We start from the raw sequence: 57,671 nt of genomic DNA on the forward strand, positions 1-57,671 counted from the left end.
GTAGGTGAAGCGACTTGCTCGTGGAGCTGAAATCAGTCGAAGATACCAGCTGGCTGCAACTGTTTATTAAAAACACAGCACTGTGCAAACACGAAAGTGGACGTATACGGTGTGACGCCTGCCCGGTGCCGGAAGGTTAATTGATGGGGTTATCCGTAAGGAGAAGCTCTTGATCGAAGCCCCGGTAAACGGCGGCCGTAACTATAACGGTCCTAAGGTAGCGAAATTCCTTGTCGGGTAAGTTCCGACCTGCACGAATGGCGTAATGATGGCCAGGCTGTCTCCACCCGAGACTCAGTGAAATTGAACTCGCTGTGAAGATGCAGTGTACCCGCGGCAAGACGGAAAGACCCCGTGAACCTTTACTATAGCTTGACACTGAACACTGGTCCTTGATGTGTAGGATAGGTGGGAGGCTTTGAAGTGTGGACGCCAGTCTGCATGGAGCCAACCTTGAAATACCACCCTTTAATGGCTGGTGTTCTAACGTAGACCCGTAATCCGGGTTGCGGACAGTGTCTGGTGGGTAGTTTGACTGGGGCGGTCTCCTCCTAAAGAGTAACGGAGGAGCACGAAGGTTAGCTAATCCTGGTCGGACATCAGGAGGTTAGTGCAAAGGCATAAGCTAGCTTGACTGCGAGAGTGACGGCTCGAGCAGGTGCGAAAGCAGGTCTTAGTGATCCGGTGGTTCTGAATGGAAGGGCCATCGCTCAACGGATAAAAGGTACTCCGGGGATAACAGGCTGATACCGCCCAAGAGTTCATATCGACGGCGGTGTTTGGCACCTCGATGTCGGCTCATCACATCCTGGGGCTGAAGTAGGTCCCAAGGGTATGGCTGTTCGCCATTTAAAGTGGTACGCGAGCTGGGTTTAGAACGTCGTGAGACAGTTCGGTCCCTATCTGCCGTGGGCGCTGGAGAATTGAGGGGGGCTGCTCCTAGTACGAGAGGACCGGAGTGGACGCATCACTGGTGTTCGGGTTGTCATGCCAATGGCATTGCCCGGTAGCTAAATGCGGAAGAGATAAGTGCTGAAAGCATCTAAGCACGAAACTTGCCCCGAGATGAGTTCTCCCTGAGACTTAGAGTCTCCTGAAGGAACGTTGAAGACGACGACGTTGATAGGCCGGGTGTGTAAGCGCAGCGATGCGTTGAGCTAACCGGTACTAATGAACCGTGAGGCTTAACCTTACAACGCCGAAGATGTTTTGGCGTGAAGAGACGCGATAAGTAAGCTTGATACAGATTACATCGACAGACCGTAAGGGTGTGTTGATAACAGAATTTGCCTGGCGGCTGTAGCGCGGTGGTCCCACCTGACCCCATGCCGAACTCAGAAGTGAAACGCCGTAGCGCCGATGGTAGTGTGGGGTCTCCCCATGCGAGAGTAGGGAACTGCCAGGCATCAGACAAGTGAAGAAGCCCATCCTGACGGATGGGCTTTTTTGCGTCTGTGGTGCGGGGAAAATGCCGGAGGGTGACTTTTGCACACCTTATCCGGCCTGCGGGTTACAGAGAACCGCAGACGCAGACACAGCGCTCTCCGGCAATACAAACTGCACTGAATCTCTTATTTTCCGGTATACGCCAGATTCAGTAATGGATACGGTTTTCCAAGATCATCGACCTCTGAACGTCCCGTCACGTTAAATCCCATCTTTTTATAGAACCCCACAGCTTGTTCATTTTGCTCATTAACATTGGTCGTTAATCTGGGAGCCAGCGTCAGCGCATGTTCAACCAGTCTTTTCCCCACACCACAGCCACGAGCACCAGAATCGACGAATAATGCATCCATATGTTCACCGGTGAGCAGCATGAACCCTACAGGTTCATCCCGTTCTGTCACAGCCAGCCATAACGGTGCTTCTGGTAAAAACGAACTGACCAGCTCTTCCAGCTCAGCGCGATATTCCGCTGACAGGAAATCATGAGTGGCATCGACTGAGCGACACCAGATGGCAATCAATTTCTCGCCTTCATCACGCCGCGACCGGCGAATGCTAATAACCATATCTTCTCCTTTTATTTATGCTTATATTTTATCGTAGATACCGTCGTGAAACTTTCTCACCTTTAGCATGCAGGCTCGACATCCGGGCAATTCCTGGTTATCTTCAGCTATCTGGATGTCTAAACGTTTAAACGTGTGTAGTGAGGTTATCAGGTTATGCCGATTCGCGTACAGGACGAGCTGCCCGCCGTCAATTTCTTGCGTGAGGAAAACGTCTTTGTGATGACGACCTCTCGCGCTTCCGGTCAGGAAATTCGTCCTCTGAAGGTGCTTATTCTCAACCTGATGCCGAAGAAGATTGAAACGGAAAACCAGTTCCTGCGTCTGTTGTCGAACTCGCCGCTGCAGGTTGATGTTCAACTACTGCGCATCGATGCTCGTGAGTCGCGTAATACGCCAGCGGAACATCTGAATAATTTTTACTGTAACTTTGAGGATATCCGCGATCAGAATTTTGATGGCCTGATTGTGACCGGCGCACCGCTGGGTCTGGTTGAATTTAATGATGTCGCTTACTGGCCGCAGATAAGGCAAGTGCTTGAATGGGCAAAGGATCACGTCACTTCGACGTTATTTGTCTGTTGGGCGGTGCAGGCCGCGCTGAATATCCTCTACGGGATCCCGAAGCAGACGCGCACAGATAAACTTTCTGGTGTTTATGAGCACCATATTCTTCATCCTCATGCTTTACTGACTCGCGGATTCGATGATTCGTTCCTCGCCCCACACTCACGCTACGCAGATTTCCCGGCGGTGTTGATCCGTGATTATACCGATCTGGAGATCCTGGCTGAAACAGAGGATGGCGATGCTTACCTGTTTGCCAGCAAAGATAAACGCATTGCCTTTGTGACGGGTCATCCGGAATACGATGCGAATACGCTGGGCAGTGAATATTTTCGGGATGTTGAGGCGGGACTAAACCCGGATGTACCCTACAACTATTTCCCGAAAAACGATCCGCAAAATAGACCACGCGCAACATGGCGTAGCCATGGCAATTTGTTATTCATCAACTGGCTCAACTATTACGTCTATCAGATCACGCCATATGATCTGCGTCACATGAATCCAACGCTGGATTAATCTTCTGCAGCCCGCGATCCTAAAGCGTTTCAGCATGTTGAATCAGGCACCTTCGGGTGCCTTTTTTATTTCCGAAACGCACCTCATCGTGTAATTGAATTTTATTTTTATTGTTATCAATAAGTTAATTGCAAATTAAATTAAAAATGGAAATTGTTTTTGATTTTGATTTTTAATTGAGTAGTCTTAGTTGTGCTGAACGAAAACCACACAACGATCCTTCGTTCGCATTGGGGAAGTATTCGGATCCATGACGAGGAGCTGCACGATGAATCAACAGGCAACGACAACTGACGAATTGCTGTTTACCCGGCCATATGGTGAGCAAGAGAAGCACGTTTTGACCGCAGAAGCGGTAGAGTTTCTGACCGAACTGGTGACGCGGTTTACGCCAAAGCGTAACAAACTGCTGGCCGCACGTATCCAGCAACAGCAGGATATCGACAATGGCAAGTTGCCTGATTTCATTTCGGAAACGGCTTCCATTCGAAATGGTAACTGGAAGATTCGTGGAATTCCCGAAGACTTACAGGATCGGCGTGTAGAAATCACCGGCCCTGTTGAACGCAAAATGGTGATTAACGCCCTGAATGCTAACGTGAAGGTCTTCATGGCGGATTTTGAGGATTCCCTGGCGCCGGACTGGAATAAAGTCATTGATGGCCAAATTAACCTGCGCGACGCGGTCAATGGCACCATTAGCTATACCAATGAAGCCGGAAAAATCTACCAGCTCAAACCCGATCCTGCGTTGCTGATTTGCCGTGTGCGCGGTCTGCATCTGCCGGAAAAACATGTAACCTGGCGCGGTGAAGCGATCCCGGGCAGCCTGTTTGATTTTGCCCTCTATTTCTTCCACAACTACAAAGCGTTGCTGGCAAAAGGCAGCGGTCCCTATTTCTACCTGCCGAAAACCCAGGCCTGGCAGGAAGCGGCGTGGTGGAGCGAGGTGTTCAGCTACGCCGAAGATCGTTTTAACCTGGCGCGGGGCACCATCAAAGCGACGTTACTGATCGAAACGTTGCCGGCGGTGTTCCAGATGGACGAAATCCTGCATGCGCTGCGTGACCATATTGTCGGTCTCAATTGCGGTCGCTGGGATTACATTTTCAGCTATATCAAAACGTTGAAGAATCATCCGGATCGCGTGCTGCCAGACCGCCAGGTGGTGACGATGGACAAACCGTTCCTCAGCGCTTACTCACGTCTGCTGATCAAAACCTGCCACAAGCGCGGCGCATTTGCGATGGGCGGCATGGCGGCATTCATTCCGAGCAAAGATGCCGCACGCAATAATCAGGTACTCAACAAAGTAAAAGCGGACAAATCGCTGGAAGCCAATAATGGCCACGACGGCACCTGGGTTGCCCACCCTGGCCTGGCGGATACTGCGATGGCGGTGTTTGATGAAATCCTCGGCGAGCATAAAAACCAGCTGTTCGTCACGCGTGATGACGATGCGCCGATTACCGCCGAACAACTGCTGGCGCCCTGTGAAGGTGAGCGTACTGAAGAGGGGATGCGCGCCAATATTCGCGTCGCGGTGCAGTACATCGAGGCGTGGATCTCCGGCAACGGTTGCGTACCGATTTACGGTCTGATGGAAGATGCCGCGACGGCGGAAATCTCCCGCACCTCCATCTGGCAGTGGATCCATCACGAGAAAACCCTGAGCAACGGCAAAGCCGTCACCAAAGCCCTGTTCCGCCAGATGCTGGCAGAAGAGATGCTGGTGATTCAGGAGGAGCTCGGCGAGCACCGCTTTAGCAGCGGGCGTTTCGATGAAGCCGCCCGTCTGATGGAGCAGATCACGACTTCTGATGACTTAATCGACTTCCTGACCCTGCCAGGCTACCGCCTGCTGGCTTAACTCACCACATAACAATATGGAGCATCTGCACATGAAAACCCGTACTCAACAAATCGAAGAATTACAGAAAGAATGGACACAACCGCGTTGGGAAGGCATCCGTCGCCCCTATAGCGCGGAGGAAGTGGTGAAATTACGCGGTTCGGTCAACCCGGAATGCACGCTGGCACAGCTGGGTGCCGCCAAAATGTGGCGACTGCTGCACGGCGAATCGAAAAAAGGCTACATCAATAGCCTCGGCGCGCTGACCGGCGGTCAGGCGTTGCAGCAGGCGAAAGCCGGTATTGAAGCGGTTTATCTGTCTGGTTGGCAGGTGGCGGCGGATGCGAACCTGGCGTCAAGCATGTACCCGGATCAATCACTGTACCCGGCGAACTCCGTCCCGGCGGTGGTGGATCGGATCAACAACACTTTCCGCCGTGCGGATCAGATCCAATGGTCCACCGGTATTGAACCCAACGATCCACGCTATGTGGATTACTTCCTGCCGATCGTCGCCGATGCAGAAGCTGGGTTTGGCGGCGTGCTGAACGCCTTTGAACTGATGAAATCGATGATTGAGGCCGGTGCAGCGGCTGTTCACTTCGAAGATCAGCTGGCGTCAGTGAAGAAATGTGGCCACATGGGCGGTAAGGTTCTGGTGCCGACGCAAGAAGCGATTCAAAAACTGGTGGCTGCGCGCCTGGCGGCCGACGTGATGGGCGTACCGACGCTGGTGATTGCCCGTACCGATGCGGATGCGGCGGACCTTATCACCTCAGATTGCGATCCCTATGACAGCGAATTCATCACCGGTGAGCGTACCAGTGAAGGTTTCTATCGCACGCACGCAGGTATCGAACAGGCGATCAGCCGTGGCCTGGCCTATGCGCCGTATGCGGATCTGGTGTGGTGTGAAACCTCCACGCCGGACCTCGCGCTGGCTAAACGTTTTGCCGACGCCATTCATGCGAAGTATCCGGGCAAACTGCTGGCCTACAACTGTTCTCCGTCGTTTAACTGGCAGAAAAATCTGGACGACAAAACGATTGCCAGCTTCCAGCAGCAATTGTCGGATATGGGCTACAAATACCAGTTCATCACGCTGGCAGGTATCCACAGCATGTGGTTCAACATGTTCGACCTCGCGCGTTCCTACGCGCAGGGTGAAGGTATGAAGCACTATGTCGAGAAGGTCCAGCAGCCAGAGTTCGCCGCAGGCAAAGACGGGTATACCTTCGTCTCGCACCAACAAGAAGTGGGTACCGGTTACTTCGATAAAGTCACCACCATTATTCAGGGCGGCGCCTCTTCGGTCACCGCGCTGACGGGGTCTACTGAAGAATCCCAGTTCTGATCCATGCCGGATGGCGCTTACGCTTATCCGGCCTACTCTGAACCGTAGGGCGGATAAGGTGCTTGCACCGCCATCCGGCAACAGATAAGGACAAACAATGTCGCGTGGCCTGGAATTACTGATTGCTCAAACCATCCTGCAAGGCTTTGACGCGCAGTATGGTCGATTTCTGGAAGTGACGTCCGGCGCTCAGCAGCGCTTTGAACAGGCCGACTGGCATGCGGTGCAGCAGGCAATGAAAAGCCGTATCCACCTTTACGATCACCATGTGGGTCTGGTTGTGGAACAGCTACGTTGTATTACTGACGGCAAAAGCACCGATGCGGCGTTTTTGCTGCGCGTCAAAGAACATTACACCCGGTTGTTGCCGGATTACCCACGCTTCGAGATTGCAGAGAGCTTTTTTAACTCTGTCTATTGCCGGTTATTTGACCACCGCTCACTGACCCCCGAGCGGTTGTTTATTTTTAGTTCTCAACCGGAACGCCGTTTCCGCACAATTCCTCGTCCTCTGGCAAAAGATTTTTTTCCTGTGAGTGGTTGGGAACCGCTATTAACGCGGGTGCTCAGCGATCTTCCGCTTCGCTTGCCCTGGCAGAACAAAAGCCGTGATATTCACTACATCATTGAGCATCTGACAGAGGTGTTCGGTACGGAAGGACTGAATCATTGTCATCTGCAGGTGGCGAATGAACTGTTTTACCGCAACAAAGCCGCCTGGCTGGTGGGGAAGCTGATAACCCCGACAGGCACGCTGCCCTTTTTGCTGCCGATTCACCGCACTGATGAAGGCGAGCTGTTTGTCGATACCTGCCTGACCACCACGGCGGAAGCCAGCATCGTATTTGGTTTTGCCCGCTCCTATTTTATGGTGTATGCGCCGCTACCTGCCGCGCTGGTTGAATGGTTGCGAGAGATCCTACCGGGTAAAACGACCGCAGAGCTGTACATGGCGATCGGCTGTCAGAAACATGCGAAAACCGAAAGCTACCGTGAGTACCTGTGGTATCTGGCTGATTGCGATGAGCAGTTCATTGAAGCGCCAGGCATCCGCGGGATGGTCATGCTGGTATTTACTCTGCCGGGCTTTGACCGGGTCTTTAAAATCATCAAAGACACGTTTGCTCCGCAAAAAGAGATGTCCGCCGCCCACGTGCGCGCCTGCTATCAGCTTGTTAAAGAGCATGACCGCGTGGGACGTATGGCGGACACCCAGGAGTTTGAGAATTTCGTCCTCGAGAAGCGGCAAATTGATCCGGCATTAATGGCGCTATTCATGCAAGAGGCACCAGAGAAAATCACCGATCTTGGCGATCGCATTGTTATCAGCCATTTGTACATTGAACGCCGTATGGTGCCGCTCAATATCTGGCTTGAGCAGGTGGAAGGCCAGCAGTTGCGCGACGCAATTGAGGAGTACGGTAACGCGATTCGCCAGCTTGCTGCCGCCAATATTTTTCCTGGTGACATGCTGTTTAAAAACTTCGGCGTCACCCGCCACGGGCGCGTCGTGTTCTATGACTACGATGAAATTTGCTACATGACGGAAGTGAATTTCCGCACGATCCCGCCGCCGCGTTATCCGGAAGATGAGCTGGCCAACGAACCGTGGTACAGCGTTTCGCCGGGCGATGTTTTTCCCGAAGAGTTTCGTCACTGGCTTTGCGCAGACCCCAGAATTGGGCCGCTGTTTGAAGAGATGCACGCCGACCTGTTCCGCGCCGACTACTGGCGTGCATTACAGACGCGGATTCGTGAAGGGCATGTGGAAGATGTTTACGCTTACCGCCGCCGTCAGCGGTTTAGCGTGCGCTATAATCAGGCCGGATAAGTCATCCGTAGGCCTGATAAGCGTAGCGCCATCAGGCATTTCATCGACGGATGGCGGTGTAAAACGCTTTACCCGGCTTAGCGGAATCCGCCGTACGCCAGCGTCACTTCTTTTGCGGCTTTAATTGCCATCGCACCGAACTCAGTTACCCGGTCGTCGGTGATGCGTGAAATCGGCCCGGAGATGGAAATCGCGGCAAACGGCTCACGATGCTCGTCATAAATACACGATGCCACGCAGCGTAAACCCAACGCATGTTCTTCATCATCAAACGAATAACCGCGCTTACGCGTCTGGGCAAGGTCATCTTTAAGATGCACGGGGGATACCAGCGTGGCATGGGTATAAGCGTACAGCCCTTTACGGTGAAGTAAGCCAGTGACTTGTTCTTCGCTCAACTGCGATAAAAACGCTTTACCCGCGCCGGATGCGTGCATCGGCAGTTTGCCGCCGATAGGCGCAGACATGCGCATCAACTGAGTACACTGTACCTGGTCGATGATAATCGCCTGATGATCGCTCTGGTCAAGCACCGCCAGATTGACCGTTTCGCCGGAGTCTTCCATCAACTTGCGCAGTATGGGGTGGACAATCGCCAGCAGATTCCGACTTTGCAAAAAACTGCTGCCAACAATAAAAGCATGAGCGCCGACCGCCCAGTGGCCCAGTTCGCCCACCTGGCGCACAAATCCCTGTTGCTGCATGGTGGTCAACAAACGGTGAGTGGTTGAATTCGGTAAACCCGCCTGTTGCGCCAGTTCGGTCAACGCGACGCTGCCGTTAGACTCAGCAATCCATTCCAGCAGCTTCAGTCCACGGGTAAGAGACTGAACCTGTCCGGTCGCGGGGGTCGTGGCAGCAGCGGGTTTTCTACCGCGTTTTGCGGGAACAGGGGCAACCATAGCTGTCTCCTTTTCTGTATCGTGGAAATCATTTTCGTTTTATTTGATTATAATGCAAGAATTCCTGTACTGATCGGAGGAGTGAAGCTGAACATGTCTCATGTTGCCCGCTGTTTGCTTTTCCGTCACATCAGTTTGTGCCAGTATGGTTTGTTGGCCATTTTGGTCTGGGTTGAGCGTTGTCGGGAGCAAGTGTGAGCAGCAAAGTTGAACAACTGCGTGCGCAGTTAAAAGAACGTATTCTGGTGCTGGACGGCGGCATGGGCACGATGATCCAGGGCTATCGTCTGAGTGAAGAGGATTTCCGTGGCGAACGCTTTGCCGACTGGCCGTGCGACCTCAAAGGCAACAATGACCTGTTGGTGCTGAGCAAACCGGAGGTGATAACCGCGATTCATAACGCCTACTTTGAAGCGGGCGCGGATATCATCGAAACCAACACCTTTAACTCCACGACCATCGCGATGGCGGATTACCAGATGGAATCCCTGTCAGCGGAAATCAACTTTGCTGCGGCAAAACTTGCCCGTGCCTGCGCCGACGAGTGGACGGCGCGCACGCCAGAAAAACCGCGCTATGTTGCGGGCGTTCTCGGCCCAACCAACCGCACGGCGTCCATTTCGCCAGATGTGAACGATCCGGCATTCCGTAATATCACCTTTGATCAGCTGGTGGCGGCTTACCGTGAATCCACCAAAGCGCTGGTGGAAGGCGGTGCGGACTTGATCCTGATTGAAACCGTGTTTGATACGCTCAACGCCAAAGCCGCTATTTTTGCGGTGAAAGAGGAATTCGAAGCGCTGGGCATCGACCTGCCGATTATGATTTCCGGCACCATCACCGACGCTTCCGGGCGCACGCTCTCCGGCCAGACGACGGAAGCGTTCTACAACTCTCTGCGCCACGCCGAAGCGCTCACTTTTGGCCTCAACTGTGCGTTGGGACCGGACGAGCTGCGCCAGTATGTGCAGGAACTGTCGCGCATTGCCGAATGCTACGTCACCGCGCACCCGAACGCCGGACTGCCGAACGCCTTTGGCGAATACGACCTCGATGCCGACACCATGGCGGTCCAGATTCGTGAATGGGCGCAAGCGGGCTTCCTGAATATCGTCGGCGGCTGTTGCGGCACCACGCCGGAGCATATTGCGGCGATGAGTCGTGCAGTGGCAGGGCTGCCGCCGCGCCAGCTTCCGGAAATTCCGGTGGCCTGCCGTCTTGCCGGTCTGGAGCCGCTGAACATCGGCGATGACAGCCTGTTCGTCAACGTCGGCGAGCGTACCAACGTCACCGGTTCCGCCAAATTCAAGCGCCTGATTAAAGAAGAGAAATACAGCGAAGCGCTGGACGTTGCGCGCCAGCAGGTTGAAAGCGGCGCACAGATTATCGACATCAACATGGATGAGGGGATGCTTGACGCCGAAGCGGCGATGGTGCGTTTCCTCAGCCTGATCGCGGGTGAACCGGATATCGCTCGCGTGCCGATCATGATCGACTCCTCGAAATGGGAGGTCATCGAAAAAGGGCTGAAGTGCATTCAGGGTAAAGGCATCGTTAACTCCATCTCGATGAAAGAGGGAGTGGAAACCTTTATCCACCACGCCAAACTGCTGCGTCGTTACGGGGCGGCCGTGGTGGTGATGGCCTTTGATGAACAGGGCCAGGCCGATACCCGCGCGCGCAAAATCGAGATCTGCCGTCGGGCGTACAAAATCCTCACCGAAGAGGTCGGTTTCCCGCCAGAAGATATCATCTTTGACCCGAATATCTTTGCGGTGGCGACCGGCATCGAAGAGCACAACAACTACGCGCAGGATTTCATCGGCGCCTGCGAAGACATTAAACGCGAGTTACCGCATGCGTTGATTTCCGGTGGCGTCTCAAACGTTTCGTTCTCGTTCCGGGGTAACGACCCGGTACGCGAAGCGATCCACGCCGTGTTCCTCTATTACGCCATTCGTAACGGCATGGACATGGGGATCGTCAACGCCGGGCAACTGGCGATTTACGACGACTTGCCTGCCGAGCTGCGCGACGCGGTTGAGGATGTGATCCTCAACCGTCGTGACGATGGCACCGAACGTCTGCTCGATTTGGCCGAGAAATATCGCGGCAGCAAAACGGATGATTCTGCTAACGCTCAGCTGGCCGAATGGCGTAGCTGGGACGTAAAAAAACGCCTCGAATATTCACTGGTGAAAGGGATCACCGAGTTCATTGAGCTGGATACCGAAGAAGCGCGCCAGCAGGCGGCTCGCCCGATTGAAGTCATTGAAGGCCCGCTGATGGATGGCATGAACGTGGTTGGCGACCTGTTCGGCGAAGGCAAAATGTTCCTGCCGCAGGTGGTGAAATCCGCCCGCGTGATGAAGCAGGCGGTGGCTTACCTTGAACCGTATATCGAGGCCAGCAAAGAGAAAGGCTCCAGTAACGGCAAAATGGTGATCGCTACCGTAAAAGGTGACGTGCACGATATCGGTAAAAACATCGTCGGCGTGGTGCTGCAGTGTAACAACTACGAGATTGTTGATCTGGGCGTGATGGTTCCGGCGGAGAAAATCCTCAGAACTGCCAGAGAAGTGAATGCGGATTTGATCGGTCTTTCCGGGCTGATTACCCCGTCGCTTGATGAGATGGTCAACGTGGCGAAGGAGATGGAGCGTCAGGGCTTTACCATTCCGCTGCTGATTGGCGGCGCGACCACCTCAAAAGCACACACGGCGGTGAAAATCGAGCAGAACTACAGCGGTCCGACGGTCTATGTGCAGAACGCGTCGCGCACCGTTGGCGTGGTGGCGGCCTTACTCTCCGACACGCAGCGCGATGACTTTGTCGCCCGTACCCGTAAAGAGTATGAAACCGTGCGTATCCAGCATGGGCGCAAGAAACCGCGCACGCCGCCGGTCACCCTGGCGGCCGCGCGTGACAACGATCTGGCGTTCGACTGGGCAAGCTACACGCCGCCAGTGGCGCATCGTCTGGGCGTACAGGAAGTCGAAGCCAGTATTGAAACCCTGCGCAACTACATCGACTGGACACCGTTCTTTATGACCTGGTCGCTGGCCGGTAAATATCCGCGCATCCTCGAAGATGAGGTCGTGGGCGAAGAAGCGCAGCGCCTGTTTAAAGACGCCAACGATATGCTCGATACGTTAAGTGCGGAGAAATCCCTTAACCCGCGCGGCGTGGTGGGGCTGTTCCCGGCGAACCGCGTCGGTGATGACATCGAAATCTATCGTGACGAGACGCGTACTCATGTGCAGGCGGTTAGCCATCATCTCCGCCAGCAAACCGAAAAAGTGGGTTTCGCCAACTACTGCTTGTCTGACTTTGTGGCGCCGAAACTGAGTGGTAAAGCGGATTACATCGGTGCCTTTGCCGTCACCGGCGGGCTGGAAGAAGATGCGCTGGCCGATGCCTTTGAAGCCCAACACGACGACTACAACAAGATTATGGTGAAAGCGATTGCCGACCGTTTGGCAGAGGCTTTTGCGGAATATCTGCATGAACGTGTGCGCAAAGTCTACTGGGGCTATGCGGCGCACGAGAATCTGAGCAATGAGGAGCTGATCCGCGAAAACTACCAGGGTATCCGTCCGGCACCGGGTTACCCGGCTTGTCCTGAACACACGGAAAAAGGCACCATCTGGGAACTGCTGGAAGTGGAAAAACACACTGGCATGAAGCTTACCGAATCTTTCGCCATGTGGCCGGGGGCGTCGGTCTCGGGTTGGTACTTCAGCCATCCGGACAGCAAATACTACGCCGTCGCGCAGATTCAACGCGATCAGGTGGAGGATTATGCGCTGCGCAAAGGTATGCCGGTTGCCGAGGTCGAGCGCTGGTTAGCGCCCAATCTGGGGTATGACGCGGACTGATCTGGCTTACTTGCCGGATTGCACCAGGGCTGTTCTCGCTCGGGTCACGTACCAGGTGTACGCTCCCCTTACTGCGAGCAGTCCGTGTGCAATCCACCTGCGCCGCCGACGGTCAGTGTCACAAATGTGTCATCTTTACTTATAACAAACAGGGCGCTCTTTGAGCGCCTTGTCTCTTTATTGATGGTAAACCCTTATACTGGAAGAAGGTTCTGTCGGTTTTGCCGGATGGCGCTTTGCTTATCCGGCCTACAATGGTGGTCACGTAGGCCCGGTAAGCGAAGCGCCACCGGGCAACACGTTTCATAAGAACGATAAATATAAGGAGAACCCACTTCCGTGTTAACTCTGTTACACCTGCTTTCTGCGGTTGCTCTGTTGGTGTGGGGCACTCACATTGTGCGTACAGGCGTAATGCGTGTTTTTGGCGCGCGCCTGCGCACGGTTCTCAGCCGCAGCGTTGAAAAGAAACCGCTCGCCTTCTGTGCGGGGATTGGCGTGACCGCGCTGGTACAAAGCAGTAACGCCACGACCATGCTGGTCACCTCATTTGTTGCCCAGGATCTGGTCGCCCTGACACCCGCGTTGGTGATTGTTTTAGGGGCTGATGTGGGGACCGCGCTGATGGCGCGTATCCTGACCTTCGATTTGTCCTGGCTGTCGCCGTTACTGATTTTCATCGGCGTGATCTTCTTTTTGGGGCGTAAACAGTCACGGGTCGGGCAACTGGGGAGGGTCGGGATTGGTCTTGGCCTGATTCTGCTCGCGCTGGAGTTGATTGTGCAGGCGGTGACGCCGATCACGCAGGCCAACGGGGTACAGGTAATATTCGCCTCGTTAACCGGTGATATCCTGCTGGATGCGCTGATTGGCGCGTTGTTTGCCATTATCAGTTATTCCAGCCTGGCGGCGGTGCTGTTGACGGCAACCCTGACGGCGGCGGGGATTATTTCGTTCCCGGTGGCGCTCTGTCTGGTGATCGGCGCTAACCTCGGTTCTGGCTTGCTGGCGATGCTCAACAACAGCGCGGCCAACGCGGCGGCGCGGCGTGTGGCGCTCGGCAGTTTGTTGTTCAAGCTGGTGGGGAGTCTGCTGATTCTGCCGTTTGTTCACATGCTGGCAAACGCAATGGATGAACTGCCGCTGCCAAAATCTGAACTGGTGATCTACTTCCACGTCTTTTACAACCTGGTGCGTTGTCTGGCCATGGTGCCCTTTGCCGAGTCGATGGCGCGATTTTGTAAGCGCATTATTCGCGACGAACCGGAGCTGGATGCCCACCTGAAGCCGAAACATCTGGATGTCAGCGCCCTGGACACGCCGACCCTCGCACTGGCCAATGCCGCGCGTGAAGCGCTGCGTATTGGCGATGCCATGGAGCAGATGATGGAAGGGCTTAAGCGCGTGATGCACGGTGAGCCGCGCGAAGAGAAAGAGCTTCGCAAGATGGCGGATGATATCAACGTGCTGTATACCGCGATCAAACTCTATCTGGCGCGGATGCCAAAAGAGGAGCTGGCGGAAGAAGAGTCCCGCCGCTGGGCTGAAATCATCGAAATGTCACTCAACCTGGAACAGGCCTCCGATATCGTCGAACGGATGGGGAGCGAGATTGCCGACAAATCACTGGCGGCGCGCCGGGCCTTCTCCGTGGAAGGGCTGAAGGAGCTGGATGCGCTGTACGACCAGTTACTCAGTAATCTGCAACTGGCGATGTCGGTCTTCTTCTCTGGAGACGTGACGACCGCGCGTCGTCTGCGCCGGAGTAAACATCGTTTTCGTATCCTTAATCGCCGTTACTCGCATGCTCACGTTGATCGTCTGCATCAGCAGAACGTACAAAGCATTGAAACCAGCTCGCTGCATCTGGGGCTGCTGGGGGATATGCAGCGTCTCAATTCACTGTTCTGTTCGGTCGCGTATAGCGTGCTGGAGCAGCCGGATGAAGACGACGAGCGGGATGATTATTGATAAAACCGGAAACCTGATACGCATCGCGCTGTCAGGTTTCTGGCTCACTCGCGAATAACCTCACACTGCTGAAAAGCGCGGTAGATCACATCTACCGCCAATGTGTTGCGCCACGATTATTTTTTATCGCCCGCAAGGTGAGGTATATTTCGCTTTTACAGGAGAATTTATGCTGCCCGACTCATCTATCCGATTAAACAAATACATCAGCGAAAGTGGAATTTGCTCTCGTCGCGAAGCCGATCGCTATATCGAACAAGGCAACGTTTTCCTGAACGGTAAACGCGCCACCATTGGCGATCAGGTAAAACCCGGCGACGTTGTAAAAGTAAACGGTCAGTTGATTGAGCCGCGCGAAGCAGAAGATCTGGTGCTTATCGCCCTGAACAAACCGGTCGGCATTGTCAGCACCACGGAAGATGGCGAGCGTGACAACATCGTCGACTTTGTAAACCATAGCAAACGCGTATTTCCGATTGGTCGTCTGGACAAAGACTCACAGGGACTGATCTTCCTCACCAACCACGGCGATCTGGTCAATAAAATCCTGCGCGCCGGTAACGATCACGAAAAAGAGTATCTGGTCACGGTGGATAAACCGGTGACGGATGAGTTTGTCAGTGGGATGGCGGCAGGGGTGCCGATTCTCGGCACGGTCACGAAGAAGTGTAAAGTGAAAAAGGAAGCCCCGTTTGTATTCCGTATCACGCTGGTGCAGGGGTTGAACCGCCAGATCCGCCGTATGTGCGAGCACTTTGGCTACGAAGTCAAAAAGTTGGAACGTACGCGGATCATGAACGTCAGCTTGAGCGGTATTCCGTTGGGCGAATGGCGTGATTTAACCGATGACGAACTGATTGACCTCTTCAAGCTTATCGAAAACTCCTCTTCCGAGGCGAAGCCAAAAGCGAAAGCGAAGCCGAAAACGGCGGGCATCAAACGTCCGGTCGTGAAGATGGAAAAAACGAACGAGAAAGCACGCCCGGCATCAAACGGTAAACGTTTTACTGCGCCGGGACGTAAGAAGAAAGGGCGCTAGTTAGCGTCTGCCGCGCGTTGGCGTATTGGCCGACCAGGAAAAAGATGCCTCGGCATCCGGTTTATAAGCCTGCTTTTTCTTCAACTGGCGGGCTTTTTTTGCCTCTGCTTCCCGCAATGCCATCAGTTTGTCGATGTATTCCTTTTTGACGCTGTTGGTCTCCGCGTTAGTCAACGGACGACCGTGCGCAATACGGGCGCGGTCCAGCAGCGTTTTCAGTTCACGCTGTTCGCGTTCAGTCATCTCTTTTTGGGTAATGCGGGGGAGTGCCATAGGTGTGCCCTCAGTCAGCCAGATAACCCAGTGTACGGTAATGTGGGGCAATCTGATAGGGCATGCCGGGTAAGCGCGAGCCACCCGGCACTTTTTTAATTCACTTTCACCTGGTCACGCGACTTCTCATCAATCGACTTTCCTGACCAGTACCCCGCCAGCAGCGAACCGGAAAGGTTATGCCAGACGGAAAACAGCGCGCCAGGCAGCGCTGCGAGCGGGCCGAAGTAGATTTTGCCCAGCGCTGCCGCGAGGCCGGAGTTTTGCATCCCGACTTCAATGGCCAGCGTACGGCAGGTGGACTCGTCAAATCCGAACAGTTTCCCACCCCAGTAACCGCCGAGCAGGCCGAGAGTGTTATGCAGGATAACGGCGATAATCACCACAAAACCGACCGAGGCAATATGCGATGCGGAACCGGCAACCACTGCGCTGATGATCGCCAGAATGCAGGCCATCGAAAAGGCGGGCAGGTACGGTTCCACCGCTTTTACTACGCGGGGGAAGAGGTGATGCACAATCAACCCCAGGCCAATCGGGATCACTACGATTTGCAGAATGCTGAGCAGCATTCCCATCACATCCACCTGAATGTGCGCATCGACATACAGGCGCGTCAGCAAGGGGGTGGCAATGACGCCGACCAGCGTGGAAACGGAAGAGATAGTCACTGACAGAGCAACATCGCCTTTCGCAAGATAAATCATAACATTGGACGCGGTTCCGCTGGCAACGCTACCAACTAACACCATCCCCGCAGAGAGTTCCGGTGGCATCTTAAACAACAGCGCCAGCACCCAGGCGGCGAGCGGCATGACCAGATAGTGCAGGAATATCCCTGCCGCAACCGGCGCGGGGCGCGAGAGCACGCGTTTGAAATCGTCAATTTTCAGGTGCACGCCCATACCGAACATAATCAGCATTAGCAGCGTGGCGATCCACGGACCGATGGCGGTAAAGGTGGTTGGCGTGTTGTAGGCAATAACAGAGAGTAGCAGCGCCCATAACGGGAACAGCCGGGTCAGTACAGCGAGCATGTTATATTCCTTGCGATAATGTTGTGTTTGCTAGTTATAAAAAAGCCGGGTTCGAGCCCGGCTATTGTTATTATTTATCGTTTGTTTGAATTTTATTCAAACAAATTATGATGCAGTTTCTGCACCACTTGCTCGGCTTCGGTGCCTGGCACCAGGAAACAGAGGTTATGACTGGAAGCGCCATAGCAAATCATACGGATGTTGAACGGCTCCAGTACGCCGAAAACCTCTTTACCCACGCCGCAGGCTTTTGACAGATCGTTGCCAATCAGTGCCACCAGCGCGAGACCTTCCTCGACCTCTACCCGACACAGTGCAGACAGCTCCATCAGCAGCGACTGCGTCAGCAGCGTATCGCCTGTTGAGGTGGAGCCGGTGGTGTCCAGCGTCAATGCCACGCTCACTTCTGAGGTGGTTATCAAATCGACAGAGATATTGTGGCGCGCCAGAATGCCGAAGACTTCTGCAAGGAAGCCGCGGGAGTGCAGCATATTCAGGCTATGCAGCGTTAACAGGGTTTGTTTACGACGCAGCGCCAGCGCGCGGAACAGCGGCGGATTTTGTGTCTGGTTGCACACCAGCGTACCGCCTGCTTTTGGATCTTTGCTCGAGCCGACAAAGACCGGAATATCACTGCGTACGGCGGGCAGCAACGTTGCCGGGTGCAATACTTTTGCGCCGAAGGTGGCCATTTCCGCCGCCTCTTCAAAGGCAATTTCATCAATGCGTTGTGCGGAAGGGACGACGCGCGGATCGGTGGTGTAAATGCCCGGAACGTCGGTCCAGATATCAACGCGCGTCGCGTGCAGCGCTTCTGCAAGCAGTGCGGCGGTGTAATCGCTGCCGCCACGGCCAAGCGTAGTGGTGCGGCCCTTGCTTTCGCTACCGATAAAGCCCTGGGTAATCACTAATCCTTCATTCAGTCGTGGAGCCAGTTGTTGCGCAGACAGTTCGGACAGCGCCGCGATATCCGGCTCTGCACGACCAAAACGGTCGTTGGTGCGCATCACTTTACGCACGTCAAACCACTGTGCCTGGACATTGCGCTCGCGCAGGATCTCCACAAATAGCAGGGTGGACATCAGTTCACCGTGGCTGACCAGTTCGTCGGTCAGTGCCGTTGAGGTCGCCAGCGACGCGGCTTCTGCCAGCGTAGTGATGTTTTCCAGCAGGCGTTCGATCTCTTCACGAATCACGTTGGGATAACGTAAACGTTCCAGGATATCGAACTGAATTTTACGGATAGCGTCGAGTTTCTCGAAACGTTCTGTCGGCTCCAGACCTTCAGCCAGTGCAACCAGCAGGTTGGTGATCCCGGCAGAGGCGGAAAGGACCACTAAACGGACGCTCGTATCGGAAAGCACCACGTCGGCGCTACGGTTCATGGCATCAAAATCGGCTACGCTTGTACCACCAAACTTGGAGACAACAATATTTGTCATTACAACCTCGTGTCAGGGAATGAAAAGAGCGACCATGGCACAAGGGCGAAACAAAAACCGGTGCAGGCGCAAATACCGTATTTATAAATAAAATGTGTGGAGGGTACTGTCAACGACGGGATTATGCGGATTTTTCATGCTGTCCAGGCTGTGAGTAACGGTGCTTATAACAGCTATACTTTTTGCTGCTTTTCATCCGCGTTTGACTCATGCCAGGGTTACGGCACTAAAACAATCACACTTTTCTGTGACTGGCGTTACAATCGATCTCAGTCACAATTCTCAAAATCAGAAGAGTATTGCTAATGAAAAACATCAATCCAACGCAAACCTCAGCCTGGCAGGCACTACAAAAACACTTTGAAGAGATGAAAGACGTTACTATCGCGGATCTGTTCGCGAAAGATAGCGATCGTTTCTCTAAATTTTCTGCAACGTTTGATGATCTGATGCTGGTGGATTTCTCCAAAAACCGCATCACTGAAGAGACGCTGGCTAAACTGCAAGATCTGGCGAAAGAGACCGATTTGGCAGGCGCCATCAAGTCCATGTTCTCCGGTGAGAAGATCAACCGCACCGAAGATCGCGCGGTGCTCCACGTTGCACTGCGTAACCGTAGCAATACCCCGATTATCGTTGACGGCAAAGATGTGATGCCGGAAGTGAATGCGGTGCTGGAGAAGATGAAATCCTTCTCTGAAGCGATCATCTCCGGAAGCTGGAAAGGCTATACCGGTAAAGCCATCACTGATGTAGTAAACATCGGTATCGGCGGTTCTGACCTCGGCCCGTTCATGGTGACCGAAGCGCTGCGTCCGTACAAAAATCACCTGAATATGCACTTCGTCTCCAACGTTGATGGCACCCATATCGCGGAAGTGCTGAAGAAAGTCAACCCGGAAACCACGCTGTTCCTGGTCGCTTCCAAAACCTTCACTACTCAGGAAACCATGACCAACGCCCACAGCGCGCGCGACTGGTTCCTGGCGACCGCAGGCGACAACAAGCACGTTGCCAAACACTTCGCCGCGCTCTCTACCAATGGCAAAGCGGTGGGTGAGTTCGGTATCGACACCGCGAACATGTTTGAGTTCTGGGACTGGGTGGGCGGTCGTTACTCCCTGTGGTCTGCGATTGGTCTGTCGATCATTCTGTCCGTCGGCTTCGACAACTTCGTTGAGTTGCTCTCCGGCGCGCACGCGATGGACAAGCACTTCGCCACCACTCCAGCGGAGAAAAACCTGCCGGTGCTGCTGGCGCTGATCGGTATCTGGTACAACAACTTTTTCGGTGCAGAAACCGAAGCCATCCTGCCGTATGACCAGTATATGCACCGTTTCGCGGCCTATTTCCAGCAGGGCAACATGGAATCCAACGGCAAATACGTTGACCGTAACGGCAACGCCGTGGATTACCAGACGGGTCCTATCATCTGGGGTGAACCGGGCACTAATGGTCAGCACGCGTTTTATCAGCTGATTCACCAGGGCACCAAAATGGTTCCTTGTGACTTTATCGCGCCGGCGATTACGCACAACCCGCTGTCGGATCACCATCCGAAACTGCTGTCTAACTTCTTCGCCCAGACCGAAGCGCTGGCGTTCGGTAAATCCCGCGAAGTGGTGGAGCAGGAATATCGCGACCAGGGTAAAGATCCCGCGACTCTGGAACACGTGGTACCGTTCAAAGTGTTTGAAGGCAATCGCCCGACCAACTCCATCCTGCTGCGTGAAATCACCCCGTTCAGCCTGGGTGCGCTGATTGCCCTGTATGAGCACAAAATCTTTACTCAGGGTGCAATTCTGAACATCTTCACCTTCGACCAGTGGGGCGTCGAGCTGGGCAAACAGCTGGCGAACCGCATTCTGCCTGAACTGCATGATGATAAAGACATTGCCAGCCATGACAGTTCAACTAACGGTCTGATTAACCGTTATAAGAAATGGCGTGGTTAATGGTGACTGGCATCGCCCCCGGGCGATGCCTTTTTGTTAATTCAGGCCGATGATGAGGGTTGAAAGGATTATCGTCAGCCTTTAACAAATCCGTAGGCTATGAATGCCAAGCTGTTTTGCGATGAGTTCCAGCTTGTGGCCGACATGTCCGATACCAATGGCGCAGTGATGTGCCGCTCCTCCTTCGCACCAGCGGCGAGTAAATTCTTTTGCGCTGAGTGGGAATCGGTAATGACTGTTGGTATTGCCGATATCAAGCGTTTCACCTTCAACAGCTTCACCTTCTGCAAATTGCAGGGTGACGCGGCCATCCTGATGTTCTACCACGGATAAAAAGGTAACCGGACCTGGCGCGACGGTCATCTGTATTGAGACGCCCTTACCGGGTTTACCGTGATAAATCGGCAGTGGCACCAGCCTGACTTTTTGAGCAGACATTAACGGATGAGCGGGTCCATCATGGCCCCACTGTACCGTTTGATTTTCAAAATCAATGCCATAGGGCTCAGAAAAAGAACCGCCAGCGCCCAATAAGCTGAGGATTTTCATGGCGATGACATTTTTGATTTCACACTCACCTGCCACCGGGATGCCGTTTTCAGTGAGTAATGTATTTCCCAGAATCACGGAAGTGATGATGTTTTCTTGCGGCGAACCGGGTGCCCCCTCGTAATAATACGCCATAGCACCCAGTCGATGACGTTGGGTCATATTATCCAGTGCGATCGCGGTATTTATCGCACGTTGTAATTCCGCTTCTTCACAGGAAGGATCGACCTGGAGCGACTGAAAAACGTGCTGGCGTTTTTGTTCTCTCTCGGTCTCGGTGATTGATGATAATGCGCTCACCAGCTCGCAAACTTCCAGCAATGTAAAACGCACACCCAATTTTGCGCTCAGGTTCGTCATATTCGAATAAACATCATACATGCCGTTATAATAATGGCCGAGCACGCCAATATTCGTGGTTTGCAGGGACTGAATAACCTGAATCGCCGCTAACCATGCATTGACCTCCTGCCAGGCCTCGTCATCGTCCAGGTATCCTGGAACCAGCATGTGGGGAATCCCTGCGCGTTGGAACACATTAACCAGCTCCGGTGCGCTACATGCCTGACAGTGTGCCAGCCATTGCCCTGTACGTACGGCACGATCAGGGTGTTGATTGATGGTGTGGCAAGGAACGCTTTTTTCGGGTTGTAGCGCCAGAATTAATACAGGAACATTCAGCCGCTGCACCAGCGGAAGTACCGTTGAACTTAATGCATACGTGGTAATATAAAGCACGAGCACATCAATATTATTTTCAGCGAATCGCGCGGTGGCTTCCTCCATCGTTATCGCATTATCAATTAAGCCACTATTGATCACCGTAACATTTTCCTGGCTTATTTTTTTATCAACCTGCGCCAGATACCCTTCCAGTTGTGTTTTTAAACCGCTAAATTGCGGCCAGTACGTCTCCAGTCCAATCCCAAATAGACCTACCGTTGTTTTTTTCATACCTGACCTCAGAAAATGAAAGAAGATCTTTGAACGGTACGCGTCAGGCAGGGCAAAAACATTTGTCTGGTTGACAGTACCTTACCGAAAATGGCAGTTTCGCCGTCAATGAGATAGCGGAAGTCTCACTTTTTACTTATTGATGTAATGAATGTAAAAGCGGGGAATACGCAGGCAGGCTGATGCATTGTTGACTTTAAAAGCGATGACAGAACGCGAGGTTTTCTCAGAGTTATCTGGTGAGGTTTATCCTAAAAATAATGGCCATGAAAAATAAAGGAAATTATTTTTAGGATTTAACTCATGATTGATTTATTTTAATTTGTTGTTTTATTGCTGTTTTTTATTTTAATTTTGTATTTTTAAGTCGCATTTTTTCTAATTATCCTAAAGCTGCGTTGCTATTTCCCATCACGTCAGTTCGCTTGTCTTCATTGTGTATACTCGATCCCGCCTGAAATTATTTTGGGTAAATCTCCATTCATTCAATGAAGGGAAATAGCTATGAAAAAAGTTCTGTATGGCATTTTTGCTATATCTGCGCTTACGGCAGCCTCCGCCTGGGCCGCTCCCGTTCAGGTGGGAGAAGCAGCAGGTGCGGCAGCAACGTCGGTTTCAGCGGGAAGTTCCTCCGCCACCAGCGTAAGCACCGTAAGTTCAGCAGTGGGCGTCGCACTGGCGGCGACCGGCGGCGGGGATGGTTCTAATACCGGGACCACTACCACCACGACCACCCGTACCCAGTAATACCGGTACGTTTAATTCTAACCACACTTCGGTGTGGTTATTTTGCCCCTCTGGAGAAGAGTCGTGAAGCGACCTGTATTGATCGTTATTTGCCTGCTGCTACAGGCCTGTTCAGCCACCACCAAAGGGTTGGGTAATTCATTGTGGGAAAGTGTGTTTGGCACGCCGGGTGTGCAACTGACGGATGATGATATTCAGAACATGCCCTACGCCAGCCAGTATATGCAGCTTAATGGCGGTCCTCAGCTGTTTGTGGTGCTCGCTTTCGCAGAGAACGGGCAGCAGAAATGGGTGACGCAGGACCAGGCCACCCTTGTGACCCAGCATGGGCGTCTGGTGAAAACGCTGCTCGGCGGCGACAACCTCATTGACGTTAACAATCTGTCCGCTGACCCACTGGCAAAACCTTTGCAGATTAGGGATGGCGCAACGTGGACCCGCACGATGGGCTGGACCGAGTATAAGCAGGTGCGTTACGCCACCGCCCGTTCGGTCTTCACATGGGCTGGCGCTGATACCCTCACACTCGGCAGTGAAAAGACGCCGGTGCGTGTGCTGGATGAAGCCGTCACGACGGATCAAACACGCTGGCATAACCGCTACTGGATTGACAGCGAAGGGCAAATTCGCCAGTCGGAGCAATACCTGGGGGCCAACTTCTTCCCGGTGAAAACCACGCTCATTAAGGCGGCGAAACCATGATCAAACACTCTATTGCGGCGCTGATCCTCAGTCTGAGCGCGTCATCTGTCTTTGCTGCGGGCACCGTGAAGGTGTTCAGTGCAGGCAGTACAGAGCCGAAAACACTGAGCGGGGCAGAACATCTGATTGACCTCGTTGGGCAGCCCAGACTGGCGAACACCTGGTGGCCTGCGGCAGTCATCAGCGAAGAACAGGCGACCGCCACGGCGCAACGTGAGCAGCAGGCGCTGTTGGCGCGTCTGGCGGCGTATGGGAGAGAGGATAACGGAGGTGAATCTGCCGCAATCCGTGTGCTGAGCCAGCAAATTCAGGCATTGAAAGTGACCGGCAGGCAATTTGTCCCTCTCGATCCGGACACCGTACGCGTCGGTGAGCGAAGTAATCCGCCATTGCAGGGAAACTACACGCTGTGGGTGGGGCCGCAGCCAACAAGCGTCACACTGTTCGGTCTGGTGAACCGACCGGGCAGCCAGCCGTTTACCCCCGGTCGCGATGTCGTGAGTTACCTCGAAGGACAAAACCTGATCGATGGAGCGGATCGCAGCTATGCCTGGGTCGTTTATCCCGACGGGCGGACACAGAAAGTGCCGGTGGCGTACTGGAATAAACGCCACGTTGAGCCGATGCCCGGCAGCATTATTTTTGTTGGTCTTTCCGATTCCGTCTGGAGTCACACCCCTGATGCGCTTAACGCCGACATTCTTCATACCCTGACGCAGCGGATACCCGAATAATGAAAAAAACACATCTGCTCAGCATCCTGGCGCTGGGCGTCAGCGTGGCGTGTCATGGCGAAACGTTTCCTGCCCCCATTGGGCCGTCACAGTCTGATTTTGGCGGCGTGGGGCTTTTGCAAACGCCCACGGCGCGCATGGCGCGGGAAGGTGAGATGAGCCTGAATTATCGCGATAACGATCAGTACCGCTACTACTCTGCCTCCGTGCAACTTTTCCCGTGGCTGGAAACTACGCTGCGCTACACCGACGTTCGTACCAAACAGTACAGCAGCGTGGAGTCATTTTCCGGCGATCAAACTTACAAAGACAAAGCCTTCGACGTGAAAGTCCGTTTGTGGGAAGAGAGCTACTGGATGCCGCAGGTGGCGGTCGGTGCGCGGGATATTGGCGGTACTGGCCTGTTTGATGCGGAATATATCGTCGCCAACAAAGCCTGGGGACCGTTTGATTTCTCGCTGGGTCTTGGCTGGGGCTATCTGGGTACCAGCGGCAATGTGAGCAATCCATTTTGTTCCGTCAGCGACAAATATTGCGATCGCGATAACAGCTATAAACAGGCGGGTTCTGTTGATGGCAGCGAGATGTTCCACGGCCCGGCATCGCTGTTTGGCGGTGTGGAATACCAGACTCCCTGGCAACCGCTACGCCTGAAACTGGAATACGAAGGCAATAACTATCAACAGGATTTTGCGGGCAAGCTGGAACAGAAAAGCAAGTTTAACGTCGGCGCCATTTATCGCGTTACCGATTGGGCCGACGTTAACCTCAGCTATGAGCGCGGCAACACGGTCATGTTTGGCGTCACGCTGCGCACCAACTTCAACGATCTGCGGCCAGCTTACAACGATAACGCCCGGCCAAAATACCAGCCAGAGCCACAGGATGCCGTCCTCCAGCACTCGGTGGTGGCGAACCAACTGACGTTGCTGAAATACAATGCCGGGCTGACGGATCCGAAAATTCAGGTGAAAGGCGACACGCTGTATGTCACCGGCGAACAGGTGAAATACCGCGACTCCCGCGAAGGGATCGAACGCGCTAACCGGATCATCATGAACGATCTGCCGGAGGGGATCCGCACGATCCGGGTGACGGAAAATCGGCTCAATATGCCGCAGGTGACAACCGAAACCGAGGTTTCCAGCCTGAAGCGTCACCTGGAAGGCGAACCTCTGGGGCACGAAACCCCTCTGGCGCAAAAACGTGTAGAGCCGGTGGTGCCTGAGACGACCGAGCAGGGTTGGTATATCGATAAATCGCGTTTTGATTTCCACATCGATCCGGTGTTGAACCAATCCATTGGCGGCCCGGAAAACTTCTATATGTATCAGCTGGGCGTGATGGGAACAGCGGATCTGTGGCTAACGGACCATCTGCTCACCACCGGCAGTCTGTTCGCGAATATCGCCAATAACTACGACAAATTTAACTACACCAATCCGCCAAACGACTCTCAGCTACCGCGTGTGCGTACCCACGTGCGTGAATACGTCGAGAATGATATTTACGTCAATAATCTCCAGGCCAACTACTTCCAGTACCTGGGGAACGGTTTCTACGGGCAGGTTTACGGCGGTTATCTGGAGACCATGTTCGGCGGCGCAGGGGCTGAAGTGCTGTACCGTCCGGTAGATAGCAACTGGGCGGTGGGTCTGGATGCCAACTATGTGAAACAGCGTGACTGGCGTAGCGCGCAGGACATGATGAAGTTTACCGACTACAGCGTGAAGACCGGGCATTTAACGGCTTACTGGACGCCGCCGTTTGCCCAGGATGTGTTGGTGAAGGCGAGTGTCGGTCAGTATCTGGCGGGCGATAAAGGCGGCACGCTGGAAATTGCCAAACGCTTTGACAGCGGTGTGGTGGTGGGCGGTTACGCGACCATCACCGATGTCTCGCCGGATGAGTATGGGGAAGGGGACTTCACCAAAGGCGTCTATATTTCCGTACCGTTGGATCTGTTCTCCTCCGGACCGACCCGCAGTCGCGCGGCAATCGGCTGGACGCCGTTAACACGTGATGGCGGTCAGCAACTGGGTCGTAAGTTCCAGCTGTACAATATGACCAGCGATCGCAGCGTCAACTTCCGTTGATGGGGTTTTGCCGGATGGCGCTGCGCTTATCCGGCCTACGCTCCTGTAGGCCCGGTTGCGCAGTGCCACCGGGCGATTTACAAACGACGTAATAATTTTGCTGGATTGCCCGCGTACACCCCTTTCTCGGTAATGGATTTTGTCACCACGCTGCCTGCGCCAATCACGGCACCATCGCAGATGCTAACGGCCAGAATCGTTGCACCGCTGCCGATGGAAACCTCATTGCCAAGGGTAATCCGCCCCCAACTGTTGCGGTCGGTATTGGGTTTTCCTTCCCGAAACATATCGTTGGCGAACATCACTCCGTGCCCGATAAAGCACCGGCTACCGACAGTGACATATTCGCAGATAAAGGTGTGCGACTGGATTTTGGTCTCTGCGCCAATCCGCGAGTTGGCCTGGATTTCAACGAAGGGGCCGACAAAGACGTTGTCACCGAGGGTGCAGTCGTAGAGGTTGGCGGGTTCATAAATCACCACATTTTCGCCACAGATAACGTTACGAATGGTGGACTGTTTTAACTGCATTTTTCATTTTCCGTTGAAATCGGTTGAAACAATGATGTTCGCCTGTTGACGCGACATGAACAAAATATAAACAAAAAATGTAGATCTCTGTCACATTTTTGCGTTATACAGGAATCTCGCCACTGAGAATGAGGTGCTGTTATGACGTCGCTATCTCGTCCGCGTGTTGAGTTTATCTCCACTGTCTTACAGACCGTACTGAATCTTGGGCTGCTGAGCCTGGGTCTGATCCTGGTGGTCTTTCTTGGTAAAGAGACCCTGCATCTGATGGATGTGCTATTCGCGCCTGAGCAAACCAGCAAGTATGAGATGGTGGAAGGGCTGGTGGTCTATTTCCTCTATTTTGAGTTTATCGCGCTGATTGTTAAGTATTTTCAGTCAGGCTTTCACTTTCCGCTGCGTTACTTTGTCTATATCGGGATCACGGCCATTGTGCGGTTGATCATCGTCGATCACAAATCCCCGCTGGATGTCCTGATCTACTCGGCGGCGATCCTGCTGCTGGTGATCACTCTGTGGCTGTGTAATTCAAAACGACTAAAACGGGAATAAAAAAAGGCGCTCCGTAGAGCGCCAAATCACAGTCACAAGTAGGGATAACGTAAGTTGAGGGTTACAGTGGCTTGCCCGTTTCCGGGCGGGTTTAACACAGGTACTTCGATGAAACTTAGCGCCAGGCATTAGCCTTTCACACCGCCTGCCGTCAGGCCGTTAACCAGCCAGCGCTGCGCCAGCAGGAACACGAGAGTGATTGGAATCGCAGACAGTACCGCAGCGGCGGCAAAGTCGCCCCACAGATAGTTTTGTGGGTTGAGATATTGCTGCATACCGACCGCCAGCGTGTAGCTATTCACATCTCGTAGCAGCAGAGAGGCGACCGGCACTTCGGTGATGGCGGCGATAAACGACAGAATAAACACCACGGCCAGAATCGGTACGGAAAGTGGCAACAGCACCAGGCGGAAGGCCTGCCACGGGGTTGCGCCATCCAGCGCCGCCGCTTCTTCCAGCGAACCATCGATCGTTTCGAAATAACCCTTAATGGTCCACACGTGCAGCGCAATGCCGCCCAGATAGGCGAAGATAACGCCGCCGTGGGTATTCAAACCGATAAATGGAATGTACTGGCCAAGGCGGTCAAACAACGCGTACAACGCCACCAGAGACAGCACCGCCGGGAACATCTGGAAAATCAGCATCCCTTTCAGCAGAGTCGCTTTGCCCGGGAAACGCATACGGGCAAAGGCGTAAGCACAGGTGGTGGAGAGCGTGACGATGCCAATCGCGGTGATGCCCGCAATTTTCACTGAATTCCACAACCACAGCAGAACCGGGAAGGGGGGCGGTGTGACGCGACCATCAGCGTGTTCCACGCTGAAGCCCAACGCCAGCCGCCAGTGCTCCCAGGAGATGTTTTCCGGGATCAGGCTCCCGGTAGCGAAGTTCCCTTCGCGCAGTGAAATCGCGATAACCATCAGCAGCGGGAACATGATGGCCGCGATGAAGATCAGCAGCAGAAGATGCGTCGTGAAGAGACGCAGTTTCTGAGATTTCGGTTGTACCATAGCCATAATTTTCATTACTCCTTAGCATCGCTCCAGGCTATTTTGCTTGCCATTTTGAACCCGGGCAGTGCTCAAAATCCTCACGTACTACGTGTACGCTCCGGTTTTTCCGCGCAGTCCGAGTCCAAACTGGCTGCGCCAATAACGCCTGGTTAATCAGGCTTAATCAAACTTCATACGCGTGGCTTTCAGGTTCACAATCGCCAGCGCACCCACCAGCAGGAAGATCAGCGTGGCAATCGCCGCCGCCAGACCAAAGTCCTGGCCGCCGCCGCCTTCAAAGGCGATGCGGTAGGTGTAGCTGACGAGCAGGTCGGTATACCCGGCTGGTGTGGTCGTGCCGAGTCGGTCCGGCCCCCCGTTGGTCAACAGTTGAATCAGTACGAAGTTGTTAAAGTTAAAGGCGAAGCTGGCGATCATCAGCGGCGTTAACGGCTTAATCAGCAGCGGCAGCGTAATCTTAAAGAAGTTCTGGAACGGGCCTGCGCCATCCATTGCCGAGGCTTCATACAGGTCGTCCGGAATCGCTTTCAACAACCCCATGCACAGGATCATCATGTACGGATAACCGAGCCAGGTGTTAACGATGATAATCATCGAACGGGCAGTGGTCGGGTCGCTGAACCAGGCCGGTTTGACGCCAAACAGCGCGCTCAGCATCATGTTGATTTCACCAAAGCTCTGGTTGAACAAGCCTTTGAAAATCAGAATCGAGATAAACGACGGAACGGCGTAAGGCAAAATCAGCAGCACGCGGTAAATCGCTTTCCCTTTCAGCGCTTCCCATTGCACCAGGCACGCCAGTACCATGCCTACCGCCACGGTCAGCAGCACGGTGAGAACGGAGAACACCACCGTCCAGACGAAGATTGCGAAGAACGGTTTCTGGATCCCTTCATCGGTAAAGACGCGGGTGAAGTTCTTCCAGCCAATGGTCACGGTATAACCCGGACTCAGTTTCTGAGTATCCCAGCCACCGTCAGCATTGATGGACTGGTAATAGCCAATGTCGTTATTCGCGCGGTATTTCACGCCGCTCTGGTTGTTCGTTAACGTACCGTCGTCAGCCAGCGAGTAGAGCGGTTGCGTGCCGGAGAACTGGCGCAGTGAGCTCATGACCACCTTGCTGTCATCGGGCAGAATGGCGGTTAACTGGGTCAGCGCCTGGCGGTTCTGAGTGATCACACGCAGATTCGCGCGTTCACCAGCAGGCAGGGCGTCGGTCTCTTTCAGTTGCAGCTTCTGCTCGCCGCCAAATTTAAAGGTGTCGGAGAGATAATTTTTACCGCTTTCACCGTCGGTGAGAGCCAGTTGCCACTCGTCACCCGCCGGATACAGTCCAAAATTGAAGGTTTTCCCTGCCTGATAAGAACGATCCATCAGGACTTGCTGAGCGCGTTCGAAGGAAAGCTGGTTGGTGCTACTGTAGTTGGTAAAGGCGATGGCGATGGTACAAATCAGCGGGAACAGAACAAACAGTCCCATACCGGCCATTCCCGGATAAACATAGCGCCATGCGTAGGCTTTACGATTGGCGAAAATATACAGGCCAGCTGAGCTTAAAATCAGCGTCATGATGGCGAACAGGTACTCCCCTTGTGCGTACATTAAAACTACAAGGTAACCCACCAGCAAGCCCAGCAGACCAATCACTGACCATTTCAGCGTGTCGCTTTGCCACCAATGTTTCTTTTTAATGACATCCATGGGGATCTTCCTCTACAGCATTGAAATCTTGTGGCAAATGCGCCGGGTGGCGCTGCGCTTATCAGGCCTACAGCAAGTTGTAGGCCGGATAAGGCATTTATGCCGCCATCCGGCACATGCACTGCGGCATTACTTGGTGATACGACCCTGTGCATCTTTCAGCGCCGCGTCAACCGTCTGACGGCCGCTGGCGGCGTTGATGACGGCAGTACGGGTGGCGTACCAGAATGCGGCCATCTGCGGGATGTTCGGCATGATTTCGCCTTTCTGGGCGTTATCCATGGTCGCGGCGATGCGCGGGTCTTTCGCTAACTGATCCTGGAAGGATTTCAGCGCAACGGCACCCAGCGGTTTGTCCTTGTTCACCACATCCAGACCCTGATCGGTCAGCAGGTAGTTTTCGAGGAACTCTTTCGCCAGTTCTTTGTTCGGGCTGGCAGCGTTAATACCGGCGCTCAGAACCCCAACGAACGGTTTAGACGGCTTGCCTTTGAAGGTTGGCAGCAGTGTGACGCCGTAGTTTACTTTGCTCTTGTCGATGTTCGACCACGCCCACGGACCGTTGATGGTCATCGCGGTATCGCCTTTGTTAAAGGCCGCTTCCGCGATGGAGTAATCGGTGTCCGCGTTCATGTGTTTGTTCTTGATAAGATCAACCAGGAAGGTCAGGCCCGCTTTCGCGCCCGCGCTATCGACACCCACGTCTTTCACGTCGTATTTGCCGTTTTCAAACTTGAACGCATAACCGCCGTCGGCGGCAATCAGCGGCCACGTGAAGTACGGTTCTTGCAGGTTGAACATCAGGGCGCTCTTACCTTTCGCCTTCAGCTCTTTATCCAGTGCGGGGATCTCTTCCCAGGTTTTCGGCGGGTTTGGCACGAGGTCTTTGTTGTAAATCAGAGACAGCGCTTCAACTGCGATGGGGTAAGCAATCAGCTTGCCGTTGTAACGTACGGCATCCCAGGTGAACGGATAGAGTTTGTCCTGGAACGCTTTGTCCGGGGTAATTTCTGCCAGCAGGCCAGATTGCGCATAGCCGCCGAAACGGTCGTGCGCCCAGAAGATGATGTCCGGACCGTCACCGGTTGCGGCAACCTGCGGGAATTTTTCTTCCAGCTTGTCAGGATGCTCAATGGTGACTTTGATACCGGTGTCTTTCTCGAATTTTTTGCCCACTTCAGCAAGGCCGTTGTAGCCTTTATCGCCGTTAATCCAGATAACCAGCTTACCTTCTTCAATCTTGGCGAGAGCCGAGGCGGAAAACATCATCGTCGTCAGTGCGGACAATGCGAGGATGCGTGCGCCAGTCTTGATTTTCATATTCCCCATCCTTTTTGGTGAAGTGCTCGTGGATACTCAGAGGTGGCTTAACGGTTCTTAGTTTCTTTATACGACAACCTCTTTCCATCCTCCTTGCCACTACGCCCCACCCCCGCTTTATGTGACTTGTGTTGCATAAATGTGAGTAATGCGTGTTGGCGCACATAAAAACACACTGCTTTTTGCGGACTACGTCACGAAATTCCCCCGCCGCTTGCGACCCCGGTCTCAGAGCGTGCTTTCTCATCCTCCCGCCTCCTCCCCCATAAAAAAGCCGGGGGGTGGAGGATTTACGCAGCCAGGCGATGACGCATAGTCGGGGCATGATGAATGTTGCTGTCGATGACAGGTTGTAACGAAGGGAGAAGTGCATGGCGAGCGTACAGATGCGAAATGTAACGAAAGCCTGGGGTGACGTGGTGGTATCGAAAGATATCAATCTCGACATTCACGAAGGGGAATTCGTGGTGTTTGTGGGACCGTCAGGCTGCGGTAAATCGACATTGCTACGTATGATCGCCGGACTCGAAACCATCACCAGCGGGGACCTGTATATCGGTGAAAACCGGATGAACGACATCCCGCCTGCCGAGCGTGGCGTCGGCATGGTATTCCAGTCTTATGCGCTCTATCCCCACCTTTCTGTTGCTGAAAATATGTCATTTGGTCTCAAGCTGGCGGGCGCCAAAAAAGAGGTGATGAACCAACGCGTTAATCAGGTGGCGGAAGTGCTGCAACTGGCGCACCTGCTGGAACGTAAACCGAAAGCACTCTCTGGCGGACAACGTCAGCGTGTGGCGATTGGCCGTACGCTGGTGGCTGAACCGCGCGTATTCCTGCTCGATGAACCCCTTTCCAACCTTGATGCCGCACTGCGTGTGCAGATGCGTATCGAAATCTCCCGTCTGCATAAACGGTTGGGTCGCACGATGATTTACGTCACCCACGATCAGGTCGAAGCGATGACGCTGGCAGACAAAATTGTCGTGCTGGACGCCGGGCGCGTCGCACAGGTCGGTAAACCGCTGGAGTTGTATCACTATCCGGCCGACCGCTTCGTGGCGGGTTTTATCGGTTCTCCGAAGATGAACTTCCTGCCGGTGAAAGTCACTGCGACGGCGATTGATCAGGTTCAGGTGGAGTTGCCGAATCACCAACACGTCTGGCTGCCAGTTGAAAGCCGCGATGTTCAGGTCGGCGCAAATATGTCTTTAGGTATTCGTCCGGAGCATCTGCTGCCCAGTGATATCGCCGATGTCACCCTGGAAGGCGAGGTTCAGGTCGTCGAACAACTTGGTCACGAAACGCAAATTCATATCCAGATCCCCGCCATCCGTCAAAACCTGGTGTACCGCCAGAATGACGTGGTGTTGGTAGAAGAGGGTGCCACATTCGCTATCGGCCTGCCGCCAGAGCGTTGCCATCTGTTCCGTGAGGATGGCACTGCATGTCGTCGGTTGCATCAAGAGCCGGGCGTTTAAGCACTCCCATTAAATATGCGAAGTCTGCAAAAGACGATGTGTAAAAAAAGAAAAGCAATGATCTCAGGAGATAGAATGATGGTTACTCTGCGCAAACTCCCACTGGCAGTTGCCGTAGCAGCAGGCGTTATGTCTGCTCAGGCAATGGCCGTTGATTTCCATGGTTATGCTCGTTCCGGTATTGGCTGGACGGGTAGTGGCGGCGAACAACAATGTTTTCAGGCAACCGGTGCTCAAAGTAAATACCGTCTCGGTAACGAATGTGAAACCTACGCGGAATTGAAATTGGGCCAGGAAGTGTGGAAAGAAGGCGATAAGAGCTTCTACTTCGACACTAACGTTGCCTACTCCGTAGCACAGCAAAACGACTGGGAAGCGACCAGCCCCGCTTTCCGTGAAGCGAACGTGCAGGGTAAAAACCTGATCGACTGGCTGCCAGGCTCTACCATTTGGGCCGGTAAGCGCTTCTACCAACGTCACGACGTTCATATGATCGACTTCTACTACTGGGATATCTCAGGTCCTGGTGCAGGTATCGAAAACATCGATCTGGGCTTCGGTAAACTCTCTCTGGCAGCGACCCGTTCTCAGGAAGCTGGCGGTTCTTATGCTTTCAGCAGCGACGAAGTTTATGACGCCACGAAAGACACCGCGAACGATGTGTTCGACGTGCGTCTGGCGGGCATGGAAATTAACCCAGGCGGTACGCTGGAATTAGGCGTTGACTACGGCAGCGCCAACACGACTGATGGTTACGACCTTGCAGATGGCGCCACCAAAGACGGTTGGATGTTCACTGCTGAACACACGCAGAGCATGCTCAAAGGCTACAACAAGTTTGTTGTGCAGTACGCCACTGATGCGATGACTTCTCAGGGTAAAGGTATTCCGCAGGGTAGCCGCAGCCAGGATATCTTCGGTAATTTCGATAACGATCAGGACTTCCTCAACAACAACGGTAGCCTGACCCGTATTCTCGATCACGGTGCCATCTCTCTGGGCGATCGCTGGGATCTGATGTATGTGGCGATGTACCAGAATATCGACTGGGATAACGACAACGGTACTGAGTGGTACACCGTCGGTGTTCGCCCGATGTTCAAGTGGACGCCAATCATGAGCACCCTGCTGGAAGTGGGTTACGACAGCGTCAAATCTCAGAAAACCGACGATACCAACGACCAGTTCAAAATCACCCTGGCGCAACAGTGGCAGGCTGGCGACAGCATCTGGTCTCGTCCGGCAATCCGCGTATTCGCTACCTATGCGAAGTGGGATGAGAAATGGGGCTACAACAATGGCGTTGCCGTTAGCGACACCAGCACCACAACCTACAGCCGTGGCGACGACGATGAAGTCACCTTTGGTGCCCAGATGGAAATCTGGTGGTAATACATCGCTAATCTGACGTAAAGACCGAAAGAGGGGCGTAAGCCCCTCTGTTCTGGAGTTTAGCGCGCTATTGCCTGGCCACCGCTGAACCCACGCTATCTGAGGTGATAACAATGAAAATGAAGAAAAGTCTCGTTGCCCTTTGTTTCTCTGCGGGGCTGCTCGCGAGTGTACCGGGTGTGACGCTGGCGGAAGTGAACTATGTTCCGCAAGACATTAGCGCTGCGCCTGCGATTCCGACCGCTGCGTTACAACAATTAACCTGGACGCCTGTCGACCAGAGCAAAACGCAGTCCACACAACTTGCCACTGGCGGTCAACGCCTTGATGTCGCCGGTATTAGCGGTCCGGTTGCCGCCTATAGTGTACCGGCAAATATTGGTGAGCTGACCCTGACGCTAACCAGCGAAGTGAACAAGCAAACCAGCGTATTTGCGCCGAACGTTATTATTCTTGATCAGAACATGACGCCTTCTGCCTTCTTCCCCAGCAGCTATTTTACCTACCAGGAGCCTGGCGTGATGAGCGCGGATCGCCTGGAAGGGGTGATGCGTCTTACGCCTGCTTTGGGTCAGCAGAAGCTCTATGTTCTGGTCTTTACCACCGAAAAAGATCTCCAGCAGACTACGACGTTGCTTGATCCCGCTAAGGCATATGCAAAAGGCGTTGGTAACTCGGTTCCGGATATCCCTGATCCCATTGCGCGCCATACCACCGACGGCCTGTTGAAACTGAAAGTGAAAACCAACAGCAGTTCCAGTGTGCTGGTGGGGCCGTTGTTTGGCTCTTCCGCTCCGGCTCCTGTTACCGTGGGCAACACGGCGGCGCCTGCGCCGACTTACGCTGCCCCTGCGGCGGTTGCAGCCACTCCAGTCGCCGCGCCAGCGCCGGCGAAGAAAAGTGAGCCAATGCTGAACGACACCGAAAGCTACTTCAACAAAGCCATCAAAGATGCCGTCGCCGCAGGTGACGTGGATAAAGCGCTGAAACTGCTTGATGAAGCTGAACGCCTGGGGTCCACATCTGCCCGTTCCACCTTTATCAGCAGTGTAAAAGGCAAGGGGTAACCGTCTCCCCGCATTGCTGATTTTGCAACAACTGGTGCGTCTCCTGGCGCACCTTTTTTTATCATTCCATGCGAATTGTTACATTCCTGTTGCGCAACAGTTCACTTAATTATGTTTACGCCTCCCGTAATCTCTTTTCTGCGATACAATGCCCTCACGTTATGAACTGGAGAGTAAGGCATGCCACACCCTGCGTTAACGCAACTGCGTGCGCTGCGCTATTTTGACGCGATCCCTGCGCTGGACTCCCAACAACTGGACTGGTTGTTACTGGAAGATTCCATGACCAAACGTTTTGAGCAGCAGGGAAAACAGGTGAGCGTGACGTTGATACGGGAAGGATTTGTGGGCCAACATGACGTGGCGGAAGAACTGCCGCTATTGCCGACGGAATCCCGTTACTGGTTACGTGAAATTCTGTTATGCGCGGATGGTGAACCCTGGCTTGCCGGGCGCACCGTGGTGCCTGAGTCAACGTTGTGCGGCCCTGAGCTGGCTTTGCAAAATATGGGAAAAACCCCGCTAGGGCGTTACCTGTTTACATCGTCGACATTGACCCGAGATTTTATTGAGATTGGTCGCGATGCAGCGCTGTGGGGACGTCGTTCCCGTCTGCGGTTGAGCGGAAAGCCGTTCCTGCTGACAGAACTGTTTTTGCCTGCATCGCCGTTGTACTGAGAGGAAATGATATGGAGTGGAGTCTGACGCAGAATAAGCTACTGGCGTTTCACCGCTTGATGCGTACGGATAAGCCAATCGGCGCTTTACTGCTGCTCTGGCCAACGCTGTGGGCGCTGTGGGTGGCGACACCCGGAATGCCGCAATTATGGATATTGTTGGTGTTTGTGGCGGGCGTCTGGTTGATGCGCGCGGCGGGATGCGTAGTCAACGACTATGCCGATCGCAAATTTGACGGCCATGTGAAACGCACGGCGAACCGACCGTTGCCCAGTGGCGCCGTCACCGAGAAAGAAGCGCGGGTGCTTTTTGTGGTGCTGGTGCTCCTTGCTTTCTTATTGGTGTTGACGCTGAATACGATGACGATTCTGCTGTCAGTGGCCGCTCTGGCCCTGGCGTGGGTCTATCCTTTCATGAAGCGTTACACGCATTTACCGCAGGTGGTGCTGGGGGCGGCGTTTGGTTGGTCGATACCGATGGCGTTTGCCGCTGTCAGTGAGTCAGTGCCGCTGAGTTGCTGGTTAATGTTCCTTGCCAACATTCTTTGGGCTGTGGCTTACGATACGCAATATGCGATGGTGGATCGGGACGATGATCTGAAAATCGGCATTAAATCGACGGCTATTCTGTTCGGTCAGTATGACAAGGTGATCATTGGCATCCTGCAGGTGGGGGTGTTGGCTCTGATGGCGCTGATTGGCTGGATGAACGGTCTGGGACTGGGGTATTACTGGTCTCTGCTGGTGGCAGGTGCTCTGTTCGTGTATCAACAAAAACTGATTGCGCACCGTGAACGCGAAGCCTGCTTTAAAGCCTTTATGAATAACAACTATGTTGGCCTGGTGCTGTTTCTGGGGCTGGCGATGAGTTACTGGCACTTCTGAATGTGTTCATGTTGGTCGGATAAGGCGTTTATGCCGCCATCCGGCAACGCGTGTAAATTCATTATTACCTGATGGCGCTATGCTTATCAGGCCTACAGGATACGCATAAAGACAAAGCCGGTCATGCTGACCGGCTTTTTAACATCACTCGTCCTGCGTTGCGCTTTCTATGGTTAAACGCACATCTGAGGTGATCAGATTAGCCAACATCTGGTAAACCTTCATCGTCTCTTCAGGCTCCGCATCACCGGTATCACTTATGTACTTCTCATCACGCAGGGTCAACACCAAAGAGCTGAATACCGCTTTGTCGAAGAACTCCGGCGCGTTGATCCCGTGTAGCACAGAAAGACGCTGAGCCACGGTACGGCTCTCTTTTTCCAGCGTGCCGCGGTTGATAGACGGATTTGCACTCAACAGCCAGAAGGTGATGGCATAACGTTGCAGGGTTTCACGCGCGCCCGCCGCCAACAGCTGCAGCGTACGGGAATGCGCCGGGTTGATATTCAGCTCGTCATTCTGGACGGTAATCAGTCCCTGACGCTGCATTTCGCTTATCAGCGCGTCGATGACGCCAGCCAGTTCATCCCGTTCCCAGCGCAGGAACAGTTCTGCTTTCAGCATCGGGTAGAGAATTTCAACATGCTCAAGCAGCGCATCGCGGGAGATGCGGCGATGCTGAGTCACGATAGCCGCCATCAGGGAAGGCAGAACCAGCATATGCGCAATGTTGTTGCGATAGTAAGTCATCAGCACCGCCTGCTCGCGCGGCAGAATGATGATATCGCCGATAGTATCCTTCTCGACCTCGAACTTGTTCATTTGCAGCGCGTGGTCAATCAACGCGTTGGCGCTGACCGACGGAACCGTGGAGTCGGTGGAATACGGGACATTACGCATCAGATCCAGATAACACTCAAGCTGCTCCGTCAGTTGCTCGCGCGTTAACGAACGCTGACGAGACGCCAGCAATGCGGTGCAACACAGATTCATGGCATTTGCCGCGCCTGCATTGTTAATACGGACCATTAACTCTGCGGCGATACCATTGACCGTTGGTGTCAGCCAGGCGGGACGCACGGCTTCGATCGGATCGATAGATTCACGCCACTCAGGAACATGCTGGTTCAGGTACGTCATCAACGGCATCGGTTCGCCAAAGTTAACGTAGCCCTGACCGAGATTACGCAGCTTGCTCAAGCCGCGCAGCATTTGCGGCAGGCTCTCTTTTTCTTTCGTCGCGCCACGCAATTCTTTGGCGTAAGTTCCCACTTCCATCACGTGCTCGTAACCGATGTAAATGGGCACCAGGGTGATTGGACGTGTACCGCCGCGCAGCATCGCCTGAATGGTCATCGACAGGGTGCCGGTTTTCGGATCCAGCAGACGGCCAGTACGGGAACGCCCGCCTTCCACAAAATATTCAACGGAATAGCCACGACTAAAAAGCTCACCGAGATATTCACGAAAGACGGTCGAGTAGAGTTTGTTGCCCTTAAACGTGCGACGAATAAAGAACGCGCCCAGGCGGCGGAAAATCGGGCCAGCTGGCCAGAAGTTCAGGTTAATACCGGCGGCGATATGCGGCGGCACCAGCCCCTGATGATAGAGCACGTACGAGAGCAACAGATAGTCCATATGGCTGCGGTGGCAGGGCACATAGACGATTTCATGCCCGTCGTGCGCCAGTTGGCGGACACGCTCTGCGTTATGGACATTGATCCCCTGATACAGTCTGTTCCAGGTAAAACCCAGAATGCGGTCAGTCAGGCGAATCATCTCGTAGGAGAAGTTGGCGGCAATCTCTTCCATCAGCGCAATGGCGTTCTGCTGCGCTTTTTCATGGGAGATTTTTTTGCTGCGCGCTTCGTCTTCTACCGCGCGAGCAATCGCTTTTGACGCCAGCAGTTTGTTGAACAGATCCTGTCGGGCAGGCAGACGCGGACCGACCGCCGCCAGACGCTGACGGGCGAAATGCATTCGCGCCACACGCGCCAGTTTTTGGGCAATAATTTTGTCGGTTCCGTGCTCGTCAGCCATCCGTCGTAAGGAAACGGACGGCGAGAAGCGGACAAAACTGTCGCGCCCCAGCCAGGAAACAGCAAAGAATTTTTGTACGCCGTTCAGCATACGCAGAGGAGGGTTTACCTCACCCTTTTCACGCCCCGGAGAGCGGCCGAACATCACCGATACCGGCACCATCTGTACATCCAGGTCTGGATTACTGCGGTGAAGGTCGAGGTAGTTGTGAAAGAGTTTGATCGACTCTTCTTTCGGCGTGTAGTAGGTGAATACGCGCGGGCCGCCGTGAATAAACACATAACGCGGCAGCAGCGTTCCGTCTATCTCCAGCGGCTCTAACGGGTCGGGGAGATCGTGCGCCAGGCATTGGGCGCGTAGCGTCAGCAAGTCCGCTTTTGAGTTGTACGGTAAAACGTACATAATGGGACGAGATGTATCGAGCCCCAATTCCGGAGCGGGTTCCGCTGGAATAGACTTGCTTTTTACCAGTACGGTTAATGGTAAATTCAGTAATTTGTAGTAAATTCGTGGCCAGCCAGACATAAACGATGTAAAGCCTCTGGTTAATAATGCAAATTCGCTGCAAGGATATCAGAAAGTCTAGCGAATTTCTGGTGTATCCCGTCATACTTCGCGCCGCTGTAACCCGAATTTTGTGGGTTAACGATATAATGTCATTGACGCTGATAATGCAAAAAGGTTCTTTTGATGGCTAATAATACCACTGGATTTACCCGAATTATTAAAGCTGCTGGTTATTCCTGGAAAGGTTTTCGTGCTGCATGGATTAATGAAGCGGCATTTCGCCAGGAAAGTGTTGCTGTGCTGCTGGGCGTGGCGATTGCCTGTTGGCTGGATGTAGACGCCATCACGCGTGTTTTGTTGATTGGTTCTGTCATGCTGGTGATGGTCGTTGAAATCCTCAACAGCGCGATTGAGGCGGTGGTTGACCGCGTTGGCTCTGAATACCATGAACTTTCCGGGCGGGCGAAAGATATGGGGTCGGCGGCGGTATTGCTTTCGATCTTTATCGCGATGATCACCTGGGGAATCCTGCTGTGGCCGCATTTTCGATAAGGGTTCCATAATCCGATAAATCTCTTGTTTTTTGTGCCGTTTGTGGTTCCAAAATCGCCTTTAACTGTATATACTCACAGCATAACTGTATATACACCCAGGGGGCGGAATGAAAGCGTTAACGGCCAGGCAGCAAGAGGTGTTCGATCTCATTCGGGATCACATCAGCCAGACAGGTATGCCACCGACGCGTGCGGAGATCGCGCAGCGTTTGGGGTTCCGTTCCCCAAATGCGGCTGAAGAACACCTGAAAGCGCTGGCACGTAAAGGTGTCATCGAGATTGTCTCTGGTGCTTCTCGCGGTATCCGCCTGCTGGTGGAAGAAGAAGAGGGGCTGCCTTTAGTAGGGCGCGTGGCGGCAGGGGAACCCCTTCTGGCACAGCAGCATATTGAAGGTCACTATCAGGTCGACCCGTCGCTGTTTAAACCTAATGCCGATTTCCTGCTGCGCGTCAGCGGGATGTCGATGAAAGATATTGGGATTATGGACGGCGATTTGCTGGCGGTACACAAAACCCAGGACGTGCGTAACGGCCAGGTAGTGGTGGCGCGTATTGATGATGAAGTGACGGTTAAACGCCTGAAAAAGCAGGGTAATAAAATCGAACTTCTGCCAGAAAACAGTGAATTTAAACCGATTGTGGTTGATCTGCGCGAGCAAAACTTCACGATTGAAGGGCTGGCAGTCGGCGTCATCCGTAACGGTGAATGGTTGTAATTTTCTCCAGGCCGGATCAAGCGTTTACGCCGCCATCCGGCGATATGCCCGGTGGCGCTACGCTTACCGGGCCTGGAAAAAAAGCCTGGATAAGGCATTTATGCCGTCATCTGGCAATCTAACTTCTTTTTTATAATTCCTTCTCAGGCTTTCCCGCATGCCTTTCTTTACCTCTTCCGACAAAGCGCTCTGGCGTCTCGCATTACCGATGATCTTCTCCAATATCACCGTTCCCTTGTTGGGTCTGGTAGATACTGCAGTCATTGGACATCTGGACAGCCCTGTTTATCTGGGCGGTGTTGCCGTGGGCGCAACGGCAACCAGTTTTCTCTTCATGCTGTTGCTCTTCTTACGCATGAGCACCACCGGGCTGACGGCTCAGGCATTTGGTGCCAAAAATCCCCAGGCACTGGCGCGCGCGCTGGTGCAGCCACTGATTCTGGCGTTGGGGGCGGGGGCCTTAATCGCGTTGTTCCGTACACCAGTCATCGATCTTGCATTGCATATCGTCGGTGGCAATGAAGCGGTGCTGATACAGGCGCGACGTTTTCTGGAGATCCGCTGGCTGAGCGCCCCGGCATCGCTGGCGAATCTGGTTCTGCTTGGCTGGCTGTTGGGCGTTCAGTATGCCCGCGCGCCGGTGATCCTGCTGGTTGTCGGCAATATTCTCAATATTGCGCTCGATCTGTGGCTGGTGATGGGCCTGCATATGAATGTGCAGGGAGCCGCACTGGCGACGGTGATTGCAGAATATGCCACGTTGTTGCTTGGCCTAATGATGGTGCGCAAAGTGCTGACACTGCGCGGTGTGTCATCCACGATGCTGAAACAGGCCTGGCGGGGGAATTTCCGTCGTTTGTTGGCGCTTAACCGTGACATCATGCTGCGTTCGTTGTTGCTGCAACTGTGCTTTGGCGCGATCACGGTTCTCGGGGCGCGGTTGGGTAGCGACATCATTGCGGTGAATGCGGTACTGATGACCCTGCTGACCTTTACCGCCTATGCCCTTGATGGATTTGCTTATGCTGTCGAAGCGCACTCCGGGCAGGCGTATGGCGCACGTGACGGAAGCCAGTTGCTGGATGTCTGGCGCGCGGCATGCCGACAGTCAGGAATAGTGGCGCTGCTCTTTGCCCTCGTTTATGCCCTGGCGGGTGAACACATCATCGCGTTGCTGACGTCGTTGCCGCAAATTCAACTTTTGGCCGATCGCTATCTTATCTGGCAGGTAGTGTTGCCGTTAATCGGTGTCTGGTGTTATTTGCTGGATGGCATGTTTATCGGGGCGACGCGTGCGACGGAAATGCGCAACAGTATGGCCGTTGCGGCGCTGGGATTTGCACTCACGCTGTGTGCGCTGCCCTGGCTGGGCAATCATGGACTGTGGCTGGCGTTAACCGTTTTTCTGGCGCTCCGTGGACTCTCGTTGGCCTGGATCTGGCGACGCCACTGGCGGCACGGAACCTGGTTTTCCCAGGCGTGATGGTTAAAAATTCTGAATATCAAAATGAACATGGGATCACTGACTATAATTAATCTCACGTCCAGCAGAAAACGTAGTGTATTTGGGCGAAGCAATATCGCTAATCACCACTAATCATGAGGACTCGATGATGAATAAAGACGAAGTCAGCGGTAACTGGAAACAGTTCAAAGGGAAAGTGAAAGAGCAATGGGGCAAACTGACCGATGATGATATGACGGTCATTGAAGGTAAGCGCGACCAGTTGGTCGGCAAGGTCCAGGAACGTTACGGTTACGCCAGAGACAAGGCGGAAAAGGAAGTGAGCGACTGGGAAACGCGTAATAAATACCGCTGGTAATCAGCCGCGGCAACCCGAAAGTACAAGGATGTACAGTCCATTGGGCGGTTTTGCCGCCCAACCCGCTTAACGCGGTTTTTTCTTCACCAGGATCGAATGATCGTGCTGGCACTCATCAGGGTGGCGACACGCTTCAACTTCGACGCACGCCGGGCATAATCCGTGCGCTTCAATCACGTTATGACGCAGGGCAAAACCCATTTTTGCCGCCAGCGTATGCATAATATCTTCCACGCCCTCGGCGCTTTCTTCTTTCACCACGCCGCAGCGGTCACAAATGAACATGGCTGAACTGTGAGTCGGCTGATCGAACAGATGGCAGAGCACATAGCTATTGGTGGACTCAACCTTGTGAATAAAGCCTTGTTCGAGCAAAAAATCGAGCGCACGATACACCGTAGGCGGTTTGGCCTGTGGCTCTGTTTCACGTAGCAGATCCAACAGATCATAAGCGCTGATCGCCCCTTGTTGCAGGCTCATCAAACGCAACACTTCGAGGCGCTGAGGAGTGAGCCGAACATTGCGCTGCGCACAGATTTTCTCAGCTTGCGCCAATAGGTCTTGTGTTGTGGTCTTTTCCATTTGGCACCCCGGAGTACGTGAAACGTTAATCCCTTACTTTATCATGTTCTTCTTAAAACACCGAGATCCCCCGCGGTGTGCTATACCTGACGCATTGCACACTGGAAAACCAAAATGAAAAGACCTGATTGCATTCGTCACTGGCGCGACGCAGAAGGCGCTGATGACTCTACCTATCCGGATAGCGATGAGCTATTTTCCATCGGCGCGCCGCTGGCGCGAACGCTCGGATTGCGTCGGCTTGGCATTCACCATGAACGTCTCCCGCCGGGTCGGCGGACTTCATATCCGCATGCGGAAAGCGACGAAGAGGAGTTCATTTATGTGCTGGAAGGCTATCCCGAAGTCTGGATAAACGGCTATCTGTGGAAATTAGAACCCGGGGACAGCGTCGGTTTCCCGGCGGGAACAGGGGTGTGCCACACCTTTATCAATAACACCAGTGCAGAGGTTCGCCTGCTTGTTGTCGGGGAGGCGAATAAAAAACACAATCGCATCTATTATCCGATTAATCCGGTGTATGCCGCCACACGCGAAGATCGCTGGGTTGATCATCCGCCGCAGTTTTTTGGCCCGCACGACGGAAAACCAGGGCGAAAATAATGCTGCCCTATGCCGTTGCCCCTCGGACTGGGACGGTCTGTGCCGTCGGCCCGGTTCACATTCAATGCAGCCATCTGCCTGCGCTCTTGTCTCACGGGTTTTGCTTTATGCTATAGTAGCGCCCCTTTTTCAGAATGCTTAATTAATCGCCATGCCAGAATCTTCGTCCACTGTTTTTCCTGCCCATCGTTTTTCTATCGCGCCGATGCTCGACTGGACGGACAGACATTGCCGCTATTTCCTGCGCTTGCTCTCCCGCCAGACGCTGCTCTATACCGAAATGGTCACGACTGGTGCGATCATTCATGGCAAGGGCGATTACCTGGCGTACAGCGAAGAAGAGCATCCGATCGCGCTGCAACTGGGCGGTAGCGACCCTGCTGCGCTGGCGCAGTGTGCGAAACTGGCACAAGAACGCGGTTATGATGAGATCAATCTCAACGTGGGTTGTCCTTCTGACCGTGTGCAAAACGGCATGTTCGGCGCCTGCCTGATGGGCAATGCGCAACTGGTGGCGGATTGCGTGAAGGCGATGCGTGATGTGGTGTCGATTCCTGTGACGGTCAAAACCCGTATTGGCATTGACGATCAGGACAGCTACGAATTTCTCTGCGACTTCATTAATACAGTTGCAGGTCAAGGCGAATGCGAGATGTTTATCATCCACGCGCGCAAAGCCTGGCTTTCTGGCCTTAGCCCGAAAGAAAACCGGGAGATCCCGCCGCTGGATTACCCGCGCGTATACCAACTGAAGCGCGACTTCCCGCATCTGACGATGTCGATCAACGGCGGCATTAAATCGCTGGAGGATGCGAAAGCGCATCTGCAGCACATGGACGGTGTGATGGTCGGGCGCGAAGCCTACCAAAATCCCGGTATTCTGGCCTCTGTCGACCGTGAGATTTTTGGCGCGACGATGGCCGATGCCGATCCGGTTGCGGTGGTGCGCGCGATGTACCCGTACATTGAACGCGAACTCAGTAACGGCACCTATCTGGGCCATATCACCCGCCATATGCTGGGTCTGTTCCAGGGCATTCCCGGCGCGCGTCAGTGGCGTCGCTACCTGAGCGAAAATGCCCATAAAGCCGGTGCCGATATCAACGTGCTGGAGCACGCGCTGAAGCTGGTGGCGGATAAGCGTTAATTTTTCACTAAAACCTGGTCAAATTCACCACGCCCTGCACAGTGTTGCGGGGCGTTTTATTTTAAAATCAATACGTTATTTTTTGGCATGTTTCTTGTAATGGTCTGTGCAGATTTCATTAGGGGAGAGCATCATGCTGGAACTACTTTTTGTCATTGGGTTTTTCATCATGTTGATGGCGACGGGGGTTTCCCTGTTGGGCGTTCTGGCTGCGTTGGTCGTGGCGACGGTGGTGATGTTTTTGGGGGGACTGTTTGCGTTGATGTTTAAACTGCTGCCCTGGCTGTTACTGGCCATTGCGGTGGTATGGGCCATTAAGGCGATAAAAGCACCGAAAATCCCACAATATCAGCGCAATAACCGTTGGCGTTACTAAAGATGTGAGGGATAGGTCACAACCTGAAACTTTGCTCTTAGAACCCATTAGGAAATGATTTTCAAATCTGTCACTATTGCGCGTCTAACGAATTCATCGAGCTGTACCCTACATACAGCCGAACTAAAAAAAGAAAGGGCTTCCCATGTGGAAGCCCAATTTCTTTCTACACCATTACGGAATGAGCAGGCTCGAACCCTGCGTGGTTCTGCTCTCCAGCGCCTGATGCGCGCGCTGTGCATCTTTCAGCGCATACTTCTGATCCTCTGCCACATCGACCTTGATAACGCCGCTGGCAATCAGCGAGAACAGCTCATTACTGGCCTCGGTGAGTTCATCACGATTGGTGATATACCCTTGCAGAGAAGGGCGGGTCGTATACAGCGAGCCTTTTTGGTTCAGAATACCTAAGTTGACGCCGGTGACCGGCCCTGACGCATTGCCAAAACTGACCATCAGTCCACGACGTTGCAGACAATCCAGCGAGGCTTCCCACGTATCTTTGCCAACGGAGTCGTAAACCACCTGCACTTTTTTGCCGCCGGTGATCTCTTTGACCCGATCGACGATGTTTTCTTCACGGTAGTTGATCACCTGCCAGGCTCCCGCCTGCAAAGCCCGTTGCGCTTTTTGCGCGTTGCCAACCGTCCCGATCAGTTTGGCACCCAGCGCTTTCGCCCACTGACAGGCAATCAGTCCTACGCCGCCTGCGGCAGCATGAAATAAAAAGGGCTCATCGGGTTTGATTTCATAGGTTTTTCGCAGCAGATAAAAGACGGTTAAGCCTTTCAGGAAAGAGGCCGCCGCCTGCTCGAAAGAGATAGCATTAGGTAACAGGGCGGCTTTATCGGCAGGGACATTGTGCACAGAACTGTAGGCCCCGAGCGCCGACTGGGCGTAAACGACGCGGTCGCCTGCCTTGAGATGTTTGACGTTGCTGCCGACTTTACTGACAATCCCCGCCGCTTCTGTGCCTAATCCACTGGGTAACGAGGGAGGTGGGTAGAGGCCACTACGAATATAGGTATCAATGTAGTTAATGCCGATGGCTTTATTCTCGACCTGGATTTCGTTCTCCGCCGGGTCTGCGGGCATAAAGTCCACCACTTTTAGTACGTCAGGGCCACCATGCTTGTGAAATTCAATTCGTGTTGCCATGCTTCCTCCAGAACGTATCGTTAGGGTCTACTTATATGGTAATCTTTCGACCCACTCTTTATCTCGGTAACTCCATTCACTATGGCAGGAAATAAACCCTTCAACAAACAACAGACTGATGCTCGTGACCGCGATCCACAGGTCGCCGGGCTGAAAGTGCCGCCGCACTCGATTGAAGCGGAACAGTCGGTGTTGGGCGGTTTAATGCTGGATAACGAACGCTGGGATGATGTGGCTGAACGCGTCGTGGCGGAAGACTTTTACACCCGCCCGCACCGTCACATTTTTACCGAAATGCACCGCTTGCAGGAGATGGGTAAGCCTATCGACCTGATCACCCTGGCGGAATCGCTGGAAGTACAAGGGCAACTGGACAGCGTCGGCGGTTTTGCGTATCTGGCGGAGCTATCCAAAAATACGCCAAGTGCGGCGAACATCAGCGCGTATGCTGATATCGTCCGCGAACGCGCTGTCGTTCGCGACATGATTTCTGTTGCCCATGAAATTGCGGATGCGGGTTTTGATCCGCAGGGGCGCTCCAGCGAAGACCTGCTCGATCTGGCGGAATCACGCGTCTTTAAAATCGCCGAAAGCCGCGCCAATAAAGACGAAGGCCCGAAAAACATCGCCGATGTGCTGGATGCCACCGTTGCGCGTATCGAACAGTTGTTCCAGCAACCGCACGATGGTGTCACCGGTGTGAATACCGGGTATGACGATCTCAATAAAAAAACGGCGGGTTTGCAGCCGTCGGATCTGATCATCGTTGCGGCGCGTCCGTCGATGGGTAAAACGACATTTGCGATGAACCTCGTCGAAAATGCGGCGATGTTGCAGGATAAGCCGGTACTTATCTTCTCTCTTGAGATGCCCTCAGAACAGATTATGATGCGTTCTCTGGCGTCGCTTTCGCGCGTGGATCAGACCAAAATTCGTACCGGGCAACTGGACGATGAAGACTGGGCGCGGATCTCCGGCACCATGGGTATTTTGCTTGAGAAGCGCAATATTTATATTGATGACTCCTCCGGCCTGACCCCGACGGAAGTGCGCTCCCGCGCGCGCCGTATCGCCCGCGAACACGGCGGTATCGGGCTTATCATGATCGACTATCTTCAGCTAATGCGCGTGCCGTCGCTCTCCGACAACCGTACACTGGAGATCGCCGAAATCTCCCGATCGCTCAAAGCGTTAGCGAAAGAACTCCATGTTCCTGTCGTGGCGCTGTCACAGCTTAACCGTTCACTGGAACAACGCGCCGATAAACGCCCGGTTAACTCCGACTTGCGTGAATCTGGCTCCATTGAGCAGGATGCGGATTTGATCATGTTTATCTATCGTGACGAGGTTTATCACGAGAACAGCGACTTAAAAGGCATCGCAGAAATTATTATTGGTAAACAGCGTAACGGCCCCATTGGTACGGTACGTCTGACCTTTAACGGTCAGTGGTCGCGTTTTGATAATTATGCGGGGCCGCAGTACGACGACGAATAACAGTCATTAGATTCAGGCAAACACTTTTCAAGGAACACAAATGCAAGCGGCAACTGTTGTGATTAACCGCCGCGCTCTGCGACACAACCTGCAACGACTGCGTGAACTGGCCCCGGCCAGCAAACTGGTCGCGGTCGTGAAAGCGAACGCTTACGGACACGGTCTGTTAGAGACCGCGCGGACGCTCCCCGACGCCGACGCCTTTGGCGTCGCGCGTCTCGAAGAAGCTCTGCGACTGCGTGCCGGCGGGATCACGCAACCCATCCTGTTACTCGAAGGCTTTTTTGACGCCGCCGATCTGCCGACCATCGCCGCGCAGCATCTGCATACCGCCGTGCATAATCAGGAGCAGCTCGTTGCATTAGAGTCAGCCGTGCTGGATGAACCGGTGACGGTGTGGATGAAACTCGATACCGGTATGCACCGTCTGGGCGTCCTTCCCGAGCAGGCCGAGGCATTTTATCAACGCCTGACGCAGTGTAAAAACGTGCGCCAGCCGGTGAACATCGTCAGCCATTTTGCCCGCGCAGACGAACCGGAATGCGGCGCGACCGAGCAACAGCTCGATATTTTTAACACCTTCTGTGAAGGTAAGCCGGGTCAGCGCTCCATTGCGGCCTCTGGCGGGATTCTGCTGTGGCCGCAGTCTCACTTTGACTGGGCGCGTCCGGGGATCATCCTCTACGGCGTTTCGCCGCTGGAAAACCAGTCCACGGGCGCTGATTTTGGTTGCCAGCCGGTGATGTCGCTGACCTCCAGCCTGATTGCCGTACGCGAACACAAAGCGGGCGAACCGGTCGGTTACGGCGGAACCTGGCGAAGTGAACGCGACACGCGTCTGGGTGTAGTGGCGATGGGTTACGGCGATGGCTACCCGCGCGCCGCGCCTTCCGGTACGCCGGTACTGGTCAACGGTCGTGAAGTCCCGATTGTGGGCCGCGTGGCGATGGATATGATCTGCGTTGACCTGGGGCCGCAGGCAGAGGATAAAGCGGGCGATCCGGTCATCCTTTGGGGTGAAGGACTGCCGGTTGAACGCATCGCTGAAATGACAAAAGTAAGTGCTTACGAACTTATCACGCGCCTGACTTCAAGGGTGGCGATGAAGTATATCGACTAAGCGCACGGTGTGCCGGAGAGTGCTAACGCGTATCCGGCCTACCCATTTGTACTGACCGTAGGCCGGATAAGGCGCGAAGCGCCGCCATCCGGCACTTCTTCGCTAAACATCCTCTCGATCTTCTCTCACTTCCGGTTTATTGTGTCTTTACCCCCTGCCTGTAAACCTGGAGAACCTTCGCGTGTTTCAAAAAGTTGACGCCTATGCAGGCGACCCGATTCTTTCGCTCATGGAGCGCTTCAAAGAAGATACCCGTCGCGACAAAGTGAATCTCAGTATCGGTCTGTACTACAACGAAGACGGGATTATCCCGCAGCTGAAGGCGGTTGCCGAAGCGGAAGCCCGTCTCAATGCCCAGCCGCATGGCGCTTCGCTGTATCTGCCGATGGAAGGTCTGAACACCTACCGTCACACCATTGCCCCGCTGCTGTTTGGCGCTGACCATCCTGTACTTTCGCAGCAGCGTATCGCGACCATTCAGACGTTGGGCGGGTCAGGCGCGCTGAAAGTGGGCGCTGATTTCCTGAAACGTTATTTTCCGGACTCTGCCGTGTGGGTCAGCGATCCGACGTGGGAAAACCACATTGCGATTTTTGAAGGAGCCGGGTTCGAAGTAAGTACTTACCCCTGGTATGACAAGGCAACCAACGGTGTGCGTTTCAACGACCTGCTGGCGACCCTTGATACCTTACCGGCGCGTAGCATTGTATTGCTGCATCCGTGCTGTCATAACCCGACCGGCGCAGATTTAACGCACGCGCAGTGGGATGCGGTCATTGAGATACTGAAAGCCCGCGATCTGATCCCCTTCCTCGACATCGCCTATCAGGGCTTTGGCGCGGGCATGGACGATGATGCATACGCCATTCGCGCGATTGCCAGCGCCGGGCTGCCAGCACTGGTCAGTAACTCTTTCTCGAAGATTTTCTCTCTGTATGGCGAGCGTGTCGGCGGTCTTTCCGTGGTGTGTGAAGACGCTGACGCTGCAACTCGCGTGCTGGGTCAGCTCAAAGCCACGGTACGTCGCAATTACTCCAGCCCGCCGAATTTTGGCGCACAGGTGGTTGCTGCCGTATTGGGTGATGATGCGCTGAAAGCTAGCTGGTTGGCGGAAGTGGAAGCGATGCGAACCCGCATTCTGGCGATGCGTCAGGAGCTGGTGAAGGTCCTGAGTACCGAGATCCCGGGGCGTAACTTTGACTACCTGCTGCAACAGCGCGGGATGTTCAGCTATACCGGCCTGAGTGCAGCACAGGTGGATCGCCTGCGTGATGAGTTTGGCGTCTACCTGATCGCCAGCGGACGCATGTGCGTTGCCGGTCTTAATTCCAATAACGTTCAGCGTGTCGCGAAGGCGTTTGCCGCAGTAATGTAATCTCCTGCCTGTGAGGCTGGCGTCTGGCCAGCCTCTTTTTCTTCCGGTGTTTCTAACTCCAGCCACCCCTCGTATTACTGTTCCTGTTTCCACTCACTTTCTCACCTCTCATTATTGTTAATGCATTGATTAATAATGTTTTTACATGTTGGTACGAATACTGCAATACAACAGCAGTCTACGACCATCAGGAGAACAACATGGAGAACATGACCTCACCCGGAACGCTGCTCAATGGAGACAATGCGACCTGGCTTGAAGAGTATTACCAGACCTGGTTGCACTCACCCGAACAGCTCCCCGAGGACTGGCGGCGTTTTTTTATTTCTCAGGAATTGTCTTCCACTGAAACCTGTTCAGCGGTAATGACGTCTGGCCCGGCATTAAAAAAACAGGCTGCGGTAACGCAGTTGATTCATGCCTGGCGACATTTCGGACACCTCAGAGCGAAGCTGGACCCGCTGTCATTGGTGGAACTCCCCGACGTACCGCAACTGACGCCTGCATTTTGGGGCTTAACGGAGGACGATTTACGCCAGGAATTTAATGTCACCTTTGGCGAACACAGTACCCAGATGCCGCTTAAGCAGATTATTTCCATGCAGGAACAGGCATGGGCGGGAAGTCGCGCATATGAACTGGCGCATCTGGATAACCGTGACGAAATCAGCTGGCTGTTGGCGCGTATTGAGCGCAGTCATGCGCCGCAGGCGGATGCGCAAACCTGTCTGGAACGCTTCGAAAACCTGGTGGCCGCAGAAACGCTGGAACGCTATCTGCATACCCGTTACGTCGGTCAGAAACGTTTCTCGCTGGAAGGCGGGGAATGCGCGATCCCGGCGCTGAATACGCTGGCGAAACGCGTACGTGAGCAGGGCGTCGATGAGCTGGTGATCGGTATGGCGCATCGTGGGCGTCTGAACGTACTGATCAATTTACTGGGTAAAGATCCGGCGCAACTGTTTGCAGAGTTCGAAGGAAAACAGACGATTGGCGCCGGTTCTGGCGATGTGAAATACCATATGGGCTATTCCACCAATATGCAGACGCCGGCAGGGTTGTTGCATATTGCGCTGGCCTATAACCCGTCGCACCTGGAAATTGTTAACCCGGTGGTGCTTGGACAAGTGCGGGCGCGGCAGAATCGGCGTGGTGAAAATGGCAAGTCTTGCGTCATGGGCGTATTGATTCATGGCGATTCTGCACTCGGCGGACTGGGCGTCAACCAGACCACCTTTAACCTGTCGCAAACCACCGGCTACGGTACCGGCGGCACCGTTCATCTGGTTATCAACAATCAGGTCGGATTTACCACTGCCCGTTTACAGGACATGCGCTCCTCACGTTACTGCACGGATATCGCCAAAATGGTGGCGGCGCCGGTGATCCACGTTAACGGCGATGACGTCGACGCCGTATGCCAGGCGATTGAGCTGGCCTGCGACTGGCGAAATACCTTCCACCGCGACATCGTCCTCGATCTGGTCTGTTTCCGTAAGCACGGCCATAACGAAAGTGATGAGCCTCGTCTGACGCAACCGCAGATGTATCAAGCGGTAGACAGCCATCCGGGAACGCGAACCCGCTATGGCGAGATGCTTTCCCGCCGCGGTGTTCTGACACCTGAGCAGCAGGATGAAAAAGTCAGTGCCTATCGTGACTGGCTGGATGCCTGCCAGAAACGCGATCCGCTACCGGCGCCGGATGCCACGCATCCGTTCAGCGCTAACTGGGAGGGCTTAAGCAACCCGCAGTGGAGCGCGCAGCCGGAAACCGCGCTATCAGCGGAAGAACTGGCCCGTTACGGCGACCTTCTCACTACACTTCCGCACGACGTTGTCGCGCATCCCACCATCAAACGCCAGCTTGCCTTACGCAAAGAGATGGCGGCAGGCGCTCAGCCGGTGGACTGGGGGATGGCGGAAACGCTGGCTTACGCCTCGCTGGTCGATCAAGGCATCGGCGTGCGTTTGTCCGGTGAAGACTCTGGACGCGGTACGTTCAGCCATCGCCATGCCGTGGTGCATCACCAGACGCAAGCGGGTCGCTATCTGCCGTTACAGCATATTCGCGAGGGGCAGGCGTCTTTCGAAGTCTTTGACTCCGTATTGAACGAAGAAGCGCTGCTGGCCTGGGAATACGGTTACTCCACCTCCGCGCCGCAACAACTGGTGATTTGGGAAGCGCAGTTTGGCGATTTCGCCAATGGCGCACAGGTCGCTATCGACCAGTTTATCTGCTCAGGCGAAACCAAATGGGGACGCTACAGCGGGTTAACCATTCTGTTGCCGCACGGCTACGACGGACAGGGGCCGGAGCACTCTTCGGGTCGTCCTGAACGCTGGCTACAACTCTGCGCAGAACAAAACATGCATGTGGTGATGCCAGGGGATTCAGCACAAATGTTCCACCTGCTGCGCGGGCAAGCGTTACGCCCAATGCGCAAACCGCTGGTGGTATTTATGAGTAAGCGCTTACTTCGATTTAAGGGCGCGATGAGTGAGCTTTCCGCGTTTAGCACAGGGAGTTTCAAACCGGTCATTACCGATACCTTCCCGCGCGATTCGGCGCAGGTTAAGCAGGTCATTCTGTGCAGTGGTCAGGTCTATTACGACGCCCTGGAAGCCCGCAAACAGCGTGGCCTTGATGAGAGTGTGGCGATTGTGCGCGTGGAGCAGCTCTATCCGTTCCCGGCAGACGAGCTCAATGCCGCACTGGCGCAATGGCCGCAGTGTTCACGCTGGGTCTGGCTACAGGAAGAGCCCGAGAATCAGGGCGCGTGGCGGCAAATTCACCATGAACTGACGGCCCTGGAGCTGGATAAACCGTTCTGGCATTACGCGGGGCGCCCGGCCGCTGCCGCACCGGCAACAGGTTATGGCCGCGTTCATAAACAACAAATTGACGATTTTCTTGCGGATGCGTTCACGCACATCCAGCCATAAAAAAATAACAAGGAAAATATCTGATGATTGACATTACTGTCCCTCAATTACCGGAGTCTGTAACGGAAGGCACGTTGACGACGTGGTGTAAAAAAGAAGGCGATTTCGTGCGCCGTGATGAAGTGGTCGCGGAGCTGGAAACGGACAAAGTGATCCTCGAAATCCCTGCGCCGCAGGATGGCATATTGACGCGCATTCTGGTCGAGGAAGGCAATGAGGTGGCGTCCTCGCAACTGTTGGCGCATCTGGAGCCGCAGGCCGCCGCTGCCGAAGCGGTCATCGCAGAGGTGGAAGCGACCGCCATGCCGGCTGCGCGTCTTGAAGCCCAGCGTAGCAATGTGAATCTTGCCGAGGTTGCAGGGAGCGGACGTCAGGGCCGCATTCTGAAAGAAGATGTGCTGCAACATGCGCAGTCTGCCGCACCAGCTCCGGCGCCAACGCCAGCGCTGACGATGGCACCGGCGATCCCGCGTCCTGTCGCCCCCGCCGGTTCTCGCGAGGAACGTCGCGAGCCTATGTCACGTTTGCGCGCGCGTATCGCCGAACGCCTGCTGGCCTCGCAACGGGATAACGCCATTCTGACCACGTTCAACGAAGTGAATATGCAGAATGTGATGGACTTGCGTGCCCGCTGGAAAGACCGTTTTGCCGAAAAACACGGCGTGAAGTTGGGCTTTATGTCGTTCTTCGTGAAAGCCGTCACCCGCGCGCTGGAGCGTTTTCCAATCGTCAATGCCAGCGTTGAGGGCAATGACATTGTCTGGCGCGACTACTGCGACATCGGAATTGCGGTCAGCAGTAACCGTGGGCTGGTGGTGCCTGTGCTGCGCAATGCGCAAACCCTTTCTGTTGTTGAAATCGAACGGCAAATCGCCGATTACGCCGCGCTGGCGCGGGCAGGAAAACTGCCGCTGGAAGCGTTGCAGGGCGGTTCGTTCTCTATCACCAACGGCGGCACGTTCGGTTCCATGATGTCCACGCCCATTATCAACCCGCCGCAGTCGGCCATTCTCGGTATGCACGCGATCACCCCGCGTCCGGTTGCCGAAAACGGCCAGGTCGTGATTCGCCCGATGATGTACCTCGCCCTCAGCTATGACCATCGCATTATCGATGGGCAAGAAGCGGTGCAAACGCTGGTGGCGATCCGCGAACTGCTGGAAGCGCCAGAACAACTGTTGCTGGATCTGTGAGGAGAAAAGTGATGAGTCCATTTTTTGACGTCGCAGTGATCGGCGGTGGCCCCGGTGGATATGTGGCGGCGCTGCGGGCGGCGCAGCGCGGGCTGAATGTGGTGTGTATTGATGATGGGGTCAACGCGCAAGGTGAACCGTCGCCGGGCGGTACCTGCCTGAATGTCGGCTGTATCCCGTCAAAATCGTTGCTGCAATCGTCTGAATTGTTTGCCCAGATCCAGCATGAAGCGGCGATCCACGGCGTTAAGGTCAAAGAGGTGTCGTTTGACGTTCCTTCGATGATCCAGCGTAAAGACGCCATCGTGCGTCGCCTGACACAGGGGATTCGCCTGCTGTTTGAAAAAAATAAGGTGACGCATATTTCCGGCCAGGCAACGCTGCGGGAACAGCAGGACGGGCTCTGGCAGTTGCTGGTCAATGAACAGACGATCAGCGCTAAAAATGTGGTGATTGCGACCGGTTCACAGCCGCGCCAGCTTGCGGACGTGGCGACGGACAACACGCACATTCTGGATAACCGCGGCGCGCTGTCATTAAGCGAATGCCCGGCGCGTCTGGGAGTTATTGGCGCGGGGGTGATTGGCCTGGAGCTGGGTTCGGTCTGGAATCGCGTGGGCGCACAGGTCACGCTGCTGGAAATGGCGGAAACCTTCCTGCCTGCCCTGGAACCGAGAATGGCGAACGAAGTGCGTAAAGCGATGGTTGCCAGCGGTCTGGAGATGCAGTTTGGCGTCAGTATTGATGCGGTCGAACGCCACGATAACGAGGTGGTGATTCGCTGGCGGCAGGGCGAAAACGTACAGGAAACGCGCGTCGACAAGCTGATTGTCGCCATTGGCCGTGAGCCACGTTTGTCCGGAATTGATCTGGCGGCGCTGGGGTTAGCGTCGAATGGTCGCGGCGGTATTGAAGTTGATGCGCTGTGCCGCACGGGCAAACCCGGTTTGTGGGCGATTGGCGATGTCGTACGTGGGCCGATGCTGGCGCATAAAGCGATGGAAGAAGGTCTGAACGTCGCCGATCAAATGGCGGGACTGCCTGTTGAACCGGTCAACTTCTCGCTGATCCCTTCTGTCATTTACACCCAGCCGGAAGTGGCGTGGGTGGGTGAAAGCGAAGCGACGCTGAAAGCCTCCGGTATCGACTTCACCAAAGGTCATTCACTGTTTGCGGGCAACGGCCGCGCGCTGGCGCTGGGGCAGGATGGCGGACGCTGTACGCTCTACGCCGACAAACGCACCGATCGTGTACTGGGCGGGGCGATTGTCGGCCCGCAGGCTTCTGAACTGATTAACGAAATTGGGTTGGCAATGACGTTTAGCGCCTCGGGCGAAGATATCGCCTGCGCGGTACATGCTCATCCCACCTTGAGTGAAGTCATACACGAAGCGGCAATGGCGCTGAATAAACAGGCGCTCCACGGATAACGTTCAATACCACCGAGAGACATTATGAATTTACATGAGTATCAGGCCAAATCCTTACTGGCCGGCATGGGAATGCCATGCCCGAAAGAAGTTGCTATTCAACATATTACGGAGTTGCCGGACGCGTGGAGCCGCATCGCCAGCGAAAGCAAAGGCGCGGTGCTGAAAGCGCAGGTCCATGCCGGAGGGCGAGGCAAAGCGGGCGGCGTGAAGGTGCTAACGCAGTTCCAGCAGGCTGAAGCCTTTGCTGAGCAAATGCTCGGTTCGCAGCTGGTCACCTATCAAACCGGGCCAGAAGGTCAGTATGTCAGCAGCATTCTGGTGTGTGAAAACATCTATCCGGTACGCCAGGAACTGTATTTTGGCATGGTGGTGGATCGTGAAAGTCAGTGTGTGACGTTTATTGTCAGCCCGGAAGGCGGGGTCGAGATTGAAAAAGTCGCTCATGAGACGCCGGAGAAAATCGGCAGCGTCAGCGTGGATCCGCTGACGGGTATTCAACCCTGCCATATTCGGGAGATGTTCACGGTTTTGAACCTTGAAAATACCCTGTTCCCGGCGTTCAGTCGTTTAGCAAATCAGGCATGGAAGGCCTTTAACGAACTGGATTTCGCCTTGCTGGAAATTAACCCGCTGGTGCTGCGTGAAGACGGTGGATTTATGTGCGCTGACGCGAAAGTGTCGTTAGACGACAACGCACTGTACCGTCACCCGGAATTGCAGGCGATGCGTGATGAAACGCAGGAAGATCCTCGCGAAAGCCAGGCGGCAAAACTCGATCTCAACTACGTCTCGCTGGACGGCAATATCGGCTGCATGGTCAATGGCGCTGGGCTGGCGATGGCGACGATGGACATTATTAAACTCTACGGCGAGCAACCGGCTAACTTCCTCGATGTGGGCGGCGGCGCGACGCAGGAGCGCGTTAGCGAAGCGTTCAGGTTGATTGTCTCTGACGACAAAGTGCAGGCCATTCTGGTCAACATTTTCGGTGGGATTGTGCGTTGCGACATGATCGCCCGCGCCATCATTCACTCCCTGCGTGAAACGGAAATTACCTTACCGGTCGTGGTACGTCTGTCTGGCAATAATGCGGCTGAAGGGCAACGTTTGCTGGCGGAAAGCGGCCTCGCGGTGGAAGCCGTTGGATCTTTGGATGATGCCGCTAAGCGCATTATCGCATTACTGAATTAACTGGAGGTTAGCGTGAGCGTTTTGATTGATAAGCATACCCGGGTTCTGGTGCAGGGCATTACCGGTAAAAATGGGACGTTTCATACAGAGCAGGCGATCGCCTATGGCACAAACATCGTCGGCGGCATCACGCCAGGGAAAGGCGGGCAACTGCACCTGGATCGCCCCGTTTTCAATTCGATGAAAGAGGCGATGAGACAGACTGAAGCGGATGCCAGCGTGATTTATGTGCCTGCGCCGTTTGTTCTGGATTCCGTTGTTGAGGCCGTTGAAGCTGGCGTGAAATTGATTGTGGTGATCACCGAAGGCGTTCCAACGCTGGATATGGTGAAAGTACGCCGCCTGCTGGATTGTCACCCGGATGTCCGTT

Annotated in this window: 46 protein-coding genes and 2 rRNA genes (1 of these 48 running past the window's edge); 35 read left to right on the forward strand and 13 right to left on the reverse strand. The window is 54.2% G+C overall.

Annotated elements, in window-relative coordinates:
• Together NNO04_RS00770 and rrf are read left to right on the forward strand one after the other, a co-directional pair.
• Positions 1–1,192, forward strand: a 23S ribosomal RNA gene (locus tag NNO04_RS00770); the annotation flags it as partial.
• A 97-nt stretch (positions 1,193–1,289) separates the two neighbouring features.
• A 5S ribosomal RNA gene (rrf, locus tag NNO04_RS00775) occupies positions 1,290–1,405 on the forward strand.
• Between the two features lie 166 nt (positions 1,406–1,571).
• Here the strand turns inward: rrf and NNO04_RS00780 are convergent.
• The gene (locus NNO04_RS00780) at positions 1,572–2,015 is read right to left on the reverse strand and encodes an acetyltransferase (RefSeq protein ID WP_271443043.1); all 444 of its coding nucleotides are present in this window, start codon (positions 2,013–2,015) and stop codon (positions 1,572–1,574) included.
• Positions 2,016–2,171: 156 nt separating this feature from the next.
• On the opposite strand from NNO04_RS00780, the gene metA reads away from it, so the two are divergent.
• From metA to aceK, 4 genes are all read left to right on the forward strand, one after another.
• Positions 2,172–3,101, forward strand: coding sequence for a homoserine O-acetyltransferase MetA (metA, locus tag NNO04_RS00785; RefSeq protein WP_271443044.1), 930 nt, complete (start codon positions 2,172–2,174; stop codon positions 3,099–3,101).
• Between the two features lie 268 nt (positions 3,102–3,369).
• Entirely contained in the window at positions 3,370–4,971 is a 1,602-nt protein-coding gene (aceB, locus tag NNO04_RS00790; RefSeq protein ID WP_271443045.1) for a malate synthase A, read from the forward strand.
• A 31-nt stretch (positions 4,972–5,002) separates the two neighbouring features.
• On the forward strand, positions 5,003–6,307 hold the full coding sequence (gene aceA / locus NNO04_RS00795; RefSeq protein ID WP_271443046.1) for an isocitrate lyase: 1,305 nt from the start codon (positions 5,003–5,005) through the stop codon (positions 6,305–6,307).
• A 97-nt stretch (positions 6,308–6,404) separates the two neighbouring features.
• Positions 6,405–8,138, forward strand: coding sequence for a bifunctional isocitrate dehydrogenase kinase/phosphatase (gene aceK / locus NNO04_RS00800; protein ID WP_271443047.1), 1,734 nt, complete (start codon positions 6,405–6,407; stop codon positions 8,136–8,138).
• Positions 8,139–8,215: 77 nt separating this feature from the next.
• Here the strand turns inward: aceK and iclR are convergent, their stop codons facing one another.
• A complete protein-coding gene (iclR, locus tag NNO04_RS00805; protein WP_271443048.1) occupies positions 8,216–9,040 on the reverse strand; it encodes a glyoxylate bypass operon transcriptional repressor IclR in 825 nt (274 codons plus the stop codon).
• Positions 9,041–9,234: 194 nt separating this feature from the next.
• Between iclR and metH the strand changes: the two genes are divergently transcribed.
• From metH to rluF, 3 genes are all read left to right on the forward strand, one after another.
• Entirely contained in the window at positions 9,235–12,918 is a 3,684-nt protein-coding gene (gene metH, locus NNO04_RS00810; RefSeq protein ID WP_271443049.1) for a methionine synthase, read from the forward strand.
• A gap of 339 nt (positions 12,919–13,257) precedes the next feature.
• Complete coding sequence (locus NNO04_RS00815; RefSeq protein ID WP_271443050.1) at positions 13,258–14,889, forward strand: Na/Pi cotransporter family protein; 1,632 nt, start codon at positions 13,258–13,260, stop codon at positions 14,887–14,889.
• A gap of 169 nt (positions 14,890–15,058) precedes the next feature.
• Entirely contained in the window at positions 15,059–15,928 is an 870-nt protein-coding gene (gene rluF / locus NNO04_RS00820) for a 23S rRNA pseudouridine(2604) synthase RluF (RefSeq protein WP_162382461.1), read from the forward strand.
• Here rluF and NNO04_RS00825 read toward each other — a convergent pair whose 3' ends face one another.
• From NNO04_RS00825 to lysC, 3 genes are all read right to left on the reverse strand, one after another.
• Positions 15,929–16,201, reverse strand: coding sequence for a DUF3811 domain-containing protein (locus tag NNO04_RS00825; protein WP_009653910.1), 273 nt, complete (start codon positions 16,199–16,201; stop codon positions 15,929–15,931). It lies immediately after the preceding gene.
• 95 nt (positions 16,202–16,296) lie between these two features.
• Positions 16,297–17,238, reverse strand: a complete 942-nt coding sequence (panS, locus tag NNO04_RS00830) for a ketopantoate/pantoate/pantothenate transporter PanS (protein WP_271443051.1) — start codon at positions 17,236–17,238, stop codon at positions 16,297–16,299.
• A gap of 92 nt (positions 17,239–17,330) precedes the next feature.
• Entirely contained in the window at positions 17,331–18,680 is a 1,350-nt protein-coding gene (gene lysC, locus NNO04_RS00835; RefSeq protein WP_271443052.1) for a lysine-sensitive aspartokinase 3, read from the reverse strand.
• Positions 18,681–18,985: 305 nt separating this feature from the next.
• Here lysC and pgi point away from each other — a divergent pair, with 305 nt between their 5' ends.
• Complete coding sequence (gene pgi, locus NNO04_RS00840; RefSeq protein ID WP_271443053.1) at positions 18,986–20,635, forward strand: glucose-6-phosphate isomerase; 1,650 nt, start codon at positions 18,986–18,988, stop codon at positions 20,633–20,635.
• An 81-nt stretch (positions 20,636–20,716) separates the two neighbouring features.
• Here pgi and NNO04_RS00845 read toward each other — a convergent pair whose 3' ends face one another.
• Positions 20,717–22,138, reverse strand: a complete 1,422-nt coding sequence (locus tag NNO04_RS00845) for an L-fucose/L-arabinose isomerase family protein (RefSeq protein ID WP_271443054.1) — start codon at positions 22,136–22,138, stop codon at positions 20,717–20,719.
• Between the two features lie 504 nt (positions 22,139–22,642).
• Here NNO04_RS00845 and yjbE point away from each other — a divergent pair.
• From yjbE to NNO04_RS00865, 4 genes are all read left to right on the forward strand, one after another.
• Positions 22,643–22,885, forward strand: a complete 243-nt coding sequence (yjbE, locus tag NNO04_RS00850; RefSeq protein WP_271443055.1) for an exopolysaccharide production protein YjbE — start codon at positions 22,643–22,645, stop codon at positions 22,883–22,885.
• Between the two features lie 63 nt (positions 22,886–22,948).
• A complete protein-coding gene (locus tag NNO04_RS00855; protein WP_271443056.1) occupies positions 22,949–23,587 on the forward strand; it encodes a YjbF family lipoprotein in 639 nt (212 codons plus the stop codon).
• Positions 23,584–24,321 (forward strand): capsule biosynthesis GfcC family protein, encoded by a 738-nt coding sequence (locus NNO04_RS00860; RefSeq protein WP_271443057.1) that lies wholly within the window; start codon positions 23,584–23,586, stop codon positions 24,319–24,321. Before NNO04_RS00855 ends, NNO04_RS00860 begins: the two co-directional genes overlap by 4 nt.
• Positions 24,321–26,417 (forward strand): YjbH domain-containing protein, encoded by a 2,097-nt coding sequence (locus tag NNO04_RS00865; RefSeq protein WP_271443058.1) that lies wholly within the window; start codon positions 24,321–24,323, stop codon positions 26,415–26,417. The genes NNO04_RS00860 and NNO04_RS00865 overlap by 1 nt, the downstream gene beginning before the upstream one ends.
• Before the next feature lie 77 nt (positions 26,418–26,494).
• On the opposite strand, the gene NNO04_RS00870 is transcribed toward NNO04_RS00865, so the two are convergent.
• Positions 26,495–26,947 (reverse strand): acyltransferase, encoded by a 453-nt coding sequence (locus NNO04_RS00870; RefSeq protein WP_271443059.1) that lies wholly within the window; start codon positions 26,945–26,947, stop codon positions 26,495–26,497.
• Positions 26,948–27,088: 141 nt separating this feature from the next.
• Here NNO04_RS00870 and psiE point away from each other — a divergent pair, with 141 nt between their 5' ends.
• On the forward strand, positions 27,089–27,499 hold the full coding sequence (gene psiE, locus NNO04_RS00875) for a phosphate-starvation-inducible protein PsiE (protein ID WP_271443060.1): 411 nt from the start codon (positions 27,089–27,091) through the stop codon (positions 27,497–27,499).
• Between the two features lie 128 nt (positions 27,500–27,627).
• Here the strand turns inward: psiE and malG are convergent, their stop codons facing one another.
• The 3 genes from malG to malE form a co-directional block, all read right to left on the reverse strand.
• Positions 27,628–28,518, reverse strand: a complete 891-nt coding sequence (gene malG / locus NNO04_RS00880) for a maltose ABC transporter permease MalG (RefSeq protein ID WP_162381715.1) — start codon at positions 28,516–28,518, stop codon at positions 27,628–27,630.
• 156 nt (positions 28,519–28,674) lie between these two features.
• A complete protein-coding gene (malF, locus tag NNO04_RS00885; RefSeq protein WP_271443061.1) occupies positions 28,675–30,219 on the reverse strand; it encodes a maltose ABC transporter permease MalF in 1,545 nt (514 codons plus the stop codon).
• Positions 30,220–30,348: 129 nt separating this feature from the next.
• The gene (malE, locus tag NNO04_RS00890; protein ID WP_192613788.1) at positions 30,349–31,539 is read right to left on the reverse strand and encodes a maltose/maltodextrin ABC transporter substrate-binding protein MalE; all 1,191 of its coding nucleotides are present in this window, start codon (positions 31,537–31,539) and stop codon (positions 30,349–30,351) included.
• A gap of 371 nt (positions 31,540–31,910) precedes the next feature.
• On the opposite strand from malE, the gene malK reads away from it, so the two are divergent.
• From malK to ubiA, 5 genes are all read left to right on the forward strand, one after another.
• The gene (malK, locus tag NNO04_RS00895; protein WP_271443062.1) at positions 31,911–33,020 is read left to right on the forward strand and encodes a maltose/maltodextrin ABC transporter ATP-binding protein MalK; all 1,110 of its coding nucleotides are present in this window, start codon (positions 31,911–31,913) and stop codon (positions 33,018–33,020) included.
• 75 nt (positions 33,021–33,095) lie between these two features.
• Positions 33,096–34,412, forward strand: coding sequence for a maltoporin (locus tag NNO04_RS00900; RefSeq protein ID WP_271443063.1), 1,317 nt, complete (start codon positions 33,096–33,098; stop codon positions 34,410–34,412).
• Between the two features lie 113 nt (positions 34,413–34,525).
• Entirely contained in the window at positions 34,526–35,479 is a 954-nt protein-coding gene (gene malM / locus NNO04_RS00905) for a maltose operon protein MalM (protein ID WP_271443064.1), read from the forward strand.
• A gap of 180 nt (positions 35,480–35,659) precedes the next feature.
• Entirely contained in the window at positions 35,660–36,157 is a 498-nt protein-coding gene (gene ubiC / locus NNO04_RS00910; protein WP_271443065.1) for a chorismate lyase, read from the forward strand.
• 11 nt (positions 36,158–36,168) lie between these two features.
• Positions 36,169–37,041, forward strand: coding sequence for a 4-hydroxybenzoate octaprenyltransferase (gene ubiA / locus NNO04_RS00915; protein WP_271443066.1), 873 nt, complete (start codon positions 36,169–36,171; stop codon positions 37,039–37,041).
• Positions 37,042–37,185: 144 nt separating this feature from the next.
• Here the strand turns inward: ubiA and plsB are convergent, their stop codons facing one another.
• Positions 37,186–39,606 (reverse strand): glycerol-3-phosphate 1-O-acyltransferase PlsB, encoded by a 2,421-nt coding sequence (gene plsB, locus NNO04_RS00920; RefSeq protein ID WP_271443067.1) that lies wholly within the window; start codon positions 39,604–39,606, stop codon positions 37,186–37,188.
• A gap of 165 nt (positions 39,607–39,771) precedes the next feature.
• Here plsB and NNO04_RS00925 point away from each other — a divergent pair, with 165 nt between their 5' ends.
• From NNO04_RS00925 to NNO04_RS00940, 4 genes are all read left to right on the forward strand, one after another.
• The gene (locus NNO04_RS00925) at positions 39,772–40,140 is read left to right on the forward strand and encodes a diacylglycerol kinase (RefSeq protein ID WP_271443068.1); all 369 of its coding nucleotides are present in this window, start codon (positions 39,772–39,774) and stop codon (positions 40,138–40,140) included.
• 109 nt (positions 40,141–40,249) lie between these two features.
• Positions 40,250–40,858: a transcriptional repressor LexA gene (gene lexA / locus NNO04_RS00930; protein WP_162381749.1), complete on the forward strand. Its 609-nt coding sequence runs from the start codon at positions 40,250–40,252 to the stop codon at positions 40,856–40,858.
• Positions 40,859–41,015: 157 nt separating this feature from the next.
• On the forward strand, positions 41,016–42,341 hold the full coding sequence (gene dinF / locus NNO04_RS00935; protein WP_271443069.1) for an MATE family efflux transporter DinF: 1,326 nt from the start codon (positions 41,016–41,018) through the stop codon (positions 42,339–42,341).
• 130 nt (positions 42,342–42,471) lie between these two features.
• Positions 42,472–42,681 (forward strand): CsbD family protein, encoded by a 210-nt coding sequence (locus tag NNO04_RS00940; protein ID WP_192614421.1) that lies wholly within the window; start codon positions 42,472–42,474, stop codon positions 42,679–42,681.
• Positions 42,682–42,747: 66 nt separating this feature from the next.
• On the opposite strand, the gene zur is transcribed toward NNO04_RS00940, so the two are convergent.
• On the reverse strand, positions 42,748–43,263 hold the full coding sequence (zur, locus tag NNO04_RS00945) for a zinc uptake transcriptional repressor Zur (RefSeq protein ID WP_271443070.1): 516 nt from the start codon (positions 43,261–43,263) through the stop codon (positions 42,748–42,750).
• Positions 43,264–43,377: 114 nt separating this feature from the next.
• On the opposite strand from zur, the gene NNO04_RS00950 reads away from it, so the two are divergent.
• The 3 genes from NNO04_RS00950 to pspG all read left to right on the forward strand — a co-directional run bounded on the left by NNO04_RS00950 (position 43,378) and on the right by pspG (position 45,389).
• Positions 43,378–43,866, forward strand: coding sequence for a cupin domain-containing protein (locus NNO04_RS00950; protein WP_203359296.1), 489 nt, complete (start codon positions 43,378–43,380; stop codon positions 43,864–43,866).
• Between the two features lie 151 nt (positions 43,867–44,017).
• Positions 44,018–45,013 (forward strand): tRNA dihydrouridine(20/20a) synthase DusA, encoded by a 996-nt coding sequence (gene dusA, locus NNO04_RS00955; protein WP_271443071.1) that lies wholly within the window; start codon positions 44,018–44,020, stop codon positions 45,011–45,013.
• A 133-nt stretch (positions 45,014–45,146) separates the two neighbouring features.
• Positions 45,147–45,389: an envelope stress response protein PspG gene (gene pspG, locus NNO04_RS00960; RefSeq protein WP_162381757.1), complete on the forward strand. Its 243-nt coding sequence runs from the start codon at positions 45,147–45,149 to the stop codon at positions 45,387–45,389.
• 174 nt (positions 45,390–45,563) lie between these two features.
• Here the strand turns inward: pspG and NNO04_RS00965 are convergent, their stop codons facing one another.
• Complete coding sequence (locus NNO04_RS00965; protein ID WP_271443072.1) at positions 45,564–46,547, reverse strand: quinone oxidoreductase; 984 nt, start codon at positions 46,545–46,547, stop codon at positions 45,564–45,566.
• An 81-nt stretch (positions 46,548–46,628) separates the two neighbouring features.
• Here NNO04_RS00965 and dnaB point away from each other — a divergent pair, with 81 nt between their 5' ends.
• From dnaB to sucD, 8 genes are all read left to right on the forward strand, one after another.
• Complete coding sequence (dnaB, locus tag NNO04_RS00970; protein WP_045438554.1) at positions 46,629–48,044, forward strand: replicative DNA helicase; 1,416 nt, start codon at positions 46,629–46,631, stop codon at positions 48,042–48,044.
• A 40-nt stretch (positions 48,045–48,084) separates the two neighbouring features.
• Positions 48,085–49,164, forward strand: coding sequence for an alanine racemase (alr, locus tag NNO04_RS00975; RefSeq protein ID WP_271443073.1), 1,080 nt, complete (start codon positions 48,085–48,087; stop codon positions 49,162–49,164).
• Between the two features lie 181 nt (positions 49,165–49,345).
• Positions 49,346–50,539 carry an aromatic amino acid transaminase gene (gene tyrB / locus NNO04_RS00980; protein ID WP_271443074.1) on the forward strand — a complete coding sequence of 398 codons (1,194 nt, stop codon included), beginning with the start codon at positions 49,346–49,348 and terminating at the stop codon, positions 50,537–50,539.
• Positions 50,540–50,739: 200 nt separating this feature from the next.
• Positions 50,740–53,484 (forward strand): 2-oxoglutarate dehydrogenase E1 component, encoded by a 2,745-nt coding sequence (locus NNO04_RS00985; RefSeq protein WP_271443075.1) that lies wholly within the window; start codon positions 50,740–50,742, stop codon positions 53,482–53,484.
• 23 nt (positions 53,485–53,507) lie between these two features.
• Positions 53,508–54,677 carry a 2-oxoglutarate dehydrogenase complex dihydrolipoyllysine-residue succinyltransferase gene (odhB, locus tag NNO04_RS00990; protein WP_271443076.1) on the forward strand — a complete coding sequence of 390 codons (1,170 nt, stop codon included), beginning with the start codon at positions 53,508–53,510 and terminating at the stop codon, positions 54,675–54,677.
• Between the two features lie 11 nt (positions 54,678–54,688).
• Complete coding sequence (gene lpdA, locus NNO04_RS00995) at positions 54,689–56,107, forward strand: dihydrolipoyl dehydrogenase (RefSeq protein WP_271443077.1); 1,419 nt, start codon at positions 54,689–54,691, stop codon at positions 56,105–56,107.
• 24 nt (positions 56,108–56,131) lie between these two features.
• On the forward strand, positions 56,132–57,301 hold the full coding sequence (sucC, locus tag NNO04_RS01000; protein WP_271443078.1) for an ADP-forming succinate--CoA ligase subunit beta: 1,170 nt from the start codon (positions 56,132–56,134) through the stop codon (positions 57,299–57,301).
• Positions 57,302–57,313: 12 nt separating this feature from the next.
• Positions 57,314–57,671, forward strand: the beginning of a protein-coding gene (sucD, locus tag NNO04_RS01005) for a succinate--CoA ligase subunit alpha (RefSeq protein ID WP_271443079.1). The gene runs 515 nt beyond the window's last position; the window shows 358 of its 873 coding nt (coding positions 1–358); the start codon lies at positions 57,314–57,316; its stop codon lies off the right edge, out of view.

Source organism: Citrobacter sp. Awk 4, from assembly GCF_028069725.1.
GTDB lineage: Bacteria > Pseudomonadota > Gammaproteobacteria > Enterobacterales > Enterobacteriaceae > Citrobacter_D.

Coding starts and splice junctions, on each gene's coding strand:
- pgi (WP_271443053.1), top strand. CDS start 18,986: ATGAAAAACATCAATCCAACGCAAACCTCAGCCTGGCAGGCACTACAA.
- NNO04_RS00965 (WP_271443072.1), bottom strand. CDS start 46,547: ATGGCAACACGAATTGAATTTCACAAGCATGGTGGCCCTGACGTACTA.
- yjbE (WP_271443055.1), top strand. CDS start 22,643: ATGAAAAAAGTTCTGTATGGCATTTTTGCTATATCTGCGCTTACGGCA.
- dinF (WP_271443069.1), top strand. CDS start 41,016: ATGCCTTTCTTTACCTCTTCCGACAAAGCGCTCTGGCGTCTCGCATTA.
- aceB (WP_271443045.1), top strand. CDS start 3,370: ATGAATCAACAGGCAACGACAACTGACGAATTGCTGTTTACCCGGCCA.
- ubiC (WP_271443065.1), top strand. CDS start 35,660: ATGCCACACCCTGCGTTAACGCAACTGCGTGCGCTGCGCTATTTTGAC.
- malM (WP_271443064.1), top strand. CDS start 34,526: ATGAAAATGAAGAAAAGTCTCGTTGCCCTTTGTTTCTCTGCGGGGCTG.
- odhB (WP_271443076.1), top strand. CDS start 53,508: ATGATTGACATTACTGTCCCTCAATTACCGGAGTCTGTAACGGAAGGC.
- dusA (WP_271443071.1), top strand. CDS start 44,018: ATGCCAGAATCTTCGTCCACTGTTTTTCCTGCCCATCGTTTTTCTATC.
- malG (WP_162381715.1), bottom strand. CDS start 28,518: ATGGCTATGGTACAACCGAAATCTCAGAAACTGCGTCTCTTCACGACG.
- NNO04_RS00925 (WP_271443068.1), top strand. CDS start 39,772: ATGGCTAATAATACCACTGGATTTACCCGAATTATTAAAGCTGCTGGT.
- metA (WP_271443044.1), top strand. CDS start 2,172: ATGCCGATTCGCGTACAGGACGAGCTGCCCGCCGTCAATTTCTTGCGT.
- pspG (WP_162381757.1), top strand. CDS start 45,147: ATGCTGGAACTACTTTTTGTCATTGGGTTTTTCATCATGTTGATGGCG.
- NNO04_RS00950 (WP_203359296.1), top strand. CDS start 43,378: ATGAAAAGACCTGATTGCATTCGTCACTGGCGCGACGCAGAAGGCGCT.
- lexA (WP_162381749.1), top strand. CDS start 40,250: ATGAAAGCGTTAACGGCCAGGCAGCAAGAGGTGTTCGATCTCATTCGG.
- NNO04_RS00870 (WP_271443059.1), bottom strand. CDS start 26,947: ATGCAGTTAAAACAGTCCACCATTCGTAACGTTATCTGTGGCGAAAAT.
- rluF (WP_162382461.1), top strand. CDS start 15,059: ATGCTGCCCGACTCATCTATCCGATTAAACAAATACATCAGCGAAAGT.
- panS (WP_271443051.1), bottom strand. CDS start 17,238: ATGCTCGCTGTACTGACCCGGCTGTTCCCGTTATGGGCGCTGCTACTC.
- NNO04_RS00780 (WP_271443043.1), bottom strand. CDS start 2,015: ATGGTTATTAGCATTCGCCGGTCGCGGCGTGATGAAGGCGAGAAATTG.
- NNO04_RS00865 (WP_271443058.1), top strand. CDS start 24,321: ATGAAAAAAACACATCTGCTCAGCATCCTGGCGCTGGGCGTCAGCGTG.
- NNO04_RS00940 (WP_192614421.1), top strand. CDS start 42,472: ATGAATAAAGACGAAGTCAGCGGTAACTGGAAACAGTTCAAAGGGAAA.
- NNO04_RS00845 (WP_271443054.1), bottom strand. CDS start 22,138: ATGAAAAAAACAACGGTAGGTCTATTTGGGATTGGACTGGAGACGTAC.
- lysC (WP_271443052.1), bottom strand. CDS start 18,680: ATGACAAATATTGTTGTCTCCAAGTTTGGTGGTACAAGCGTAGCCGAT.
- psiE (WP_271443060.1), top strand. CDS start 27,089: ATGACGTCGCTATCTCGTCCGCGTGTTGAGTTTATCTCCACTGTCTTA.
- iclR (WP_271443048.1), bottom strand. CDS start 9,040: ATGGTTGCCCCTGTTCCCGCAAAACGCGGTAGAAAACCCGCTGCTGCC.
- alr (WP_271443073.1), top strand. CDS start 48,085: ATGCAAGCGGCAACTGTTGTGATTAACCGCCGCGCTCTGCGACACAAC.
- dnaB (WP_045438554.1), top strand. CDS start 46,629: ATGGCAGGAAATAAACCCTTCAACAAACAACAGACTGATGCTCGTGAC.
- malE (WP_192613788.1), bottom strand. CDS start 31,539: ATGAAAATCAAGACTGGCGCACGCATCCTCGCATTGTCCGCACTGACG.
- lpdA (WP_271443077.1), top strand. CDS start 54,689: ATGAGTCCATTTTTTGACGTCGCAGTGATCGGCGGTGGCCCCGGTGGA.
- aceK (WP_271443047.1), top strand. CDS start 6,405: ATGTCGCGTGGCCTGGAATTACTGATTGCTCAAACCATCCTGCAAGGC.
- malF (WP_271443061.1), bottom strand. CDS start 30,219: ATGGATGTCATTAAAAAGAAACATTGGTGGCAAAGCGACACGCTGAAA.
- malK (WP_271443062.1), top strand. CDS start 31,911: ATGGCGAGCGTACAGATGCGAAATGTAACGAAAGCCTGGGGTGACGTG.
- sucC (WP_271443078.1), top strand. CDS start 56,132: ATGAATTTACATGAGTATCAGGCCAAATCCTTACTGGCCGGCATGGGA.
- zur (WP_271443070.1), bottom strand. CDS start 43,263: ATGGAAAAGACCACAACACAAGACCTATTGGCGCAAGCTGAGAAAATC.
- NNO04_RS00900 (WP_271443063.1), top strand. CDS start 33,096: ATGATGGTTACTCTGCGCAAACTCCCACTGGCAGTTGCCGTAGCAGCA.
- NNO04_RS00825 (WP_009653910.1), bottom strand. CDS start 16,201: ATGGCACTCCCCCGCATTACCCAAAAAGAGATGACTGAACGCGAACAG.
- plsB (WP_271443067.1), bottom strand. CDS start 39,606: ATGTCTGGCTGGCCACGAATTTACTACAAATTACTGAATTTACCATTA.
- NNO04_RS00985 (WP_271443075.1), top strand. CDS start 50,740: ATGGAGAACATGACCTCACCCGGAACGCTGCTCAATGGAGACAATGCG.
- ubiA (WP_271443066.1), top strand. CDS start 36,169: ATGGAGTGGAGTCTGACGCAGAATAAGCTACTGGCGTTTCACCGCTTG.
- aceA (WP_271443046.1), top strand. CDS start 5,003: ATGAAAACCCGTACTCAACAAATCGAAGAATTACAGAAAGAATGGACA.
- NNO04_RS00860 (WP_271443057.1), top strand. CDS start 23,584: ATGATCAAACACTCTATTGCGGCGCTGATCCTCAGTCTGAGCGCGTCA.